General features: G+C 67.7%; 48 protein-coding genes and 1 tRNA gene (2 of these 49 running past the window's edge). 28 read left to right on the forward strand and 21 right to left on the reverse strand.

Annotated elements, in window-relative coordinates; genetic code table 11:
* The 4 genes from ACT531_RS07870 to ACT531_RS07885 form a co-directional block, all read left to right on the forward strand.
* A protein-coding gene (locus tag ACT531_RS07870; protein WP_476017064.1) for a BMP family ABC transporter substrate-binding protein crosses the window boundary here: on the forward strand, positions 1-938 show its 3' portion. It extends 163 nt beyond the left edge of the window; only the last 938 of its 1,101 coding nucleotides appear in the window; its start codon lies off the left edge, out of view; it ends in the stop codon at positions 936-938.
* 112 nt (positions 939-1,050) lie between these two features.
* Positions 1,051-2,349: a guanine deaminase gene (gene guaD, locus ACT531_RS07875; protein WP_476017065.1), complete on the forward strand. Its 1,299-nt coding sequence runs from the start codon at positions 1,051-1,053 to the stop codon at positions 2,347-2,349.
* Between the two features lie 80 nt (positions 2,350-2,429).
* Positions 2,430-3,002, forward strand: coding sequence for a dCTP deaminase (gene dcd / locus ACT531_RS07880; RefSeq protein WP_015012892.1), 573 nt, complete (start codon positions 2,430-2,432; stop codon positions 3,000-3,002).
* Between the two features lie 148 nt (positions 3,003-3,150).
* Complete coding sequence (locus tag ACT531_RS07885) at positions 3,151-3,573, forward strand: hypothetical protein (RefSeq protein ID WP_476017066.1); 423 nt, start codon at positions 3,151-3,153, stop codon at positions 3,571-3,573.
* A 35-nt stretch (positions 3,574-3,608) separates the two neighbouring features.
* Here the strand turns inward: ACT531_RS07885 and ACT531_RS07890 are convergent, their stop codons facing one another.
* The 3 genes from ACT531_RS07890 to pcp all read right to left on the reverse strand — a co-directional run bounded on the left by ACT531_RS07890 (position 3,609) and on the right by pcp (position 7,087).
* Positions 3,609-5,309, reverse strand: a complete 1,701-nt coding sequence (locus ACT531_RS07890; protein ID WP_476017067.1) for a diguanylate cyclase — start codon at positions 5,307-5,309, stop codon at positions 3,609-3,611.
* On the reverse strand, positions 5,306-6,295 hold the full coding sequence (locus ACT531_RS07895) for a delta(1)-pyrroline-2-carboxylate reductase family protein (RefSeq protein WP_476017068.1): 990 nt from the start codon (positions 6,293-6,295) through the stop codon (positions 5,306-5,308). Before ACT531_RS07895 ends, ACT531_RS07890 begins: the two co-directional genes overlap by 4 nt.
* A 117-nt stretch (positions 6,296-6,412) precedes the next feature.
* Positions 6,413-7,087, reverse strand: a complete 675-nt coding sequence (pcp, locus tag ACT531_RS07900) for a pyroglutamyl-peptidase I (protein WP_476017069.1) — start codon at positions 7,085-7,087, stop codon at positions 6,413-6,415.
* Positions 7,088-7,209: 122 nt separating this feature from the next.
* Here pcp and ypfJ point away from each other — a divergent pair, with 122 nt between their 5' ends.
* The 8 genes from ypfJ (at position 7,210) to ACT531_RS07940 (ending at position 15,680) form a co-directional block, all read left to right on the forward strand.
* Positions 7,210-8,094, forward strand: a complete 885-nt coding sequence (ypfJ, locus tag ACT531_RS07905) for a KPN_02809 family neutral zinc metallopeptidase (RefSeq protein ID WP_343735150.1) — start codon at positions 7,210-7,212, stop codon at positions 8,092-8,094.
* A gap of 33 nt (positions 8,095-8,127) precedes the next feature.
* A complete protein-coding gene (locus ACT531_RS07910; protein WP_476017070.1) occupies positions 8,128-10,317 on the forward strand; it encodes a SulP family inorganic anion transporter in 2,190 nt (729 codons plus the stop codon).
* A gap of 126 nt (positions 10,318-10,443) precedes the next feature.
* A complete protein-coding gene (locus tag ACT531_RS07915; protein WP_110959517.1) occupies positions 10,444-10,866 on the forward strand; it encodes a group II truncated hemoglobin in 423 nt (140 codons plus the stop codon).
* Between the two features lie 113 nt (positions 10,867-10,979).
* Positions 10,980-11,573, forward strand: a complete 594-nt coding sequence (locus ACT531_RS07920) for a LemA family protein (RefSeq protein ID WP_476017071.1) — start codon at positions 10,980-10,982, stop codon at positions 11,571-11,573.
* Between the two features lie 19 nt (positions 11,574-11,592).
* A complete protein-coding gene (locus tag ACT531_RS07925; protein WP_476017072.1) occupies positions 11,593-12,684 on the forward strand; it encodes a M48 family metalloprotease in 1,092 nt (363 codons plus the stop codon).
* 40 nt (positions 12,685-12,724) lie between these two features.
* The gene (locus tag ACT531_RS07930) at positions 12,725-13,198 is read left to right on the forward strand and encodes a RidA family protein (protein WP_476017329.1); all 474 of its coding nucleotides are present in this window, start codon (positions 12,725-12,727) and stop codon (positions 13,196-13,198) included.
* A gap of 28 nt (positions 13,199-13,226) precedes the next feature.
* On the forward strand, positions 13,227-13,493 hold the full coding sequence (locus ACT531_RS07935; RefSeq protein WP_082753478.1) for a DUF7661 family protein: 267 nt from the start codon (positions 13,227-13,229) through the stop codon (positions 13,491-13,493).
* Between the two features lie 120 nt (positions 13,494-13,613).
* On the forward strand, positions 13,614-15,680 hold the full coding sequence (locus ACT531_RS07940; RefSeq protein ID WP_476017073.1) for a bifunctional 2',3'-cyclic-nucleotide 2'-phosphodiesterase/3'-nucleotidase: 2,067 nt from the start codon (positions 13,614-13,616) through the stop codon (positions 15,678-15,680).
* A gap of 137 nt (positions 15,681-15,817) precedes the next feature.
* Here ACT531_RS07940 and ACT531_RS07945 read toward each other — a convergent pair whose 3' ends face one another.
* Together ACT531_RS07945 and radC are read right to left on the reverse strand one after the other, a co-directional pair.
* On the reverse strand, positions 15,818-16,564 hold the full coding sequence (locus ACT531_RS07945; protein WP_444824304.1) for a Smr/MutS family protein: 747 nt from the start codon (positions 16,562-16,564) through the stop codon (positions 15,818-15,820).
* Positions 16,565-16,749: 185 nt separating this feature from the next.
* On the reverse strand, positions 16,750-17,463 hold the full coding sequence (gene radC, locus ACT531_RS07950; RefSeq protein ID WP_476017074.1) for a RadC family protein: 714 nt from the start codon (positions 17,461-17,463) through the stop codon (positions 16,750-16,752).
* Between the two features lie 88 nt (positions 17,464-17,551).
* Between radC and ACT531_RS07955 the strand changes: the two genes are divergently transcribed.
* Complete coding sequence (locus ACT531_RS07955) at positions 17,552-18,016, forward strand: FKBP-type peptidyl-prolyl cis-trans isomerase (RefSeq protein WP_476017075.1); 465 nt, start codon at positions 17,552-17,554, stop codon at positions 18,014-18,016.
* Positions 18,016-19,011: a 4-hydroxy-3-methylbut-2-enyl diphosphate reductase gene (ispH, locus tag ACT531_RS07960; RefSeq protein WP_476017076.1), complete on the forward strand. Its 996-nt coding sequence runs from the start codon at positions 18,016-18,018 to the stop codon at positions 19,009-19,011. The genes ACT531_RS07955 and ispH overlap by 1 nt, the downstream gene beginning before the upstream one ends.
* Before the next feature lie 129 nt (positions 19,012-19,140).
* Here ispH and ACT531_RS07965 read toward each other — a convergent pair whose 3' ends face one another.
* Entirely contained in the window at positions 19,141-19,872 is a 732-nt protein-coding gene (locus ACT531_RS07965; protein WP_110959512.1) for a CBS domain-containing protein, read from the reverse strand.
* Positions 19,873-20,039: 167 nt separating this feature from the next.
* Between ACT531_RS07965 and ACT531_RS07970 the strand changes: the two genes are divergently transcribed.
* From ACT531_RS07970 to mnmH, 5 genes are all read left to right on the forward strand, one after another.
* Positions 20,040-20,978: a threonine/serine dehydratase gene (locus ACT531_RS07970; RefSeq protein WP_440598231.1), complete on the forward strand. Its 939-nt coding sequence runs from the start codon at positions 20,040-20,042 to the stop codon at positions 20,976-20,978.
* Between the two features lie 170 nt (positions 20,979-21,148).
* Positions 21,149-22,465, forward strand: a complete 1,317-nt coding sequence (serS, locus tag ACT531_RS07975) for a serine--tRNA ligase (protein ID WP_395455973.1) — start codon at positions 21,149-21,151, stop codon at positions 22,463-22,465.
* A gap of 33 nt (positions 22,466-22,498) precedes the next feature.
* Positions 22,499-22,588: transfer RNA gene (locus ACT531_RS07980), tRNA-Ser, on the forward strand.
* 251 nt (positions 22,589-22,839) lie between these two features.
* Positions 22,840-23,892: a selenide, water dikinase SelD gene (selD, locus tag ACT531_RS07985; RefSeq protein WP_476017077.1), complete on the forward strand. Its 1,053-nt coding sequence runs from the start codon at positions 22,840-22,842 to the stop codon at positions 23,890-23,892.
* Entirely contained in the window at positions 23,892-24,998 is a 1,107-nt protein-coding gene (mnmH, locus tag ACT531_RS07990) for a tRNA 2-selenouridine(34) synthase MnmH (RefSeq protein ID WP_476017078.1), read from the forward strand. Before selD ends, mnmH begins: the two co-directional genes overlap by 1 nt.
* Before the next feature lie 3 nt (positions 24,999-25,001).
* On the opposite strand, the gene ACT531_RS07995 is transcribed toward mnmH, so the two are convergent.
* The 5 genes from ACT531_RS07995 to ACT531_RS08015 all read right to left on the reverse strand — a co-directional run bounded on the left by ACT531_RS07995 (position 25,002) and on the right by ACT531_RS08015 (position 31,369).
* Positions 25,002-27,338 carry a CHASE2 domain-containing protein gene (locus ACT531_RS07995; RefSeq protein WP_476017079.1) on the reverse strand — a complete coding sequence of 779 codons (2,337 nt, stop codon included), beginning with the start codon at positions 27,336-27,338 and terminating at the stop codon, positions 25,002-25,004.
* A gap of 103 nt (positions 27,339-27,441) precedes the next feature.
* The gene (locus tag ACT531_RS08000; protein ID WP_476017080.1) at positions 27,442-29,184 is read right to left on the reverse strand and encodes a FecR domain-containing protein; all 1,743 of its coding nucleotides are present in this window, start codon (positions 29,182-29,184) and stop codon (positions 27,442-27,444) included.
* A gap of 52 nt (positions 29,185-29,236) precedes the next feature.
* Positions 29,237-29,935 (reverse strand): response regulator transcription factor, encoded by a 699-nt coding sequence (locus ACT531_RS08005; RefSeq protein ID WP_309825974.1) that lies wholly within the window; start codon positions 29,933-29,935, stop codon positions 29,237-29,239.
* A gap of 118 nt (positions 29,936-30,053) precedes the next feature.
* On the reverse strand, positions 30,054-30,968 hold the full coding sequence (locus ACT531_RS08010) for a formylglycine-generating enzyme family protein (RefSeq protein WP_476017081.1): 915 nt from the start codon (positions 30,966-30,968) through the stop codon (positions 30,054-30,056).
* Between the two features lie 140 nt (positions 30,969-31,108).
* Positions 31,109-31,369, reverse strand: a complete 261-nt coding sequence (locus ACT531_RS08015; RefSeq protein ID WP_291445000.1) for a hypothetical protein — start codon at positions 31,367-31,369, stop codon at positions 31,109-31,111.
* Between the two features lie 179 nt (positions 31,370-31,548).
* On the opposite strand from ACT531_RS08015, the gene ACT531_RS08020 reads away from it, so the two are divergent.
* Entirely contained in the window at positions 31,549-33,552 is a 2,004-nt protein-coding gene (locus ACT531_RS08020; protein ID WP_476017082.1) for a CHASE2 domain-containing protein, read from the forward strand.
* Positions 33,553-33,589: 37 nt separating this feature from the next.
* Positions 33,590-37,006: a FecR domain-containing protein gene (locus ACT531_RS08025; RefSeq protein WP_476017083.1), complete on the forward strand. Its 3,417-nt coding sequence runs from the start codon at positions 33,590-33,592 to the stop codon at positions 37,004-37,006.
* A 208-nt stretch (positions 37,007-37,214) separates the two neighbouring features.
* Here the strand turns inward: ACT531_RS08025 and ACT531_RS08030 are convergent, their stop codons facing one another.
* Both ACT531_RS08030 and ACT531_RS08035 read right to left on the reverse strand, forming a co-directional pair.
* Complete coding sequence (locus ACT531_RS08030) at positions 37,215-38,516, reverse strand: tryptophan--tRNA ligase (RefSeq protein WP_476017084.1); 1,302 nt, start codon at positions 38,514-38,516, stop codon at positions 37,215-37,217.
* Between the two features lie 59 nt (positions 38,517-38,575).
* The gene (locus tag ACT531_RS08035) at positions 38,576-39,244 is read right to left on the reverse strand and encodes a site-2 protease family protein (protein ID WP_099729566.1); all 669 of its coding nucleotides are present in this window, start codon (positions 39,242-39,244) and stop codon (positions 38,576-38,578) included.
* A 254-nt stretch (positions 39,245-39,498) separates the two neighbouring features.
* Between ACT531_RS08035 and ACT531_RS08040 the strand changes: the two genes are divergently transcribed.
* The gene (locus tag ACT531_RS08040; protein WP_060984561.1) at positions 39,499-40,647 is read left to right on the forward strand and encodes a methyl-accepting chemotaxis protein; all 1,149 of its coding nucleotides are present in this window, start codon (positions 39,499-39,501) and stop codon (positions 40,645-40,647) included.
* A gap of 142 nt (positions 40,648-40,789) precedes the next feature.
* Here ACT531_RS08040 and ACT531_RS08045 read toward each other — a convergent pair whose 3' ends face one another.
* Together ACT531_RS08045 and ACT531_RS08050 are read right to left on the reverse strand one after the other, a co-directional pair.
* Positions 40,790-41,425, reverse strand: coding sequence for an L-threonylcarbamoyladenylate synthase (locus tag ACT531_RS08045; protein ID WP_056060901.1), 636 nt, complete (start codon positions 41,423-41,425; stop codon positions 40,790-40,792).
* 97 nt (positions 41,426-41,522) lie between these two features.
* The gene (locus ACT531_RS08050) at positions 41,523-42,380 is read right to left on the reverse strand and encodes a 3',5'-nucleoside bisphosphate phosphatase (RefSeq protein WP_476017085.1); all 858 of its coding nucleotides are present in this window, start codon (positions 42,378-42,380) and stop codon (positions 41,523-41,525) included.
* 217 nt (positions 42,381-42,597) lie between these two features.
* Between ACT531_RS08050 and ACT531_RS08055 the strand changes: the two genes are divergently transcribed.
* Positions 42,598-44,370: a methyl-accepting chemotaxis protein gene (locus tag ACT531_RS08055; RefSeq protein WP_476017086.1), complete on the forward strand. Its 1,773-nt coding sequence runs from the start codon at positions 42,598-42,600 to the stop codon at positions 44,368-44,370.
* A 126-nt stretch (positions 44,371-44,496) separates the two neighbouring features.
* Positions 44,497-44,721 (forward strand): tautomerase family protein, encoded by a 225-nt coding sequence (locus ACT531_RS08060; RefSeq protein WP_060984563.1) that lies wholly within the window; start codon positions 44,497-44,499, stop codon positions 44,719-44,721.
* Between the two features lie 11 nt (positions 44,722-44,732).
* Here the strand turns inward: ACT531_RS08060 and recJ are convergent, their stop codons facing one another.
* Together recJ and ACT531_RS08070 are read right to left on the reverse strand one after the other, a co-directional pair.
* Complete coding sequence (gene recJ / locus ACT531_RS08065) at positions 44,733-46,457, reverse strand: single-stranded-DNA-specific exonuclease RecJ (RefSeq protein ID WP_295939120.1); 1,725 nt, start codon at positions 46,455-46,457, stop codon at positions 44,733-44,735.
* Complete coding sequence (locus ACT531_RS08070) at positions 46,454-47,434, reverse strand: phosphoglycerate mutase (RefSeq protein WP_476017087.1); 981 nt, start codon at positions 47,432-47,434, stop codon at positions 46,454-46,456. Before ACT531_RS08070 ends, recJ begins: the two co-directional genes overlap by 4 nt.
* Positions 47,435-47,514: 80 nt before the next feature.
* On the opposite strand from ACT531_RS08070, the gene ACT531_RS08075 reads away from it, so the two are divergent.
* Both ACT531_RS08075 and lolD read left to right on the forward strand, forming a co-directional pair.
* Positions 47,515-48,768 (forward strand): lipoprotein-releasing ABC transporter permease subunit, encoded by a 1,254-nt coding sequence (locus ACT531_RS08075; protein WP_056646585.1) that lies wholly within the window; start codon positions 47,515-47,517, stop codon positions 48,766-48,768.
* Between the two features lie 152 nt (positions 48,769-48,920).
* Entirely contained in the window at positions 48,921-49,607 is a 687-nt protein-coding gene (gene lolD / locus ACT531_RS08080) for a lipoprotein-releasing ABC transporter ATP-binding protein LolD (RefSeq protein ID WP_476017088.1), read from the forward strand.
* A 905-nt stretch (positions 49,608-50,512) separates the two neighbouring features.
* Here the strand turns inward: lolD and ACT531_RS08085 are convergent.
* The 4 genes from ACT531_RS08085 to ACT531_RS08100 all read right to left on the reverse strand — a co-directional run bounded on the left by ACT531_RS08085 (position 50,513) and on the right by ACT531_RS08100 (position 54,701).
* Positions 50,513-51,559: a VWA domain-containing protein gene (locus tag ACT531_RS08085; protein ID WP_476017089.1), complete on the reverse strand. Its 1,047-nt coding sequence runs from the start codon at positions 51,557-51,559 to the stop codon at positions 50,513-50,515.
* A 67-nt stretch (positions 51,560-51,626) separates the two neighbouring features.
* Positions 51,627-52,673 carry a DUF58 domain-containing protein gene (locus ACT531_RS08090; RefSeq protein WP_476017090.1) on the reverse strand — a complete coding sequence of 349 codons (1,047 nt, stop codon included), beginning with the start codon at positions 52,671-52,673 and terminating at the stop codon, positions 51,627-51,629.
* Between the two features lie 10 nt (positions 52,674-52,683).
* Positions 52,684-53,700: an AAA family ATPase gene (locus tag ACT531_RS08095; protein WP_476017091.1), complete on the reverse strand. Its 1,017-nt coding sequence runs from the start codon at positions 53,698-53,700 to the stop codon at positions 52,684-52,686.
* Between the two features lie 53 nt (positions 53,701-53,753).
* On the reverse strand, positions 53,754-54,701 hold the full coding sequence (locus ACT531_RS08100; protein ID WP_110959489.1) for a S1C family serine protease: 948 nt from the start codon (positions 54,699-54,701) through the stop codon (positions 53,754-53,756).
* Positions 54,702-54,848: 147 nt separating this feature from the next.
* On the opposite strand from ACT531_RS08100, the gene ACT531_RS08105 reads away from it, so the two are divergent.
* Together ACT531_RS08105 and ACT531_RS08110 are read left to right on the forward strand one after the other, a co-directional pair.
* Positions 54,849-55,697 (forward strand): TatD family hydrolase, encoded by an 849-nt coding sequence (locus ACT531_RS08105; RefSeq protein ID WP_476017092.1) that lies wholly within the window; start codon positions 54,849-54,851, stop codon positions 55,695-55,697.
* A 125-nt stretch (positions 55,698-55,822) separates the two neighbouring features.
* Positions 55,823-56,436, forward strand: the 5' portion of a protein-coding gene (locus tag ACT531_RS08110; RefSeq protein ID WP_343735182.1) for a DNA-deoxyinosine glycosylase. 16 nt of this gene lie beyond the right edge of the window; the window shows 614 of its 630 coding nt (coding positions 1-614); it begins with the start codon at positions 55,823-55,825; its stop codon lies beyond the right edge, outside the window.

Consider the following 56,436-nt stretch of genomic DNA (forward strand, 5'->3'; position numbering starts at 1 on the left):
GCCGTAAGGCCGTCGAGGCCGCGCTGGGCAACCAGGTGAAGACCACGTTTGTCGAGAACGTGGCTGAAGGGGCCGACGCCGAGCGGGTGATCCGCGACCTGGCCGCCACCGGCCACCAGATCATTTTCACGCCCAGCTTTGGCTACATGGAGCCCACAATCAAGGTGGCGCAGGACTATCCGCAGGTGAAGTTCGAGTCCATCACCGGCTACAAGACCACCCCCAATGTGGCTGCCGCCAATGCGCGCTATTACGAGGGGCGCTATCTCGCGGGCATTGCGGCGGGCCGTATGAGCAAGACCGGCGTGGCCGGGTTCGTGGCCGGGTTTCCCATTCCGGAAGTGCTGCAGGGCATCAACGCCTTCACGCTGGGCATGCGCTCGGTCAACCCCCAGGCCACCGTCAAGGTGGTGTGGCTCAACGTGTGGTTCGACCCGCCCAAGGAGCGCGACGCCGCCATGGCGCTGTTCAACCAGGATGTGGACGTGATCGCTTTCCATACGGGCTCCACCGCCGTGATGGCGGCTGCGCAAGAGCGCGGCAAGATGGCCGTGGCCTACCACTCCGACATGCGCAAGACCGGGCCCGATGCCCAGATCGTGGCCGTGACGCACCAGTGGGGCGCCTACTACACCGAGCGCGTGCGCGCTGTGCAAAACGGCACCTGGAAAAGTGCCAACCTGTGGGGCGGCGTGCGCGAGGGCATGATCCGCGTGGGCGACTTTGGTACCCGGGTGCCAGCGGCCGTCCAGCAAGAGGTGCTCAATGCGCAAAAGGCCGTGGGCGCGGGCAAGCTGCAGCCCTTCCGCGCGGGCAAGGCGCCGGTGCGCGACAACGAGGGGCAGGAGCGCATTGCCGCAGGCCAGGCGCTGTCGGATGCACAAATCTTGCAGATGAACTGGCTGGTGGAGGGCGTGGTGGGCAAGGTGTCCCGCTGATCCTGCAAGGCATATCGCCCATCGTCGTCACTGATCGGTGCTCCCTGAACCCCATAGCCTCTATGGGGTGCTGCATATACAAACGGCGCCCCCTGCCGCTAAGCTTGCCGCCATGCCTGTTTACCGTTCCGCCCTTTTGCGTTTTGCCGATGACGGCCGCGCCCTCTATGACGAAGATGGCCTGCTGGCCATTGGCCCGGATGCCCAGGGCCGCCAGCGGGTGCTGGCAGCCGGTGCCTGGCAGACCCTCGCACCCCAGTTCGCCGGAGAGCCGGTGGTGCATTTGCCAGGGCGCATTCTGGCCCCGGGGTTTGTGGACATGCACATCCACTTTCCGCAGACGGACGTGATCGGCTCGCCCGCCGATGGCCTGCTGCCCTGGCTGGAGAACTACACCTTTCCCCACGAGTCGCGGTTTGTAGACCCTGGCTACAGCGCCCAGGTGGCCGAATTTTTTGTGGCCGAGCTGCTGCGTAACGGTGTGACCACAGCCCTGGCGTTTTCGACGTCTCATCCCGCGTCGGTGGACGCCTTGTTTGCCGAGGCGCAACGCCAGCAGATGCGCCTCATCACCGGCAAGGTGCTGCAGGACCGCCACTCGCCCGACGGCGTGCGCGACGACACCGAGCAGAGCTTGATCGACTCCGAGGCGCTCATCCGGCGCTGGCACGGCGTGGACCGGCTCGGCTACGCCATCACCCCCCGCTTTGCGCCCACCAGCACGCATGAGCAATTGCGTGGGGCGGGCGAGCTGGCTGCGCGCTACCCCGATGTGTGGATTCAATCCCACGTGGCCGAAAACCGCGACGAAATCCGTTGGGCGCGCGAACTGTTCCCCGCCGCACGCAGCTACCTGGGCGTGTACGACGACTTTGGCCTGATGCGCGAGCGTGCGGTGTATGCCCACTGCATCCACTTCGACGACGACGACCGGGCGCTGATGCGCGACACCGGCGCGGTGGCTGCGGTCAGCCCCACCAGCAATCTTTTTCTGGGCAGCGGGTTCTTCGACTACGCGGGGGCCGACCGGGTGGGCTTCGGCTACGGCCTGGCCAGCGATGTGGGCGGGGGCACCAGCTTCAGCCCGTTCCACACCATGCTGGCCGCGTACTACGTGGGGCGGGAGGGGCAGACCAAACAGGGCCTGAGCCTGTCGCCCCAGCAACTGTGGTGGCAACACACGGCTGGGGCCGCCAAGGCGCTGGGCCTTGCGGGCGTGGTGGGCAATCTGCAGCCGGGCTGCGAGGCCGATTTTGTGGTGCTGAACCCCGAAGCCACTCCGCTTTTGGCGCGCAAGACGCGCCAGGCGCGCAACCTGGATGAGCTTTTGTTTGCGCTGATCGTGCTCGGTGACGACCGCGTGGTGCAGGAAACGGTGATTTCTCAAGCAAAATACGGCTCCAGCGCTTGATATTCATGCGCTACCAGCTACGTATTTAATAGCGCCCGGCAGACCACCACTGTGCGGGCCACAGCGCAGGGAGTTCTGCTATGAGCATCAAGAGCGACAAATGGATCCGCCGCATGGCGGCCGAGCACGGCATGATCGAGCCCTTCGAGCCCGGTCAGGTGCGTGAGGTCGAGGGCCGCAAGATCATCAGCTACGGCACCAGCAGCTACGGCTACGACATCCGCTGTGCGCCCGAATTCAAGGTGTTCACCAACATCCACAGCACCGTGGTGGACCCGAAGAACTTCGACGAAAAGAGCTTTGTCGATTTCGAAGGCGACAGCTGCATCATCCCTCCCAACAGCTTTGCGCTGGCCCGCACGGTCGAATACTTCCGCATCCCGCGCAACGTGCTCACCATCTGCCTGGGCAAAAGCACCTACGCGCGCTGCGGCATCATCGTCAACGTGACCCCGTTCGAGCCCGAGTGGGAAGGGTATGTGACGCTGGAGTTCAGCAACACCACGCCGTTGCCCGCACGCATCTATGCCGGCGAAGGCTGCGCCCAGGTGCTGTTCTTCGAAAGCGACAAGGACGACGTCTGCGAGGTCAGCTATCGTGACCGGGGCGGGAAGTACCAGGGCCAGGTGGGCGTGACGCTGCCCAAGGCCTGACGGCCTCGGCGGCGCGCTGGGTACCCGCCCTGTGGCCAGGGGCGGTGTCCTACAAGCGCCATGCGCCTTGGCTGAAATGCAAGCATCGGTAAGTTTTTTAGCATCGGTGACATGCCTCCCGGGAGATGGGGGCTGATGGAGTCCCGCCATGCTGATGTCCGCTGTTGCCTCAAGTTTTTTCTTTGCGCCCGTCCGTGCCTTGGCACCTGCGCAGGGCGCTGCGGTCGCCGCCAAAGCCAAAATGCCAGCCGCTTCGCCGGTGGCCTCAGCGTTTCAGTCGGCTGATACGGCGCCGGACCCTGCAGACGCGGACTGTCACACCCACCACACCCACACCCACACCAACACCTATTGGCCTTGTGAACTCCTCAACGACTTCGTGCTGCGCATGGCCGCGCAAGGCCATTGCGTGAACATGTCGATGATGCTGGGCCACCGGCCTTACGCGCTGGAGCGGCTGGCGCTGGCAGCCCAGGGGCCGGATGACAGCTTGCAGGAACTGGCGGGCCAGCTGCGGCCGTACTTCGATGCCCCAGTGCTGGAGGCGGGGGCAGTATCCAGCGGGCACTGACAGGGTGCTTGTTTTCGTAAGGCTCTGACGTCCGCTCAAGCTTCCACGCAAACCCGGTTACGTCCCTGCCCCTTGGCCTCGTAGAGCGCCGCGTCGCCCCGCCGCAGCATGGCGGCACCGTTGTCTTCCGCTCCACGCATCGTGGCCACGCCCGCGCTGACGGTGATCGTCCCCACCACCGGGTCCTGCTGCTCCGCCATGGCCGCGACCAGGGCTTGTGCAATCGATTGGGCGCCGTTCAGGTCGGTGTCGGGCAAAAGCGCCACAAACTCCTCGCCCCCCAGCCGGGCCACCACATCCGAGCCCCGCAGGCGGGACTCCAGCGTGCGCGCCAGGCGCCGCAGCACCTCGTCCCCCGCCTCGTGTCCGTAGGTGTCGTTCACCCGCTTGAAGTGGTCCACGTCCACGGTGATCAGGCTCAACGGACGGCTGCTGCGCCGCGCCAGCGCCACGGCAAAGGCCATTTGTGTCTCGAAGCCACGCCGGTTCAGCAGGCCGGTGAGCGCGTCGGTGCGCGCCTGCAGGTCCAGGGCGCGGTTGGCGGCTTCCAGTTCCAGCGTGCGCAGCCGCACCTTTTCTTCCATGGCTTCACGGGCGGCCACCAAGTGGTGCGTCATGCGGCCCAGAGACTGCGAGAGCTGCTGCACTTCGCGGCTGCTCTGCATGGCCGGGATGTCACTGCCTGGGCGGCCCGCCTCCACGCCGCTGGCGGCATCGGCCAGCGCATACAGGTCCACGCTCAGGCGACGCGCGGCCAGCCAGGCCAGGGCCGAGGCGAACAGCGCGGCAACCAGACCGATGGCGAGCGCCAGCTGCACGGTGTCGTCGGCCTCGGCAAAAGCCAGCTCCACGGGTTGGCGCGCCACGATGCGCCAGCCCAGGTCGCTGGCGGCATTGCGTGGTTGCAGCTGCGTGGCTGCGGTCAGGTAGCGTTTGCCGTCCTGCCACCGTGCCACGGTGGTCTGCGTGCTGCCGCCGTCGCGGTTGTTGTTGATCTGAATGCCCTCGGGCAGCCGCTGCCCGGCGGCCCGCATCACCTCGGTCCGCCCGCCGGGGGCAAAGATCAGGGTGCCTTGCCGGTCAAAGATGAACAGTTCCAGCGCGCTCTCGTCAGACGAAGCGGGCGTGAGGCTTTCGAGCACCTCGCGGGTCCATTGCCAGCTGCCGTGGATGGCGAATACGCCCACGGTGGTGGGGCCGATGCGGATGGGGGCGGCAAAGTCCACAAAACGGTGCGGCTCGCCCGTCGCGGTGGGAGGCAGCAGGGATTCGAGCAACTGTGCTGCATGCACGTCGCCCACATGCACTCCTTGCAGGCCGTGCTGAAACCAGGGGCGCTGCGCCACGCTCTGCCCCACCAGCAGGCCGTTCGTGGCATTGCGCACCACGCCTTGCGCGTCGGCCACGCCAATCCACACATTGGTGGGTTGCATGGCCTGGCTGCGAGCCAGCATGTGTTGCGCTTCGGCAGAGTCGAGCCCCTTGGACCAGACCACTTCGGCACTGGCCATCACCTCGGCCTCCAGGCTGCGCTGCATGAGGCCCAGGGCCAAGAGCTTGCCGGCGTTTTCGGCCACCACCTGCAACGAGTTGCCTGCATCGCGCTGGATGCGGTGCTTGAGCAGTTCGCCAAACCCCAGCGACAACAACACCGACAGGCCCACCACCAGAGTGCCAAATACCAGCGCGATCTGCATGCGCAGGCTGTGGTCTGAAAAGCGGGTGATGAACATCATGCAGGCGTTGCGGTCACGGAGTCCATCGCTGCCAGGGCCGGGCTGGCATGGCGCAATGCCAGCCGGGCGGCCGCCAGGTCCCAGCCGGCCCAGCCGCAGCTTTTGAACAGCACCGGGCCCGGTGGGTGCTTCAGCGCCGCATTGCGGTGGTCACGCACCACATCGCCCAGTGTGGGGAGAGCGGCCACATCCAGGCCCGCCTGCAGCAGATCGCCCGCCTCGTGCAGTGCATCGCTGGTGTCCACCACGATGCGTCCGTGCTGCGCGATGTGCTGGCACAGGCCTGGGGCCAGCTCCACCATGACGGGCGTGAAGGCGCCCACCGCTGCGATGAACGTTTCGGGCTGGGGAACGGCGCTGAGCACCACGGCCTTGCCGGTGGTGCAGGTGGCGATCAGCGGGCAATGAGGCATGGCGGCATCGGCGTCGGGCACCACCCGAGCCTGGGCGCCCAGCGCTTGCACTTGCGCCGCGAGGGCCTCGGCGCTGGCGCGGCTGCGGGAGGCAATCCACACCTCGCGCACGCCGAGGCCGTGGATGAAGGCCTCGGCGTGCGCCAGGCCCTGCACCCCTGCGCCTACGATGAGCAAAGGCCCTTGTGGCACCTGCGCCAGCCGCTGGGCGGCCAGCAGCGACGCTGCGGCGGTGCGCCGTGCGGTGACGGTGGGACCATGAAGCACCAGCCGGCGCTCGCCCGTGGCGATGTCAAACACCACCACGTCGCCCTGGATCGACGGGCGCCCGGTGCCTGCATTGCCCGGGGTCAGGGTGATGAGCTTGGTCATGGCCACCGCCTGATCCGTGGCGGGCATCACAAACAGGCTGCCGCCTTGTGCCAGCGGCAGCACGGCCCGCTGGGGTACCACCACGCTGTTGTCCTGGAGCATAGCGGCTATTTCATCGGCCAGTGCGGACCAGGGCAAGCGCTCGGCGGTGGCGGCCGCGTCCAGCAGGCCAGAGGATGCGAAAGAGGGGACAAAAGGCATGCGCGGACTTTACACAGCGTGCAGGCTGCCTGGGAGCGGAGAACCCCTCACCGACGCCGGGTACGGGACCACAGGGCAGGGCGGTCTCGGCTCAGGGTGGCTGTACGCAGTACTTCATCAATGCATGGCCCCTGCCTGCAGCGCAATGTCCTGCGGGGCCAGCACCGCCGCCCAGAGGGCCGCATGGATGCCGCGCACCATGTCGCGCAGGGGCAGATGGGGCTCGCCCTGGCCGCTGAGCCAGGGCACATGCACAAAGCCGCCACGCGCTCCCTGGGGGGCAGCGCCCTGCGCCAGCAAGTGCATCAGCCCGTACAGCACATGGTTGCAGACAAAGGTGCCTGCGGTCTGCGATACCTCGCAGGGCACGCCTGCCCGCTGCACGCCACGCAGCATGGCCTTGATGGGCAGGCTGGCAAAGTAGGCGGCGGGCCCGCCGGCCTGCACCGGGGTGTCGATGGGTTGGGCGCCGCAGTTGTCGGGGATGCGCGCATCGTTGATGTTGATGCCAATGCGCTCGATGGACAGCGCTGCCCGCCCGCCGGCCAGGCCCAGGCACATCGTGATGGCGGGCTGGTGTTCCTGCAGCAGCGACTGCAGCCGCTGCAACGACTGCCCGAACACCGTGGGCAACTGCGCGGCCACCACCTGGTGCCCTGCAATGCGCTGGCCGTGCAGCGCTTGCGCAATCAGCCAGCTAGGGTTGTTTGCGCCGCCGCCAAACGGGTCAAAACCAGTCAGCAGGATGGCCGGGCCGGCCTGGGGCGTACTGTGGGGAGTGTCAGGGGCCATGGATGTCATGAAAGGCGGGCTGAAGCGGGGTGGAACACATCGTAAATCGTCCACGCCGGGGCCGTCCCGGCGCGTAACATGCAGGCTTGGTCGCCCCGCCGTGAGGGCGCTGGAGAGATGCAATGAGATGGGAAGGCAATCGCGAGTCCGACAATGTGGAAGACCGCCGCGATGACGGAGGTGGCGGCGGATCGCCGGTTTTCGGGGGGCGCAGCATCGGTATCGGCACCATCGTGATCGCGCTGGTGGGCGGCTGGGTGCTGGGCATCAACCCCTTGACCATCCTGGGGTTGCTCAGCGGTGGCGGACCGGCGCCCCAGGTCCAGACACAGCCCCATACCCCTGCCCACAGGCCTCCGGCCGATGACACCATGGCACGTTTTGTGTCCACGGTGCTCGCGGACACGGAGGACGTGTGGGGCGAGGTGTTCCGCCAGGGCGGCGGTCGCTACCAGGACCCGCGGCTGGTGTTGTTCCGGGGCGCTACGCCCACCGCATGTGGTACGGGGCAGGCAGCCATGGGGCCGTTTTACTGCCCCGCTGACCAGAAGGTCTACATCGACCTGGGGTTCTACGAGACTCTCAAGACCCGGCTGGGTGCCCCGGGCGACTTTGCCCAGGCCTACGTGATTGCCCATGAGGTGGGACACCACGTGCAGAACCAGCTGGGCATCAGCGCCAAGGTGGACCAGATGCGGGGCCGTGTGAGCAAGGTGGAATACAACGCGCTGTCGGTGCGGCTGGAGCTGCAGGCCGACTGCTTTGCGGGGGTGTGGGCCCACCACGCCCAGAAGTCCCGTCAGATCCTGGAGCAGGGCGATGTGGAAGAAGCCATGAACGCCGCCGCCAAGATTGGCGACGATGCACTGCAGCGGGCCAACGGCGGCGCCGTGGTGCCCGAGAGCTTCACGCACGGCACCAGCGCCCAGCGGCAGCGCTGGTTCAACAGCGGTCTGCAAAGCGGCAGTGTCAAGACCTGCGACACGTTTGCAGCGCGCAGCCTGTAGGCGCGCAATGCCCGGGGCTTGCTAGACACCTCCATGCCACCGACCGCACCCGTGACTGCCGCGCTGCAACGCCGTACCGGGCCTTCGGCGGGTGCTGAGGTCGGGCCGTCAGCGCCGCAGCCCTCGGGCGCCGCAGCGGCGTGGTCTGCGGCGGCGGTCACCGTGCCCCATGCCGTGGGGCTGGGGCTGCTGGCATTTGCCCCGCTGGCGGGTGAGCATTCTCTGGCCGCGCTGGCGTTGTGGTCGGCCGCGTTACCCGGCCTGCTGCTGACCTTGGCGACGCCCCGTGCCGGGGTGGTGTACGCACCGACCACGGTGGTGGCGTTGCTGTTTGCTGCCGTGCTGGCAACCGCCCACGGCGCGGCCCCCAGCCTGGGCCTGAGCGCGCGCCAGGTGCTGGCGGTCAGCGGTGCCACGGTGGCTTTGGCCTTTGTGTTCCAGTGGCTGTTGGGGGTGTTGCGGCTGGCGTCGGTGGCGCGGTTTCTTCCCATCTCGGTCACCCACGGGTTTGCAGCCGGTGTGGGCTTGTCGATGGTGGTAGGCCAGGTGCGCAATGGTTTTGGCGCGGGGGCTGATGCGTTGTGGGACGCCCGCACCGGCTGGCACCTGCTGGCGGCTCTGGCCGTGGTGGTGCTGGCCTGGGGGCTGCGCCGGCGCTGGCCCCGCATGCCGGGGCTGCTGTCGGCGGTGGCCGTGGTGGCACTGGCCGTGGCGCTGGCAGGGGTATGGGGCGTGGGGCTGGGCAGCGTGTTCGTGCCGGCCGTGCCGCCCAGCGTGTTTGCCTGGCCCATGTTGCCCGACTGGACGGGCATTCCCTGGATGGCCCTGGCCCGGCAGCAGGGCTCGGCCCTGGTGGTGTTGGCGGTGCTGATGGCGCTGGTCAACAGCCTGGAGATTCTGGTGTTCAACCAGGAGCTGGAGCTGGACCACGGCCTGCGCGGCAACGCCAACCTGGCCTTGCGCCGCGAGAGCCTGCTGGGTGCACTGTGCGGGCTCGTGGGCATGATTCCGGCGTCCACCAGCGCCTCGCGTTCGCGCATCGTGCTGGCGCAAGCGGGGGCCTCGCGCGACGCCCCGCGCTGGCACGCCGCCATCATGCTGGGGGTGGCGGTCACTGGCGCGTGGTGGCTGCACTGGGTGCCCATGGCCTGTCTGGCAGGGGGGCTGGTGCTTGCGGGGCTGATGCAGGTGCCGGGGCTCATGTGGTCGCTGGGCTACGCCCGCCGGTCGCGGGTGACCTGGGCGCAAAGCTGGTTGGTGGCGCTGGTGTTTGCGGTGATGGGGGGCGTGGGGGCGCTGGTGGCTGGCCTGGTGGTGGCCACGTTTGTGCTGCTGCACGACTCTGCCGCCACGGTGCTGCGCCACGTGCGTCTGGATGGCGAGCTGCGCTCGCGGCGCTTGCGCCGTGCCGGGTCGGACAGCTGGCTGACGCCGCGCATGAACCAGGTGGCGGTGTTTGAACTGCAAGGCGTGATGTCTTTTGGCGTGGCTGCCCACCTGGCCGAGCAGGTGCGCATGCTGCTGCTGCCGCGCCATCGCTGGGTCATTCTGGACGCGGGCCGCGTGCCCGCGTGGGACAGCACGGCAATGGCCCAACTGCGGGCGCTGGTGCGTGACCTGGACCAGCAGGGCATCGCCGCGGCCGTGGCAGCCCTGGACCCCATGGCCGCCGAGCATGCGGGGGAGCATGTGCGCGCCTTTGCCGACCTGGACCGGGCGCTGGAATGGGCCGAGGTGGGTATCCTGTCGCAGCGGCCCATCGAGCAACGCCCCGTGTACCCCGAGCGGGATGTTCTGGGCGAGGTGGGCGAGGGCGTGCCCAAGGCCGCGGCCGAGGCCTTGCAGGCACTGCTGGTGCCGCAGGCCGTTGCACCCCATGGCATGGTGTTCCATGCGGGCGATACGGACCATGACCTCCTCGTGGTCAAGTCCGGCCACATCACGCTGGTGACCCAATGGCCGCCCGACAAGGGCTTGCGTCTGGCCACCGTCGGTCCGGGCATGGCGTTTGGCGAGATGGCCTTCCTTAACGGTGCGGCCCGCAGTGCCTGCGCGGGCGCCGAACGTGGCCCGGCGCACCTGGTGCGGTTGTCGCGTGCGCATTTCGACGCCTGGGCCCGGCAGTATCCCGAGGCGGCCCTCACGGTGATGAACAACCTGGCCCAGATCGGCGCCCGGCGCCTGGCGGTGACCACGCGGCAGCTGCGGGCGGTGCTGGAGTAACGGGGCACAGGGCATCGGGTGTCGATGTGTGGTTGTCCCACACGCGCTGCAGGCGCATGACCGTGCCCGGATTTCTATAATCCAAAGCTTCCCGACACCGCCTGGCAACCTCTTCTTGCCAACCCCATGGAATCCACCCCCTCGTCCTCCGCCGCAGAGGCCCCTGTGGCCACCACCCCTTTTGAATGGATCGGCGGCGAAGAACGCGTGCGCGCCCTGACCGAGCGCTTCTACGACCTGATGGACCTGGAGCCCGGTTACGCCGAGCTGCGTGCCGCCCATGGCAGCGACCTGGGCCAGGCCCGGCAAAAGCTGTTCATGTTTCTGTGCGGCTGGCTGGGCGGGCCGTCGTACTACACCGACCAGTTTGGCCACCCCCGCCTGCGTGCGCGCCACATGCCGTTTGCCATCGGCATCAAGGAGCGCGACCAGTGGGTGGCCTGCATGGACCAGGCCATGGGCGAGACCGGCGTGCCCACCGACCTGCGCGTGCGGCTGAAGGAAAGCTTCATGGGCACGGCCGACTGGATGCGCAACAAAGGGGTGTAGCCAGCCCGCAAGGCGGCCCTCGTTTGCGCCCTTGAAGGGCGCCCTTACGGGTTTCCCGAGGCTTCGCCCACAGGCTCTAAGATGCTCCCTCCAACAAATTCAGGAGGTGGGGTATGTCGGCAACTGCATGGGTCGTGGTCGTTGTGCTGGTCGCTGTGGGGTTGTGGGCTGTGGCGGTCTACAACCGGCTGGTGCAGTTGCGCAACCGCATTGCCAACGCGTTTGGCCAGATTGATGTGCAGCTCAAGCGCCGGTATGACTTGATTCCCAATCTGGTGGAGGTGGCGCGCGGCTATCTCGCGCACGAGGCCGCCACGCTGGAGGCCGTCATCAAGGCCCGCAGCCAGGCGCAGGGAGCAGCTGCAGCGGTGCGTGCCGCACCGCAAAGCGCCAGCGCCATGGGCGCGCTGGCAGCGGCAGAGGGCGTACTCGGCGGCAGCTTGGGCCGCCTGATGGTGGTGGCCGAGAGTTACCCTGAACTCAAGGCCGACGCCTCCATGCAGTCGCTGTCCGAAGAGATCACCAGCACCGAAAACCGCCTGGGGTTTGCACGTCAGGCCTACAACGACCAGGCGCTGGAGTTCAACGACGCGGCGGCGCAGTTCCCGGACCTCATCGTCTCGCGCCTGCTGGGTTTTGCGCCTGCGCCCATGCTGGCGTCCACGCAGTCCGACGAAGAGCGCGCCGCGCCCCGGGTGAAGTTCTGACCCTTCCGCTTCCATTCGCATGAAGTTCTGGGATCACCAGCACAACGCGCGCAGCGAGACGCGTCGCTTGCTGCTGGGTTTTGCCTTCGCTGTGGTCGTTCTGGTGGCGGCCGTGCATGCGGCCCTGGCGCTGGCCTGGTGGCTGATGGTGGCGGTGCTGCCCGTGCACTTGCCCTTCCCCCAAGGTTTTCTGGCCGCCAATGTGGGGGTCTCGCTGATGCTGGTGCTGGGCGGCTGGTGGGTAGAGACGTCCAACTTGCGTGCAGGTGGTGTCAAGCTGGCACAGCGTGTGGGCGCGCGCGAGTTGCGCCCGTCGCTGTCGCACGCCGAGCAGCGGCTGTCCAACATCGTGGACGAGCTGTGCATTGCCGCGCACATGCCGCGCCCGCAGATCATGGTCATGCCGCGCACCGATGCCATCAACGCGTTCGCTGCCGGGTGGGACGAGAGCGACGCCGTCATTGCCGTGACGCAGGGCGCCCTGGACTACCTCACCCGCGAAGAGATGCAGGGCATGGTGGCGCATGAGCTGAGCCATCTACACGAGGGCGACACTCGCCTGAAGATGCGCCTGGCGGGCATGGTGTTCGGGCTGGAGCTGGTCTACAACTTTGGCGACACGATGCGCGAGCGCCGAGGCCTGGCCTGGTGGTTCGGTTCGGCCATCATGGTGGCGGGCTTTGCGGGCTGGCTCACCGGCCGCATGCTCAAGGCCGCCGTATCGCGACAGCGCGAATATCTGGCCGACGCCCGCGCGGTGCAATGGACCCGCAGCCGCGATGGCCTGGGTGGCGTGCTGCGCAAGGTCATGGCCCAGCGCCGCGACACACCGGCCGGGTATGCTGAGAAACCCGTCCACACCGGCCTGGCCCACCCGGCTGTGCAGCACATGCTGCTGGTGGACGTACCCGGTCGCAGCCGCATGGAGCGCTGGCTGGACACCCACCCCACGCTCGACGACCGCGTGCAGCGCGTGTATGGCCGCCGCATGCAGCCCTTGCCCGCCGTGCCCGTGCCGGCAGGGCATGAATCGGCGCGGCGTGACGAGGGTGGGGCGGCCGGCACCGTGTCGATCGCCTCGCTGGTAGACCCTTTTGCGCGCTTCATGTAGCCCGCAGCGAAGACTGCAGTTTTTCAGGAGACCCATGTTCATGTCACGCGATGCGAGATTTGAGGAACAGGCCCAGGCACTGGGCTACCGCTTTGATGGCGAGATCAAGATTGGTGGCAACTACGTCCCGCTGGTGCGTGACGGCCACCACATCTACCTGAGCGGGCAGATCCCGCGCGTGGGCGACACGGTGGTCGTCACGGGTGCGGCGGGGGCCGGGGCCTCGCTGGCCGATGCGCAAAAGGCCGCCAAGGTCTGCGCGATGCGGGCGCTGGCGCTGCTGCAGCGCGCCGTGGGGTCGCTGGATGCCGTGCAGTCCATCCTGCGCATCACCGTGTATGTGCAGTCGGCGCCAACCTTCACGCAGCAAAGTGAGGTCGCCGATGGCGCGTCGGAGGTGCTGTTTGCCGTGCTGGGAGAGGCCGGCGCCCACACCCGCACGTCGGTCGGGGTGCTGCAGCTGCCCAAGAATGCGACGGTGGAGGTGGACTTGATCGCCTCGGTGCGAACCTGACGACTCCCCCGCGTCCGGACAACATCCTATGACCGCCGCTGAACCATTCCCCACACCTGCTCAACAGCCGGAAGCCCATGGGTACCCACGCTTCAATGTGTTCGGCCGCATCGTCGAAGTGCGCCGCGAAGGTGCGCTGTGGCAGGCCTACCGCGTGGGCGCTGACGGCAAGCGCACGCCCTCGGGCTTTGTGATCCCCGACTTTGTCGAAGAGCATGAACTCGTGCAGTTTCTGGAAGACCTGTTCCACGAGAGTGCTTCACCCCACAACGGTGACGTGCACCGCATCGATTGAGCCGTAGCGAGGCCCGCTGACTGCCGCGTGCGGCGAGGGTGTTGCATCGACGTTGCCACGTCACACCGCTGTCAAACCCGGCCAAGACACTCGGTCCCTTGTTTCCAACAGGGACTGTTCATGTCTGAACGCATTCTGGGTTTTCTGATTTCTCCTTCGCAGGTTTCACGCCGTGTCGCCGCACTGGGTGTGGTGGCACTTGCTGCGTCGCTGGCCGCATGCGGCGGCAGTAGCGACAACGCCAGCAGCAACGCGGGCGCCACGGCTACGCTGGCTGTGCTGGAGACCACCGACCTGCACTTCAACGTGCGCAGCTACGACTACTTCAAGCTGGCCGAAGACAAAAGCTACGGCTTTGAGCGCACGGCAACGCTGGTGCGCGCGGCCCGCAAGGAGTTTGCCAACACGCTGCTGGTGGACAACGGTGACACCATCCAGGGCACCGCACTGGCCGACTACGAGGCCACCATCAGCCCCATCCCCTGCACGCAGCAGCTGTCCATGTACAAGGCCATGGGCGCGCTGGGCTTTGATGCGGGCACGCTGGGCAACCACGAGTTCAACTACGGCCTGCCCTTCCTGAACCAGGTGCTGGGCGGCGGGCTGGATGTGGACGGCGTGGACCCCTCCAAGAAATGCGCTGGCGCTGGCTACCCCGCCGTGCTGGCCAACGTGTACAGCAATAAGACCAAGAAGCCGCTGGTGCAGCCCTACACGCTGCTGGAGCGCACGCTGGTGGCCAAGGGTACGGATGGCAAGGAGGTGAAGCTGCCGATCAAGATCGGCGTGATCGGCTTTACCACCCCCGGCATCATGAACTGGGACAAGCGCTACCTGGAAGGCAAGGTCTACACCGAAGGCGCCGTGGAATCCGCCAACAAGTACGTGCCCGAGCTGCGTGCTAAGGGGGCTGACATCGTGGTGGCCTTGTTGCACGGCGGTCTCGACAGTGCCGCCTACTCGGCCACCATGGAGAACCCCGGCCTGTACCTGTCGAAGGTGGCAGGTATCGACGCGATGGTGATGGGCCACCAGCATGGCGTGTTCCCCGACACGGCCGCCACGCCCAGCTTCAACTTGGCCGGCGTGGACCACAAGGCGGGCACCATCAACGGCGTGCCTGCCGTCATGGCCAGCTCCTGGGGCAAGGCCCTGGGTGTGGTGCAACTGGCGCTGCAATGGGACGGCAGCAAGTGGGTGGTCAACAAGTCCGCCAGCAAGAGCGAGCTGCGCAACATCCAGAACAAGAATGCCGCAGGCGCCACGGTGACCGTGGACGCCGACCCCGCCATCGCCCCGCTGATCGAGACCCAGCACCAGGCCGCGATCAAGTACGTGAAGACACCCATCGGCCAGACCGACTTCCGCATGAGCACGCTGTTTGCCGACGTGGGTGACCCCGGCGCGATCCAGATCGTGAACCAGGCGCAGCAGGCTTATGTGGCGGCCTACATCAAGGCCAGCCTGCCGCAGTATGCGCAGCTGCCGGTGTTGTCGGTGAGCGCACCGTTCAAGAGCGGCTTCCAGGGCGGGGCCGACTACACCGACGTGGCCGTGGGCCCGCTGGCCATCAACAACGCGGCCGACCTGTACCTGTACCCCAACACCGTCTACGCGGTGAAGGTGAACGGTGGCGACATCAAGAACTGGCTCGAAGCCGCCGCCAAGCGCTTTAACCAGATCGACCCGGCCAAGACCACCGAGCAGCAGCTCATCAGCACCTTCCCGGGCTACAACTTCGACATGTTCACCACGGCGGACATGCAGTACGAGATCGACGTGACCCAGCCCGCGGGCAGCCGCATCAAGAACCTGACGTATCTGGGCAAGCCCATCGATGTGGCGCAGGAGTTCGTGATAGCCACCAACAACTACCGCGCGACCAGCGGCAAGAGCTTCATCGACAAGCTCGACGGCTCAGGCACCATCTGGGCCTCGCCCGATGCCAACCGCGACGTGGTGATCGACTACATCCGCAAGAACCCGGCGGTGACCCGCGCAGCCAACGGCGCGGCCAAGAGCTGGCGCTTTACCAAGGCCACAGTGGCGGGGCCGGTGGTGTTCAGCTCAGGCGCCAATGCGCTCAGCGTGGCACAGGCAGCCGGGCTGGGCAATGTGTCGCTGCTGGCGGCCGATGATGGGTCAGGCAAGGGCACGTCGAAGTACGGCGTGGACTTGTCCAAGTAGTCGTCCCCCTGCCGTTGTGGGCGCCGTGGCGGTGCGTGCGTTTGCAGCGCCGCCACGGTGCGGTCTGTTGTAGAGCACTGAGTTGCTCTGTTTTTAATAGCTGCAAGCGCATATGGATCTAGCGCTTGCGGCTATTTTTATGAATTTTTGCGCAACACGGGTTGCAGCAGTACCACCAGGGCACCCGCGCCGCCATCCATGGGCCGCGCCTGCACGAAGGCCAGCACCTCGTTCTTCTGCACCAGCCAGCGCTGTACGCGGCCCTTGAGCACAGGGCTTTTGCCGGGCGAGCCCAGTCCCTTGCCATGCACCACGCGCACGCAGCGCAGGCCGATCTTGTGCGCCTGGCGGATGAATTCACCCAGCGCCTCGCGCGCGTCGTCCACACGCAGGCCGTGCAAGTCCAGGTGGCGCTGAATGCTCCAGTGGCCGGAGCGCAGGCGGCGCGTCACCTCTACCCCGATGCCCGGGCGGCGAAAGCTGAGCTGGTCGTCGGTGTCCAGCAGGGTGCTCACGTCGAAGTCGTCGCTGATGGATTCGAGCAGCACCCGCTCCTCGTCCAGCCAGTGCTGCACCGGCAGTGGCGGCGGCAGGTGGCGCCGCAGCCGTGCCACATTGGGGTTGCGCAGCGGGGTGACAGGGCCCACGCTGCGGCTGAAGAGGTGGCGCTCGGCTTCGGCCCGTGCTGCCGCTTCGCGTCGGGCTTTGTCTTCGGCCTCGCGGCGCTCCTGCTCTTCACGCAGGCGGCGGGCCACGGTGGCCAGGTCCTGCAGCTGGGTGATGCGCTCGCCCGCACGGCGCGGGGCCGGAGGGGCTCGGCGGCGGGGTGGTGAGGGGCTCGCTGCGGCTGTGGGCCCGGCGGGGGCCTGGCGCAGCGGGCGCATCGCTGCCTTGGCGGCTGCCTTTTTGTCAGCCAGGCCTGCGCGCCGGGCGGACCGGGGTGCGCTGGGGGCCGGGGCGGCGGCTGTGGCTTCCACCGGGGGCGCCTTGCCGGGAACAGCGCGCGCAGCACGCGCCAGCGCGGCTTGCAGGGCCGTGGGCGGCTGGGCGGGTGTGGGGGCTGGGGCGGTCACACCAGGCCCTTTTCAGCCATCGACAGCGCCTGGCCCGGTGCCACGATCACATGGTCGAGCACGCGCACGTCCACGAGCGCCAGCGTGGTCTTCAGGGTCTGGGTCAGCGCCTCATCCGCACGGCTGGGTTGTACGCTGCCGCTCGGGTGGTTGTGGGCCAGCACCACGGCGGCGGCCTGGTGGTGCAGGGCACGCAGCACCACCTCGCGCGGGTACACGCTGGTCTGCGTGAGCGTGCCGCGAAAAAGTTCCTCCAGCGCCAGCAGACGGTTTTGCGCATCGAGAAACAGCACCGCAAACACCTCGTGCCCCTTGGCGGCCAAGTGCAGTTGTAGGTAGTGCTTGACGGTGTCGGGCGAGTCGAACACTTCGCGCTCGCGCAGTTGCTGGGCCAGGGCGCGGCGGGCCAGTTCCAGCACGGCCACCAGCTCGGCGCGTTTGGCCGGGCCCAGGCCTTTGATGCGCTCCAGGTCGGCCGCGCTGGTGTGCAGCAGCCCGGCAATGCCGCCAAAGCCGCCAGTGACGGCGCCCGTGTCCGGGTCGACGCCAGGCGGGTCCAGCAGCTCCTGCGCCATCTGCAGCACGCCTTTGCCCACGATGCCGGTGCGCAGCAGGATGGCCAGCAGCTCGGCATCGGCCAGTGCAGCGGGGCCGCGTGCCAGCAGTTTTTCGCGGGGCTGGGCGTCGGCGGGCAGGTCTTTGAGGGGCATGGCGCAGGGTCTTTGACACCCGTCAGGGGCCGACGGGCGTAGGGCTTTGCCCGGTTTTCTACAATCGTGGCAGTTTATCGGGACTCTCATGACCTCTATTTCCACCCCCCTTCCCACCGTTCAGCCGGGCTCCTTCCTCACGCTGCACTACCGCCTGGCTGGCCCAGCGGGGGATGTGATCAACACCTTTTCCGACAAGCCGGCCACCCTGTCGCTGGGCACGGGCGAGCTGTCGCCCGCCATGGAGCAGCGCCTGCTGGGCCTGGCCGAGGGCACGCGCACCACGTTCGAGCTGCCTGCGGGCGAGGCTTTTGGCGAGCGCAACCCCGACATGCAGCAGTGGGTGGCGCGCAAGCTGATGAACGAGCTGGGTGACCCCGACGAAAAGTACAACGTGGGCGATGTGGTGCAGTTTCCCACGCCCGACGGCCAGGGCAGCTACGCCGGCGCCGTGATGCAGGTGCGCGAAGACGGCGCCGTGCTGTTCGACTTCAACCACCCGCTGGCGGGCCAGCCTGTGACCTTTGAAGTGCAGCTGATCGGGATCCTGTGATGCTGGCGCCGAAAGAAATCCTGCTGGCCGAGCCGCGCGGCTTTTGCGCCGGTGTGGACCGCGCCATCGAGATCGTGGAGCGCGCCATCCAGAAGTTTGGCGCCCCCATCTATGTGCGCCACGAAATCGTGCACAACACCTACGTGGTGAACGACCTCAAGGCCAAGGGCGCGATCTTCATTGAAGAGCTGTCCGACGTGCCCCCGGGCGCCACGCTTGTCTTCAGCGCCCATGGCGTGAGCAAGGCGGTGCAGCAAGAGGCCGAGGCGCGCGGCTTCAGCATTTTTGACGCGACCTGCCCGCTGGTGACCAAGGTGCATGTGGAGGTGGCCAAGCTCGCCAAAGAAGGCTACGAATTCATCATGATCGGCCACAAGGGCCATCCCGAGGTGGAGGGCACCATGGGCCAGCTCGACCACGGCATCCACCTGGTGGAAGACGTGGAGGACGTGGCCCGCGTGCAGCCGGCGCAGACCGAGAAACTGGCCGTGGTCACGCAGACCACGCTGAGTGTGGACGACGCAGCCGAAATCTCTGCCGCCGTGCGGGCGCGCTTTCCGAATGTGCGCGAACCCAAGCAGCAGGACATCTGCTACGCCACACAGAATCGGCAGGACGCCGTCAAGGTGCTGAGCCCGCAGGTGGACGTGGTGATCGTGGTGGGTAGCCCCACCAGCTCCAACAGCAACCGCCTGCGCGAGCTGGCCGCCAAGCTGGGCACCACGGCCTACATGGTGGACAGTGCGGACGAGCTGCAGGGCGAATGGTTCAAGGGCCTTGCACGCGTAGGGCTGACCGCCGGAGCCTCGGCGCCGGAAATCCTGGTGCAGCAGGTCATCGACCGCATCAAGGCGCTGGGCGCGGTGTCGGTGCGCAGCATGGCGGGCATTGAGGAGACCATCAAGTTTCCGCTGCCCAAGGGGCTCAAGATTGACGCGGCCACGGGTCTGGAAATTCGTGAGCGCACGCCAGAGACAGGTCCATCGGCCCACTGACGGTGGCATGAGGGGCCGCCGGTGATCGTTCAAGGGCGCCAACAGGCGCCCTTTTTATTAACTCCTGAATTGATAGCGGCTGGCGCATATTCTTCTAGCGCCAGCGGCCATTTTTATTCAAATATTTCCTTACAAGGGCACGGCGGGCCCGCTCCACAGGTCCAGTGGTGGGTCGGCTGCCACGGCGCGCAGGATGTCGGTGCGCGAGATAAAGCCCGACAGCACGCCCGCCTCGTCCGTCACCGGCAGGCCGGGCAGGCCGGTGTCCAGCAGCACGGCGGCCACGCGGCGCAGCTCGGTGTCGGGGGAGACAGTGGGCACCGGGCTCACCATCACCTCGGCCACCGGGCGGCGGGCCAGGTCGATGGCCTGTTTGACGGCGCCGGGCTCGGGCAGCAGGTCCAGTGGCGCCATGTCGGCCCTCAGCAGCAGTCCGATCACGCGGCCCAGCGCGTCCACCACGGGGGCCTGCGCCACCCGGTGCTCTGCCAGGGTCTGCCAGGCATCGTTCACGCGCACATCGGGCGCCACACTCACGCCGCCGGTGGTCATCACATCGCTCACCTTGGTCAACGGCTGGCGGGCACTGGCCTGGGGGCCTTGCTCCGTTTGCGCGTAGGCGCTCACGGCGTCCTGCAGGCGCAGGTTGACGACGGCGCCGGGTGCCGCCGCATGGGTGTGGTCGGCGGCGGTGGGGCGGGGCGGGGCCGTGAAGACGGGCACCGGCTGCCCGTCTTGTGCGTCCATGGCCCGCGTGCGCAGGGCCTGCGGGCGTTGCACGCTGCGCACTGCAGAGATACGTGCCAGGTTTTCGGGGCCGCCCCGGTACATCTGGCCCGACGGGCCGAACACAAAGAACATGCTTTTCTCCTGTGTGCAGAACCGCCGGACGGGTGGGGTTGGAACTGCTCTGCCCATGTTATCGGCAGTTGTGCGGCGCGCGTGCAGTCAGCGTTGTGTCTGCATGTTGCGGGCAGCCCCTACACTGCCCCCTTCTTTTGACATCACCTGCCATTCGGAGTCCCTGCATGATCGACCGCGCCGCCATTGCCGCTGCCCGCCGCCAACTGGCCACCCAGCCCGACTTTCTGCGCACCACGCCGCTGATGCGCCTGTCCGGCAAGTCCTTGGGCGTGGACTGTGCCGAGGTCTGGCTCAAGCTGGAGCATTTGCAGGTGGGCGGCAGCTTCAAGGCGCGGGGCATGTTGTACCGCCTGCTGGCCAACCCGGTGCCCGAGAGCGGCGTGATCATTGCCTCCGGCGGCAACGCCGGCATTGCCGTGGCGGCGGCCGCCCAGGCCCTGGGGGTGCGCTGCGAGGTCTTTGTGCCCGAGGTCTCGCCCGAGGCCAAACGTGCCCGCCTGCGCGCGCTGGGGGCCGAGGTGGTTGTCACTGGCGCCGCATATTCCGAAGCGTTTGAAGCCTGCGTGGCCCGCCAGAAGGCCACGGGTGCGCTGCAGGCCCATGCCTACGACCAGCCCGAAGTGGTATCGGGTGCGGGCACGCTGGCGCTGGAGATGGAAGAGCAGGGTGGCCGCCTGCCCGACTCGGTGCTGGTCAGCGTGGGTGGTGGCGGCCTCATTGGCGGTGTGGCCGCGTGGGTGGAGAGTCGCGCCCATGTGGTGGCACTGGAGCCCGAACGCGCGCCCACGCTGTACGCCGCGCGGGCTGCTGGCCAGCCGGTGGATGTGGAGGTGGGCGGCGTGGCTGCCGACTCGTTGGGCGCGAAGCGCATCGGCGCCATTGGCTGGGAGGTGAGCCAGCGCCATGTGCACGATGCACTGCTGCTGCCCGACGATGCCATCCGCGCTGCCCAGTTGTGGCTGTGGAAGGAGTTGAAACTGGCTGTGGAACCCGCCGCCGCGCTGGGCCTGGCCGCACTGCAAACCGGCGCCTACAAGCCCCAGCCACAAGAAGCGGTGGCCCTGATTCTCTGCGGCGCCAACTTTGATCCGGCAAATCTATAGCCCCCTGAGCCGCTGCGCGTCTTCCCCCTCAAGGGGGACGCCCTCTGCGCGGTGGGGCGGCCCTTGCGCGGGGGCCCTGCTCTGGTGCGTGCCAGTTGCCAGGGCTCTGCACGACAGCTGTGCCGTTGCTCTGAACTTGGCTTTTCTGCCAGCCCTCTAAAATCGACCCCATGCTTGACATTCTTCTCCTCCGCAAAGACCTCGACACCGCCATCGCGCGGCTGGAAACCCGCAAAAAGCCCCAGGCCTTCCTGGACGTCTCCGCTTTCCAGGCCCTGGAGTCCGAGCGCAAGACGCTGCAGACCCGCACCGAAGAGCTGCAGGCCCAGCGCAACCAGCTGTCCAAGCAGGTCGGCATGCTGATGAGCCGGGGTGACAAGGACGGCGCCGAAGCCGTCAAGGCCCAGGTGGCCGCAGGCAAGGTGGAGCTGGAGCAATCCGCCGCGCGCCTGGAGCAGATCCAATCCGAACTGTTGGCCATGCTGGTGGCCGTGCCCAACTTGCCGCACGAGTCCGTGCCGGTGGGCAGCGACGAAGCTGGCAACGTGGAAGTGCGCCGCTGGGGCGCGCCTGCCAAATTTGATTTCGAGGTGAAAGACCATGTCGATGTCGGCACGCCCCTGGGCCTCGATTTCGACATGGGCGTCAAGCTCTCAGGTTCGCGCTTCACCGTGATGAAGGGCCCCATCGCCCGCCTGCACCGCGCATTGAGCCAGTTCATGCTGGATGTGCAGACGCAAGAGCACGGCTACACCGAGTGCTACGTGCCCTATGCCGTGAACGCCGACTCGCTCAAGGGCACAGGCCAGTTGCCCAAGTTCGAAGGCGACCTGTTCGCTGCCAAGAAGGGCGGCCAAGATGGCGAGCCCGTGCCCGACAACGCGGCCCTCTACCTCATCCCCACCAGCGAAGTGCCGCTGACCAACTTTGTGCGCGACGTGGTGGTGGCCGAGTCCGATCTGCCCATCAAGCTCACGGCCCACACGCCATGCTTCCGCTCCGAAGCCGGCAGCTACGGCCGTGACACGCGCGGCATGATCCGCCAGCACCAGTTCGACAAGGTCGAGATGGTGCAGATCGTGCACCCCGACAAGAGCTACGAAGCGCTGGAGGAAATGACCCGCCACGCAGAAGCCGTGCTGCAAAAGCTGGGCCTGCCCTACCGCGTGATGAGCCTGTGCACCGGCGACATGGGCTTTGGCGCCGCCAAGACCTACGACCTGGAAGTGTGGCTGCCCGCGCAGAACACCTACCGCGAGATCAGCTCGGTGAGCAACTGCGAAGCCTTCCAGGCCCGCCGCCTGCAAGCCCGCTTCAAGAATGCCCAAGGCAAGAACGAGCTGCTGCACACCCTGAACGGCTCGGGCCTGGCCGTGGGCCGCACGTTGGTGGCAGTGCTCGAAAACTACCAGCAAGCCGACGGCAGCGTGACGGTACCCGAGGTGCTGCGCCCCTACCTGGGCGGCACCGCTGTGCTCAAGCCCTGAAAATCTGGCTATAATCGAAGGCTTCGACACATAGGAGAGGTGGCAGAGTGGTCGAATGTACCTGACTCGAAATCAGGCGTAGTGGCAACACTACCGTGGGTTCGAATCCCACCCTCTCCGCCAGCATCAAGGCCCTGTAGCTATCCAATCAATAGCACAGGGCCTTTTTCTTTGGGTCCGTTGGAACAATTCAGGCGGCTCGCTGCCCCGCTTCGGGTGTCCCAGGTGAAGCGGCTCGCAGATTCGCCATGGTGTTCATATCGCTGTGCGGGCGCAGGAGGGGTAGGGTATTCGTTGCAATGCATGGCCGCGTTCCGCGCAGCGCCAGAATACGGGTAGCGCGCCCCGCGCCTGACGCCACGAAAGAACCTCGCATGCTTCCTGAGACCCTGACAACATCCCCCATCCGCCTGACCCAGTACAGCCACGGCGCGGGCTGTGGCTGCAAGATCAGCCCCAAGGTGCTGGACGTGATCCTGGCGGGCAGTGGGGCGCAGCATCTGGACCCCAGGCTCTGGGTGGGCAATACCTCGCGGGACGATGCGGCGGTGTATGCCCTGGATGCCGAGCGCGGCGTGGTGTCCACCACCGACTTCTTCATGCCCATCGTGGATGACCCGTACGACTTCGGGCGCATTGCAGCCACCAATGCGATCAGCGACATCTACGCCATGGGAGCTGATCCGCTGATGGCCATCGCTATCCTGGGATGGCCGGTAAATGTGCTGCCGCCCGAGGTCGCGCGTGAGGTGGTGCGCGGTGGGCGTGCGGTGTGCGATGCGGCAGGTATTCCGCTCGCGGGCGGTCACTCCATCGATGCGCCGGAGCCCATTTTCGGCCTGGCGGTGACAGGCATAGTGGAAAAGCGCCATCTCAAACGCAACGACACGGCCACGGCGGGTTGCCGCCTGTATCTGACCAAGCCCCTCGGGATCGGCATCCTGACCACCGCAGAGAAAAAGGCCAAGCTGAGGCCCGAGGATGTGGGCGTGGCGCGCGACCTGATGTGCACGCTCAACCAGCCAGGGAGCCGATTCGGCCGACTGGCGGGCGTGAAGGCCATGACGGATGTGACCGGCTTCGGCCTTTTGGGGCACCTGGTCGAGATGGCCGAGGGCAGCGGCTTGAGCGCCGTGATTGACTACGCGGCTGTGCCCCGCCTGGACGGGGTGGACTACTACATGGACCAGGGCTGTGTGCCCGGCGGCACGCTGCGCAACTTTGACAGTTATGGCGCCAAGATTGCGCCCCTGACGGAGGTGCAAAAGCACCTGCTGTGCGACCCTCAGACCAGCGGGGGGCTGCTGGTGGCCGTGAGCCCGGAGGGCGAGACCGAGTTTCTGCAGGTGGCCGCAGAACTGGGCCTGGCGCTGCAGCCTATCGGTGAGCTCACCCCGCGACAGGCCTTTGCCGTCGCGCTGCGCTGATGCCCACCAACCTCACGGATTTTCGGCACATCTTTTTGAACGATGTGCCCATGATGGATGTGCGCGCGCCGGTGGAGTTTGGGCAGGGTGCGTTTCCTGGCGTGGCCAACCTCCCCCTGATGGACGACGGCGAGCGCCAGCAAGTGGGCACCTGCTACAAGCACAAGGGTCAGGAGGCCGCGATTGCGCTGGGGCACCAGCTGGTGTCGGGCGCCACCAAGCGCCAGCGCATCGAGGCGTGGGCGCAGTTTGCGCGGGCGCATCCGCAGGGCGTGCTGTACTGCTTTCGTGGCGGGTTGCGCTCGCAGATCGTGCAGCAGTGGTTGCTGAACGAAGCGGGCATCGACTACCCCCGGGTGGTGGGGGGCTACAAGGCCATGCGCGGGTTCCTCATCGGCACCACACAGGCTGCGGCGGCAGAGTGCGGGTTTGTGGTGCTCAGTGGCCTGACCGGCACCGGCAAGACCGAAGTGATTGCGCAACTGTCCAACGGCTTGGACCTGGAAGGCCATGCCAACCACCGCGGCTCCAGTTTCGGCCAGCGCGTCAGCGGTCAGCCCACACAGATCGACTTTGAGAACCGGCTGGCCATCGATGTGCTCAAGAGGCGTGCTCGGGGCCACGAGACTTTTGTGCTGGAAGATGAGGGTCGTCATGTGGGCAGTTGCTCAGTGCCGCTGGAGCTGCGTCAGCGGCTGGAACGGGTACCCATCGTCTGCTTGGAGGATGCTTTTGACGCCCGTGTGGAGCGCATCCTGCGCGACTATGTGCAGCAGCAATGCGCTGATTTTGTGGCGGTCCATGGAGATGCGGCAGGGACCGACTTGTTTGCGGCGCGGCTGCTCGACAGCCTGGGCAAACTTGCCAAGCGTCTGGGAGGCGACCGCTACCAGGTGCTTCGCGGGTCGATGCAGGCAGCGCTGGTGCAGCAGCGCAGCCGGGGCGATTTGTCGCTGCACCGGGATTGGATTGCTGCGCTCATGCGTGACTACTACGACCCGATGTACGCCTACCAGCGGCAGAGCCGCGCCGACCGCATCGTTTTCCAGGGTGACCATCGGGCGGTGCTCGACTTTCTGCGGTCGCAGTCGGCGCCTCGCGGCTAGCTACTACGCCTCGTCGTCGTCCGACAGCGCATCCAACTGCTGCGGCAGCACCAGCCGGAACTCGGCACCCCGCCCGACATCGCTCTCCACCTCCAGCGTCCCGCCGTGGCGCAGCACTACGGTCTGCACCAGTGCCAGGCCCAGGCCCACCCCGGCGATGGCCGGGTGGCTGTGGTCGTGCAACCGCTGGTAGGGGGTGAACAGGTGGCCCTGCTGCTCGGGCGCGATGCCAGGGCCCTGGTCTCGCACTGACACCACCCAGTGCGCGCCCCGCGCCACGATGGCGCACTGCACCGTGCCGCCATCGGGGCTGAACTTGATGGCGTTGTGGATCACGTTGGTCAGGGCGCGGGACAGCAGGGCGCGGTCGCCCAGGCAGGGCGCAGAGTCTGGCGTGGCCACCGTGCGCACGTCCACATTGCGGTCGCGGGCCAGGGTCCAGAGGTCGTCGGTGGTTTCGGAGAGCAGGGCTGCCAGGTCCAGCGGCGCCATGCGGTATGGCTGCGATTGCGCGCTGGCCAGTTGTACAAAACTCTCGGCCATGCCCAACGAGGCCTGCGCGTAACGCTCAATGCGCTCCAGCAACTCCTGGTCCGACAGGCGGCCGGGGTAGGCACGCTGCATTTCCAGCAGCGTCAGGATGGACGCGTTGGGCGCGCGGATGTCGTGCGAGATGAAGTGCATCGCTTGGTCACGTTGCTGCAGCGCGCGGCGCATCTCGGTCAGGTCCACCAGCGTTAGCAGCCAGCCTGCATTGGCCAGGTTGGTGAAAGGCTTGCATTGCACCAATAGGTTGCGGGCCTGGGCGTCCGTGCCCTCGGCCTGCTCGGGCAGGGTGCCATGCTGCAAGGCCGCCTGGGTGACGATTGGCGCATCGGTTCCTGACTCGACCAGATCAGCCAGCAGGTCCACCACCGACAGCCCCTGCAGGGAGGGCTGGGTGGTGCCTCCCAGATGCTGGCGGGCTGCCTGGTTGGCCAGCAGGATTTCACCGTCGGGGGCGCAGACGATGGTGGGGGAGGGCAGCTGCTGCAGGCTCTCGCTCACAAACTGGTGCAGGTCGCGCAGCTGGCGGGATGCGCGCTCCACGGCATTGATGCGGCGCTCCAGAAAGTCGGCGGAGTCTCCGGGCCGTCTGCGCAAGCGCATGGCCAGGCCCTGGCGTTGCAGGTTCTCCATCTCCAGCCGCAGAAAGTGCGCGGCCGCACTCAGGCGCCGCCAGCTCCACAGCGGGTAGGCCAGTGCGAGGCCCAGCAAGGCCGCTGCGGGTGCGAACTGCAAACCTGCCCACCAGGGCAGGGCCATGCTCAGCAGCAAGGTGGCCACCGCCAGTGCGGCGCTGGTCAGCAGGGCCGCCAATGGGCCAATGAGCAGCAACGCAAGCAGCGCACAGGCCAGTGGCACCAGGTTGAAGGCGAAGTTCAGTGCCTGCGGTGCGCGCACGATGTGTTCGCGGGCCAGGCGGGCATCCAGCACATGGGCCACCACCTCCACGCCGGGCATCAGGCGCGACTGCTGGCTGACGGGTGTGGCAAACATGTCGCCCAGGCCCGAGGCTGCTGCGCCCACCAGCACGTACTTGCCGTCCAGCGCCCCGGCCGGCAACTGGCCGCGCAGCACATCGATGTACGAGTAGGTGGTGAAGGGCGATGGCCCGGCGGCATAGGCGATGAGCGTGGGCTCAGTGCGCTGCCAGGGACTGGTGTCGGTGGCGCTGGCGGGCGAGCGGCTGCAGGCAGCCGCAGGTTGCCGGTCTGCCACGCACTGCAGCGCGGTGCTGAAGTGGTGCCAGGGGGCGGCCGCCGGGCCTTCCAGCAAGTACAGGCTGCGCACCACGCCATCACTGTCGGGTGCCACATGCACGTGGCCCAGGCCGGCGGCAGCATCGGCAAAGGCGGGCCACGGCAGGTCGGCCTGGTTGCTGACGGGGCCATAGCCGCGCCGCAGCACGGGCAGCACCACGCGCGCACTGCGCCGGATGGCGTCGGTTAGCAGCAGGTCGTCCTCGGGGTAGTCCAGGTCGGCTTCGTTGAACAGCACGTCCATGCCAATGGCGCGCGGGTTCTGGGCGGTCAGGCGCGAGATCAGCTCGGCATGCAGGGCCCGGCGCCAGGGCCAGCGGCCGATGGCGGCGATGCTGGCGTCGTCGATGGCCACGATCACGATGTCGGGGTGGGCGGGCCGTGAGACCAGCCGCATGCCTGCGTCCTGCACCAGATGGTTGACGCGGCCCAGGCTGTCGGCGGTGCTGAGCCATGCCACCAGCGCCATCAGCGCGCAGGCCAGCAGCGCCCATTCCAGGCGGCGTCGGCGGCGGCGCAGGTGGGCAATGGTCACCATGGCAGGGGTGGTGGGGTGTGCGACGTTTGCTCAGCACGTGCCGCAAAAGCAGCACGCGCTGGTGCAACTGGTACGGCGGGGCTGAGCAGGCTCCATGGCCCGCTCAAGGCCGGCCCACGGGTGTGCCGCTGCTGGTGGACACCGGCAAGCCCGCACCCGTGCGGATGCCCGTGCCCACGCGGATCTTGCGCGGTGGGGAGAAGTCGCTCTCCAGCCCACTGGCGTCCAGCACCTGAATGCGCACCAGGTACTCGCCGGCAGCCAGGTTGCTGGCCGTCCAGGTCGGGGCGTCGAGCACGGTGTCCTCGGCAACCTTGGCAAAGTCCAGGTCGGTGGCCTCGGTGCGCTGCAGCCGGAAGCGCTGGCCAGCCTGGGCAGGCCAGTGCAGGCGCACGGTCGGATCTCCGTCCTCTGCCTGCAGCGCCTGCAGGGACAAGGCGGTCGGCCGGTCGGCCACAGTGAAGGGCTGTGGCGGCGCAAACGGTCCCTGGTCTGCCTGCCCGTCGGGCAGCGCCAGCAGGCTGGCGATGCGCCAGAAGTAGCTGCCTGCGGGCAGCGCCCCCAAGGGCAGGCGGCATTCGGTCAGGCGCTGCTCGTCGCGCAGGGGCTGGGTGAACTGGGCGTCGGCGGCCACCTGCACGCGGTACCAGCGCACGCCGGGGACTTCCGTGCAGCGCAGCTCGGCCGCGCCGCTGGGCACTACCGCGCCAGGCGCAGGGTGCTGGTACAGCGGTGCGACCGGGCGGGTCTTGACGGTGAACGGCTGCACGGCCGGCAGGCCCGCAATGCCCGCATCGTCCAGCGCCCGCACGGCCAGGTAGTAGCGGCCATCGTCCAGCGCCTTCCAGCGCAGGCGGCCATCGGGGAAGCTGCCGTGGCGCAGCACCTGGGTGAAGGCGGGGTCTTGCGCCACCTGCGCCACATAGCGCGTGGCGCCTGCGGCCATCGGCAGGTCGATGGCCAGCAGGCCTGCATCGCCCAGCGTGGTGGGCATGCTGGAGGTATCGGGGGCGGGCAGCAACGCGCGGGCGGCGCCGACGGTGCCATCGGTGGCCACCGCCAGGCCTTGCCCGGGCGCCAGCAGCGCCGTGGGCGCTTTGAGTGCGGCACCGGGCTCACGGTCGGTGTCGCGCCGCGATTGCACGGCCACCGAGCCATGCTCTACCGACGCCGTGGTCTGTCCCGAATCGGCCAACGCCACGCTGAACTGCGTACCCCGCACGCTGGTCACCGCCAGCGGTGTGCGGATCTCCATGCGGCGCAGCGGCTCGGCGCTGGGGGGCACGGTCGATTCCACGCCGCCCTTGTGCATCTCCAGCACCGACTGCGCGCTGCCTGCCCGGCCCCGCCGGCGCAACTGGCGCAACTGCAGCTCGGACTGCGCCTGTACCCGCACCACGGTGCCGTCCGCCAGCTGCACGGCCACAAACGACTCGGGGCCTACTTTCAGCTCGGTGCCTTCTTCCAGCTTGCTGCTGGTTGCAATGGGGGCGGATGTGCTGCTGCCCCGCGCCTGCGCCGTGGCCTCGCCCTGCACAAACTGCACGGTAGCCGATTCGCTGGGCTGCAGCCGCACGGGGATGAAGATCAACGAGCCCGGTTGCAGACGCCTGGGGTCGGCCACCTTGTTGCGGGCCTGCAGCAGCGGCCACTGGCGCGGGTTGGCCAGGTAGCTGCGGGCCAGCCCTTCCAGGGTGTCGCCTTCTTTCACGGCGTGGGCAATTTCATCGTCTTGTTGGGGGGCTGCCGTGCTGGCGCCAGGCTGGGCCGAGAAGGCCGTGGTGGCTGCCAGGCACCACAGGGCTGCAACGCTGGCGTGCATGCGAAATGGCAGGGGGGTGATCAAGTCATGTCTCCTTGAGGGGGTAGTGCCCGCCAGACTCCGTCGCAGTACTGCGTCAGCCTTTGTGCTGGCCTTCGACGGCTTCAAAACGGTAGCCCACGCCATATACCGCCGTCACGATGAATCCGTTGGCAGGGCGCAGGTCGAGCAGGGTGCGCAGGCGTGAAATGTGGGTGTCCAGCGAGCGCGACATCACATCGGCCACCTGGCCCCAGACCACTTCCTTGAGGTGGTCGCGCGACAGCAATCGGCCCATGTTCTGGAACAGGAACAGCGCCAGGTCGTATTCGCGGTTTTTCAGCTCCACTGCCACCCCGTCCTTTTCGATGGACCGGGTTTCGGGCAGAAAGCGGTAGCGGCCGAACTCCATCACCCCGCCGGTGTTTTCCGGGTAGGCGCGGCGCAGCAGGGCGGCCACGCGGGCATTGAGCTCGCCGATGCGCACCGGCTTGACCATGAAGTCGTCCGCGCCGCTGCCCAGGCCTTCGACAATGTCGCGCTCTTCCTGGCGGTGCGTGACGAACAAGATGGGTACGCGGGCCGCGACGTTCTGGCGCACCCAGCGCACAACCTCAGGCCCGGTGGTGTCGGGCAGGTGCCAGTCCACGATCAGCAGGTCAAAGGTCTCGCGGCGCAGCGTGCGCATCAGCTCCGCACCGGTCAGGTGGGTGTGGCACACATGACCCATCGCCTCCGTGGCCTGCTTGATCAGATCCAGCTGAAGCGCATCGTCGTCCAAAGCGGCTATGCGCATGGTTCTCCCCATCCAAAATCGAACTGGGCATTATTGGCGATAACTACCACGGCGCAGGCGCGCTCCGCGCGGGGCGAGAGGGGTTTTGACATTTGTTAACCCTCCCCGCACGTGGTGGTCACCGCGCGGGGGGCTCTGCTGCTATCTCGCGCACCAGCCGCATGCCGACCAGCGTGTAGCGGGTCTGCGGGCTGTTCCAGTTGCGGTATCCGCAGCGTGCATAGAGCGCCCAGGTGTGCCACGAGCCGCCCCGGCGCACGCGCACGCTGCCCTCGGCCGGACCGGTGGGGTCATTGCGTGGGGACTCGGTGTAGTAGGTGTCGCCATGCCAGTCGCCCGTCCACTCCCAGGCGTTGCCCAGCATGTCGTACAGCCCGAACGCATTGGGTGCAAAGCGGCCTACCGGGGCGGTGAACGCGTACCCATCGTTGCCCGCCAGCGCTTGCTGGCGCCAGCGTGGCCACTGCGGGGCCGCAGCCTGGTCGAAGGTGTTGCCTGCAGACACCAGCTCTTGCGGGTTGTCGCCGTGGGGGTACAGGCTGCGGCTGCCTGCACGGCAGGCGTATTCCCACTCCGCTTCGGTGGGCAGGCGGTAGCGGTGGCCCTCGGTGCGACTGAGCCACTGGGCCATGGCCTGCGCGTCGTTCCAGGTCACGTTCACCACGGGGTGGTCCGGGCCCTGCGCAAAGCCAGGGTTGCGCCACGAGTAGCGCGGGTCGCGCCCCTCGAACGCATCGCCGCGCCACGTGGTGGCCGGGTCGTAGGCAGGGTTGTAGCCGTAGCCCCCGGTGCCGTCGGCCTCGGACTCTGGCCGGTAGCCAGAGGCCTTCAGGAAGCGCTGAAACTGCCCCACGGTGACCTCGTGCTGGCCCAGATAGAAGTCGCGGGTGATCTGCACCTCGTGGGCCGGCGATTCATCTTCCAGGTCGGTCAGGCGCTTGCGCTCCAGCAGCGGGAAGGTCTTTTCCAGCGCCTCGATGGGGGGCACGCCCCCCATCCAGAAAGTGCCCGCAGGCACACGGACAAAGGCCATGCCCAGGCTGTTGACCCAGGGCGACGTGGCTGTGCTTGCCGGGGGAGACGGCGTGTGCTGGCAGCCTGCGATCAGCGCAGAAAGCGCCAGCAAGGCTGCACCGCTCGCCCAGCGACGGCACGCAGGTGGGGTGGCTGGCCTCAAGGCTTGTCCTGCAGCTCGCTCACGCATTCAAACACCAGGCGCGAGCCATCATTGCGCAACAGTTTGGCGTGCAGGGCCATGCGCTGGCATTCGCGGTTGGCCGCCGCATACGCCTGCGAGGTGTCGGGTCCGTACACCGGCACGCTGAAGGTGCGGTCGCGGCCCGAGGCCATGGGACCCGCGGGGCCGTAGGGGTTGGTTGCATTGCAGCCCGCCAGCAAGGCCAGCACGGACACGGAGGCACACAGCAGTTTCATGGAAGTCTCCCAAGCCGATCAAAAGGCCAGTTTACGCACATGCCCGGTGGCTGCCCATAGGTGTTATGCGGGGCGTTCGTAGCGTGGGCCATGCGTGTAAGCCCCCACTGTGCATGCGCAGGCACAGCCACTACAGTGGGCGCTGCATGCACGGCTGCATGCAGCGGTGGAGGGGCGGGATGGCAAGTACGCGAGCACCGGTCACACAAGACGCCTGGCGGCCCTGGGCGTTGCGGGTACTGCTCGCGCTGGGCTTGCTGGCGCTGCTGCCCGCCTTGCCGGTTTGCACGCCGCTGCAACGGCTGGAGCATGACCTGCTGGCCAGCTGGACCGCTGCGCCGCCGCCCGACGTAGGCGTGCTGGTGGTCGGGCTGGACGAGCCCAGCCTGGCGGCGCTGAACCTGACCCCACCCCTGCCGCGCAGCCTGCACGCACAACTGGTGCAGGCCTTGTCTGCGGCGGGCGCCTCGGCGCTGGGCATCGACATGCTGTTTGCCGCACCCCAGTCCCCTGCGGACGATGCGGCGCTTGCGGCAGCCCTGCAAGGGCGCATGCCGGTGGTGCTGGCTGCGGCCGATGTGGCGGTGAACACCTCGCAGGTGGCGCAATACCGGCAGACCGTGCCCTCGGTGTTTCCCATGGCCCGCCAGGGCAGTGTGGCGGTGCGCCCGGACGACGATGGCGTGCTGCGTCTTGCACCCGCACGGAGCGATGCCCTGTGGCAGGAGCTGGCGCGCAGCGGCGGGCGCCGTTTTCAGCCCCCACCGCCGGGCGCGCTGCTGCGCTACTACGCCCCCGAGGTCCCGCTGCCCTACGCCCACTACACCCAGGCGCTGGAGGCCGGCCAGGCGCTACCGGCTGCGGCCGTGCAGGGGCGCCTGGTGCTTCTGGGGCAGAACACGCCGGTGGACGGAGTCGATCAGTTCGCCACGCCCCTGCGTGCGCTGGGCGCGGGTACGCAGTCCGGCGTGCTGGTGCACGCCACGGCCCTGGTCAATGGCTTGGCGGGGGACTGGGTGGTACCCGCCCACCCGGTAGGCCCTTGGCTACAGGCCGCGCTGGCCGTGGGCTGCGTGGCCGCCTGGACCCGGCGCTGGCGCGGTGGCCGGGCGGTGCTGCTCAGTGCCGCGCTTGCGCTGTTGGCCCTGCTGGGCGGGCTGTGGGCCTACCTGGCAGGGGTGTGGTGGACGGCACTGCCCACGCTAGCGGGCCTGGCCCTGCACCTGAACGTGGGCGCCGCTGACAGCTACTGGCGCGAACACCGCCGCCGCGAACAGCTGCGCGAGGACTTTGCCCGCTACGTGCCCGCCGCCGTGGTCGATGCCCTGGTGGCCGACGGTACCCAGCCGCAACTGCATGGCGAGCGCCGTGTGCTGACGCTGCTGTTCTCTGACCTGGCAGGCTTCACCGCCGCCAGCGAGCACCTGCCGCCCGAGGCCGTGGCCCAGGCGCTGAATGCCTACTTCTCCCGCATGACCCATACCGTGCACCAGCACGGCGGCACGCTGGACAAGTTCATCGGCGACGCTGTCATGGCCTTCTGGAACGCGCCTTTGCCCAACCCCCGGCACGCAGACCGTGCCCTGGCCTGCGCGCTGGCCATGCAGGCCGACATGGTGGACCTGCGGGCCCTGTGGCGGGGCACACCGTTTGCGCAGGTGCAACTGCGCATTGGCTTGCACACGGGCGAGGCGGCGGTAGGGCACCTCGGGTCGCATGAGCGCTTTACGTACACCGCCGTGGGCGACGCCGTGAACACAGCCGCGCGGCTGGAGGGCGCCAACAAGGCCTTCGGCACCGGCATCCTCCTGTCGGGCGCCACACACGATGCGCTGCAGGCAGTGCCAGCAGGTGATGCCCCAGAGGTCCGACTAATGTGGCTGGACACCGTGGTGCTGACTGGGCGCAGCACCGGTGTGGACGTGTACACGCCGTGTGACGACGCCGCGCTGGCCTCCATCAGCCACACGCTGCGGGACCACCTTCACGCTGCGCGTTGGGCGCAGGCTCTGCAATGCTGTGCCGATGCGTGCGCGCACGCGGCCGCACATGCCCCGCAGTGGCACGGGCAGGCGCTGCGCTGGCAGGCCCGGGTGCATGCCCAGGCAGACACTACGCTGGCGGACGGCCCTGTAGCGGGCGCCACTGCCGTATTCACCGCGCAGGCGCTGGACAAGACCTGAGTCCCCGGCGCAAGACTCCCCCAGAGAGAGGCCCACCATGCCCATCCCCCTTGTGTCCTCCCCGTCGCGCCCGGTGTGGCTCACGCTGGTGGGTGTTGCCCTGTCGACCTGGACGGCTGCCGGTGCCAGTGCGCAATGTGCCGGGTTGCCCCTGGCGCCTGACGCAGTGGCTGCGCAAATTGTGGCGCTCAGCGGCCAAGGCGAAACGCGCCCCCCGGGCACACAGCCCTGGCTGCCTGCCACACTTGCCCAGCCGTTAGGTCCGGGCGCAGACATGCGCACGCTGGCGCTGTCGTCGGCAGCGCTGCTGCTGGCGGACCGCACGCAGATCCGCATGTCGGCCAACGCGCAGTTGCGGCTGTGCGAGGCACAGCCCACTCGCACCCTGCTGGAGCTGGCCGCAGGCCGTCTGTGGGCACGCACCAAAAAGGCCCCGGCCAACCTGCAACTGCAAACGCCGGCAGCGCTGGCCGTGGTGCGGGGTACCGACTGGGACGTGGAGGTGGACGGAACGGGGCGGACCACGCTCACCGTGCTGTCCGGCGCCGTCGAGTTGCGCAACGACCAGGGCAGCGTGCAGCTGGGGCCCGCCGAGCAGGGCGTGGCCGAGCCCGGCCAGGCGCCCGTCAAGCGCCTGCTGGTCAACCCCCGCGAGCGGGTGCAGTGGGTGGCCGCTTACCCGGGCGACCTGACGCGTTGGGCCGAGTTCCAGCCCGTGCAGACGGCGCCAGCCGCTCAGGCGGAGGTACGCACCGCATTGCGCGCGGGGCAATGGGCCCAGGCGCGAGCCCTGTTGCAGGCCCTGTCGGCGCAGGAGGATGGTGGGGCTGTGGTCGAGCTGGCCCTGGCGGACCTGGAGGTGCTGGACGGCCAGCCTGACGCCGCGCAGCAGCGCCTGGCCTTGGCCTGGCAGCGCACGCAAGACCCCCGCACCGCTGCAGGCCGCGCCGACCTGCTCATGGTGCTGGATCGCCTGTCAGAGGCGCGCACCTGGCTGGACACCACGCGGGGCGCGTCTCCCGGCTTTGCGCCATTGCTGCAGGCCGACGCCGACTGGCACCGGCTGCAAGGGCAGGGTGACGCCGCCCTGGCCTTGTACCGGCAGGCAGTGGCCCACGCGGAGGGGGATGCGCAGTGGGCTGCCGCCCTGGCAGGGCTGGGCCGCGCACTGCAAGAGCGTGGAGACCTGCGTGCGGCCCGCAGTGCGCTGGCCCAGGCCGTGGCCCTGGCGCCGGAGCATGCGGCCTACCGGGGCGAAGCCGCCACGGCGGCCATCGAAGCCCTGGGCCTGGCCGAGGCGCGTACCGACCTGGATGCCGCGCTGGCGCAGTCGGGCGACGACTACGTGGCCCTGGCGGCTGCCGGACTGCTGGCGCTGCGGCAAGGCGATGCCGAGGCCGCCCGCACTGCGCTGCTCAAGGCCCTGGTGATCGAGCCGCGATACGCCCGCGCACAGGTATGGCTGGCGGTGGCCGAATACACGCTGGGCGAACGCGCTGCAGCGCTGGACGCGCTGGACCGCGCCCGCCTGGCCGATGCGCGGGACCCGCTGCCCTGGCAGGTGGAGGCCATGCTGCGCAACGACAGCGGCGAGCCCGTGGCGGCCATGGCCGCCGCGCGCGAGGCACTCACCCGGCTGCCCTACCTGAAGTCGCTCAACCCGCTGGCCTCGGACAGCCAGGGCTCGGCCAACCTGGGCAAGGCGCTGGGCGACTTCGGCATGGAGCACTGGGCACGGGCCTACGCCAGTGCGTCGTACTACCCGCTGTGGGCCGGCAGCCACTTTTTTCTGGCCGACCGGTACGAGAGCGACTTCAGCCGCCGCTCCGAGCTGTTCCAGGGCTACCTCACCGACCCCACCGTGTTTGGCGCCAGCGACAAGCGCGCGCCCCTGCTGCTGTCGGAAGGCCGCGAAACATCGGCGGGGGTGAGTGCCGAGCGCAACCCGCTGCGCCACAACGCCACGGCTGACATGGGCTACCGTGGGTTCGCTGCCAGCAGCGTGCCTGTGGCCTGGCTGGTGCGGGCCAACGACGTGCAGATGTGGCCCCGCGAAGGTCCCGTCGCCACGCAGTACCGCCTGTCATCGCCCGAAGTGGATCTGGCGCTGGGTGTGCGGCCCAACGAGAGCCTGTCGCTGTTCGCGCTGCACAGTGACACCACCTTGCGCTACCGCTTTCCGCAGGGGCTGGACTTTGGCAACGGCATCACCTTCACCGGCGGCGCCGAGACGCGCACCCGCCGCACCGACCTGGGCGCTGCGTGGCGCTGGTCGGCAGACAGCCAGACCTGGTTCAAGGTGCACAGCGGGCGCCAGACCTCCGGCCTGGTGCTGGACGATGCGCGCTGGGGCCCGCAGGACTACCGCTATGCCAGTGACGAGCATGGCCTGTTCCTGCGCCACACGGTGCTCTGGGGCGCGCACCGCCTGAGTGTGGGCTGGGAGCGCGTGGACCGGGACACCGTCAGCGCCATCTCCGACCCTGGCATCACCACACCGCGCACCAACGCCGAGCGCTACCACATGCCCTGGGTGGCGGGCGAATGGCGCAGCGGTGCCTGGACCTGGATGGCCGAGGCGTACTGGCCTCGGTTCACCACCCGGCAGCGCGACCGCTATGCAGACACGGCGACGGGGCAAGACCTGCTGCCCGCGCAGGACGACGGCGCGGCGCACCACCACCGGCTGCTGCCGCGCCTGGGCGCCAGCCTGCGCCTGGGCCAGGGCTGCGCACTGCATTGGGCCTGGCAGGAGAGCGTGCGGGCGCCCGGCACGCACACCCTGTCGCCCGTCGCCACGGGCGCTATTGCCGTGGACAACCAGTACCTGCTGGCAGGCAGCTACGCCCGCAAGCACGCGGTGCAACTGGACTGGGAGGCCAGCCCCACCACCTTCTGGGGTGCCAGCCTGTCGGGGCAGCGCATCAGCAACCTCGTGGCCGCCAACGGTCGCCTGTTTGCACAGAACACGGGTGCGCTGTTCGACAACGTGGCCACCATCGCGCCCGTGGTGCTCAATGCCCAGACCACGCTCAACACCTATGAGGAAACGCCCCTCTTCGGGCAGGGGCAGCTGGCGCAGGCCACGGTGTCTGTCAACCATTTGCTGGGTCCGCGCTGGAGCGTGCTGGGCAGCTACATCCACACCACATCGCGCAACACCGGGGCGGGTCTGGAGGGGCGTTGGCTGCCGGGCTTTGCGCGCCATGTGGTGCTGGGCCAGACCACGTGGCGGCACGAGGCGCGCAGCTTTTCGCTGCTGCGCCTGACCTGGCGCGGCATGCGCTACAGCGACGAGGCCAACACCGTGCAACGCGCCCCGGGCTGGAGCCTGGCCCTGGCCCATGGCTGGGAGTCGCAGGACCGGCGTTGGAGCTTCACCGGCACGGTGCAGACCGGGCTGCGCACCGGAGAGCGCCCCACGCTGTGGGCCCTGGTGCGGTACCGGGACTGAAGGAGCGCCCAGTATGCAGAGAGGCCTTTACCGGGTGATGGAAGGGTGTTTGAAGCCTTTTTGGCCGGTAGCGCTAGTGGAATATGCCTGAGTAGCTATCAAAAACGTAGCTTTTTGGACATTGGAAAGAGTGAAAAAAAGCCCGCAGCCTTGCGGCTCGGGCTGTGTGCTTTGCACGGGGCGCACCGTGCGCTTGGGGGGCGCGGGCTTATGCAGCGGCGGCTTCGGCCAGCGCCTGCAGGGCGGCCGTTACCTCGGCGGTGTCCACACCGTCCACCGGTGCCAAACGCGGGGCCAGGGTCTGCAGCGCTGCGCTGTCCTTTTGCAACTGGGCGATCGCCTGGCCGGCCTCCTTGGGCGCGTCGAAGCCCGTGCTCTGCAGCAGCAGGCGACCGTCGGCGGCCACCAGCTTGAAGTAGAACTTGCCGTCGGCCTCGCGGTACTGCTTGAAAGCGGGCAGGGCGGTCTTGGCGGCCTTGGCCGGTTTGGCGGACGTGCTGGCCTGCACCAGGCTGCGCAGGCCCACGGCGCTGCGCAGCTCGCGGATGAAGGGTGTGGCCAGCGCGCGGGCGCGCTCGGCGCCGGCCAGCAGGGTCTGCTCGATGCGGGCGGGGTTGTGGATGAGTTCCTCGTACTGCGCGCGCATGGGGGCGATCACCTGGTCCACGCGCTCCAGCAGCAGGTGCTTGGCGTCGCCCCAGGCAATGCCGTCGGCATAGGCCTTGCGCAGGGCCTCGGTCTCTTCGGGCGTGGCAAAGGCCTGGTAGATCTGGAACAGGGCCGAGCCTTCGACTTCTTTGGCCTCGCCGGGCGCGCGCGAGTCGGTCAGGATGCCGCCGATCAGCTTTTGCAGCTGGGCGCGCGAGCTGAACAGCGGAATGGTGTTGTCGTAGCTCTTGCTCATCTTGCGGCCGTCCAGCCCGGGCAGTGTGGCCACATGGTCGTCGATGGCCGCCTCGGGCAGCACGAAGTGCTCGCCATACAGGTGGTTGAAGCTGGCCGCCATGTCGCGGGCCATCTCGATGTGCTGGATCTGGTCGCGGCCCACCGGCACCTTGTGGGCCTTGAACATCAGAATGTCCGCGCCCATCAGCACCGGGTACATGAACAGGCCTGCGGTCACGCCGTCGTCCTGCTCGCGCCCGGCTGCGGTGTTCTTGTCGACGCTGGCCTTGTAGGCGTGGGCGCGGTTCAGCACGCCCTTGCCGGTCACACAGGTCAGCAGCCAGGTCAGCTCGGGAATCTCGGGGATGTCGGATTGGCGGTAGAACGTGACTTTCTCGGGGTTGAGACCTGCGGCCAGCCAGCTGGCTGCGATCTCCAGCGTGGAGCGCTGGATGCGCACCGGGTCCTCGCACTTGATCAGTGCGTGGTAGTCGGCCAGAAAGTAAAAGCTCTGCACGCCGGGCGTTAGGCTGGCCGCCACTGACGGGCGGATGGAGCCGACGAAATTGCCCAGGTGGGGGGTGCCGGTGGTGGTGATGCCGGTGAGAAAACGGGTGGTGCTCATGGGAAACAAAAACTCAGCAGATCAAATGAACAGGAAGTGGCGTGCTTTTTCTGCTGCGCTCAGCGCAGCAGGGCCGTCAGCGGGGTGAGCAACAGGTTGATGGCGGTGTAGCCCACAGCCATCAGAGGGCGCAGCCACAGCGTGCCCACCACCCCGGCGATCACCAGGCCCATCACGATGAAAAAGCCCCAGGGCTCGATGCGCGACACCATGTGGGCCTGCCGCCAGGGCAATAGGCCCACCAGGATGCGCCCGCCATCAAGCGGTGGCAGCGGAAACAGGTTAAAGGCCCACATCACCAGGTTGACCATGACCCCGGCACGTGCCATTTCCAGAAAGAAGCGCTCCTCAATCCCCGTGCCCACCAGCACCACCAACAGCACGGCCCAGGCGATGGCCTGGATGAAGTTGGAAGCAGGCCCGGCCAGGGCCACCCACACCATGTGCTTCTTGGGGTTGCGCAGATTGCCGAAGTTGACTGGCACCGGCTTGGCATAGCCGAACAAAAAGGCGCCCGAGGTTGCAAAGTACAGCAGCAGCGGCATCAGGATGGTGCCGACCGGGTCGATGTGCTTGAAGGGGTTGAGGGTGATGCGCCCCATCATGTACGCGGTGTTGTCGCCAAAGTGGCGCGCCGCGTAGCCATGGGCCGCCTCGTGCACGGTGATGGCAAACAGCACCGGCAGGGCGTAGATCAGAACGGTTTGGATGAGATTGGAGGTGTCCACGCCGGGATTGTCTCAGACGCCCCGCTGTCCCCGGCGTTGCCAGGGTGACCCGGCGGGTGTTCAGGCGCCCGGGGGCGGCCGCGTATTGTGGGTTGTACGTATGCCGACGGGTCTCCAGGCGGGGTGTTCGTTGCTAGCATCGACCTCTTGCCCGCAGCCCGTGCCAGTTTGTGCAAGTTCGTGCCCTTTGGCGCGCAGCGCTGCGCGGCGGCCCCTCCCACAACGACATACAACAGGCCTGGAGACATTGAGCCATGTGGAACAACTTGAAGATCGGAACGCGCCTGTTGCTGGCGTTTGGCGGCCTCGCACTCGTGGTGCTGCTGCTGATGGTGATGGCTCTGTCCGGCATCGGCGGTGCCGAGCAGGCGCTGCAGGGCGCCACGCCCCCGGCCCAGGCGGCGCTGGCACAGTTGCAAAGTGCGCGCAACTGGGTCATCGGGTGCAGCGTGGTGGTATTTGTGCTGGCCCTGGTGGCCACGCTCAGCCTGCGCGCCAGCATCGTGGCGCCGCTCAACCAGGCCATTCTAATTGCCGAAACGGTGGCGTCTGGCGACCTGAGCCAGGAGTTCAACTCTGACCTGGAGGGCGACTTTGGCCGCCTGCTGGGTGCGCTGGGCACCATGGAGGACACGCTGACCGACCTGGTGTCCCGCATCAAGCAAAGCACCGATTCGATCACCGCCTCTGCGGCAGACATTGACCACGGCAATACCGACCTGTCGCGCCGCGCGGAAGACCAGGTGTCGTCCCTGACCGAGACGGCGGCCAGCATGGAGCAGCTGACGGCCACCGTGCGCCAGAACGCCGAACGGGCCCACTCGGCCAGCGGCCTGGCCGTGCAGGCGTCGGCCATTGCCGAGCAGGGTGGGTCGGTGGTGGGCGAGGTGGTGCAGACCATGCAGGCCATCAGCGGCAGCTCGCGCAAGATCGTGGACATCATCCAGGTCATCGAAGGCATCGCCTTCCAGACCAACATCCTGGCGCTCAATGCCGCTGTGGAGGCCGCCCGTGCTGGCGAGCAGGGCCGTGGCTTTGCCGTGGTGGCCAGCGAGGTGCGCAACCTGGCCCAGCGCAGCGCGGTGGCCGCGCGCGAGATCAAGGCGCTGATCAGCGCGTCGGTCGAACAGGTCGAAAGCGGCGCTGGTCAGGTGGGCAAGGCGGGCAAGACCATGGAAGAGATCGTCGGCGCCGTGGGCCAGGTCAGCGCGCTGCTAGGCGAAATCTCCACCGCCCTGCGCGAGCAAAGCGAAGCCATCAGCCATGTCAACGTGGCGGTGTCGCACATGGACGGCAGCACACAGGAGACGGCCTCGCTGGTGCAGCATGCGGTGAGCACGGCGTCGGCCCTGTCGGCGCAGGCCCGCGATCTGGAGCAGGCGGTCGGAGCGTTCAAGCTGTGAGGAATCCCTGAGCCGCCGCGCGGCTCTCCCCTCCAAGTCGCGCTAACTGCGGTTGGGCGAAGCCCGCTGCACGGCAGCGCATGTATCGGGCGTGGTGCCGCTCTTGCGGCGGGCTCTTTCAGCGGGCTTTTTTAGGGGGCTCTTACAGCCCCAGCGCCTGCAGGCTGCCTCGGCCTTCGCGCACCACCACCGGGTCGCCGCCGGTGCCCATAGGGGTCAGGTCCACCACCGTGGTGGGCTCCAGCGGGCAGGCCCCGGCATCCACGATGGCATCCACCAGCTTTTCATAGCGCTCGCGGATTTCCTGCGGGTCGTTCAGGGGCTCGGTCTCGCCCGCTGGGATCAGCGTGGTGGCCAGCAGCGGGGCGCCGTGCAGCTCCAGCAGCAGCTGCAGGCCCTTGCGGTCGGGCACCCGCAGGCCAATGGTCTTGCGCGAGGGGTGGCTCACGCGGCGGGGCACTTCCTTGGTGGCTTCGAGGATGAAGGTGTACGGGCCCGGCGTGCCCAGCTTGAGCAGGCGGTACTGGCGGTTGTCCACCCGCGCATAGTTGGCCAGCTCCGACAGGTCGCGGCACAGCAGGGTGAGGTGGTGTTTTTCGTCCACCTGGCGGATGCGGCGCAGGCGGTCTACCGCGTCCTTGTCGTCCAGGTGGCAGACCAGCGCGTAGCTGGAGTCCGTGGGCACGGCCACGATGCCGCCCTTTTGCAGCAGCAGCGCGGCCTGCTTGAGCAGCCGGGGTTGCGGGTTGTCGGGATGGGCTTCGAAATACTGGGCCATGGGGCGGGTTCTCAGTGATGCGTGGCGCTGCGTGTGGGTGCCTTGCCGGGTGGCAGGTCGTCCAGGGGGCGGCTGGCGCGGCTGCGGCAGCGCAAGGTCATCGCAAAATCCGGTCGGATAGCAGTTCCCACACGGGGGTCAGTGCATCGGGCAGCAAGGGGAGCGTGCCCAGGTCGGTGTGCGATTCGTCGGGGCTGTGGAAGTCGCTGCCACGCGATGCGGCCAGGCCAAACTCCTGCGCCATGTCGGCATAGGTCACGTACTCGGCTGCGCTGTGGCTCCCCGTGACGACCTCGACCGCCCGGCCACCGTGCTGCTTGAACTCGGAGAACAGTGCGAATTCTTCGTTGGCGCTGAACTTGTAGCGCGCGGGGTGGGCGATCACCGCCATGCCCCCCGCCTGCGTGATCCAGCGCACGGCGTCGCCCAGGCTGGCCCAGCGGTGGGGCACATAGCCGGGTTTGCCTTCGGTCAGGAACCTGCGAAACACCTCGGAGGTGTCTTTGCACACGCCGGTTTCGACCAGAAACCGCGCGAAATGGGTGCGCGAGATGAGGGCCGGGTTGCCCACAAACTGCAGCGCGCCTTCGTAGGCGCCCTTGATGCCCACCTGGGCCAGCTGGGCCGCCATCTCCTGAGCCCGTTCGCCGCGCCCGCCGCGCGTGGCGGCCAGGCCCTGGGCCAGCTGGGCGTCGTCGGGATCAAAGCCGAGGCCGACGATGTGGACGGTGGTGTCGGCAAAGGTGACCGAAATCTCGGTGCCGGTGAGGTACGCCATGCCCTGGGCCCGGGCAGCAGCAGCAGCGCGGTGCTGGCCGCCGATTTCGTCATGGTCCGTCAACGCCCACAGCTCGACCCCGTTGGCTTTGGCCCGCGCGGCCAGGTCTTCGGGCGTGAGGGTTCCGTCGGAAACGACGGAATGGCAGTGCAGGTCGGCGTTGAGGATGGAGGTCACCAACCCATTTTAGGCTTTGCGCCGCCAGCGTGCCGGGGCGGGGCTGCCAGGCGCTGCAGCAGTGCTGGTACCGACGAGTATGCGGGTTTGTACCGATGGGTCCGAGGCCTGTTGAGGCAACGGGCTGGCGTAGGCTTACGGCCGACATTGGATGTAATCGAATGTTTCATGGTGGCGAACGGCCGACCAAGAAGAACGATCCACGAGGAAAAGAGCCATGCAATTTGACAATATCCGCGTCTCCCGCAAGCTGTGGGGCGCCTTTCTGGGGCTCATGATTGCCATGTTGCTGCTGTCTGCGTTTGCGCAGAACCGCGGCAACTCGTCGATGTCGGCGGCCATGGACGCCGTGGTCGAGATCGAGGCTCGCATCTCGGCTGCCGTGCGCTGGCGGGGTGCCACCGAAACCGCCGTCACCATGGTCATGGGCGGCGCGGTGACCACCGATTCCGTGTTGGCTGAGCAATACGGTGCCAAGGTCAAGGAGATCATTGGCAACATCAACAAGGTGCAGGAAGGCATCGTGGCGGCTGCCACCGCACCCGAGGAAAAAGCCTCGCTCGACAAGGTGCTGGAGGCCCGCAAGGCCGTGCTGGCTGCCACCGCCAAGACCTGGGACCTGAAGGGCGCGGGCGATGCCGTGGCCACCCAGCGCTATGCGGACGAAGAGTTCGCCCCCCTGGTCACCAAATACCTCAAGGCGCAGGACGACTTTGTGGCCACGCTCGAAAAGCGCCGCGACGTGATCCGCGCCGAAGCCACCCAGCGCCGCATTGAATACGCCATCACCGGCATCATCAGCTCCATGGTGCTGATGGCGGCCGGCCTGTTCCTGGCCTGGAAGCTGGTGCGCTCCATCACCCTGCCGCTGAACGAAGCGGTCGAGACCATCGATGCCATTGCAGCAGGCGATCTGACGCGCGAACTGCAATCCACCCGCAAGGACGAGTTCGGTCACATGCTGCGCTCGCTGTCGGCCATGTCGGCACGGCTGCGCGGGGTGGTGAGCGAAGTGCGCCAGGGGGTGGACTCGGTGTCGTCGGCGTCGGTGGAGATTGCCAACGGCAACCACGACCTGTCGGCGCGCACCGAACAGACCGCCTCCAACCTGGAAGAGACGGCAGCCAGCATGGAACAACTCACTGCCACCGTGAGCCAGTCGGCCGACACGGCCCGCCAGGCCAACCAGCTCGCTGGCAGCGCAGCCCAGGCGGCAGCGCGGGGCGGCGAAGTGGTGAGCCAGGTGGTCACCAGCATGCAGCAGATCACCGACAGCAGCCGCAAGATCAGCGACATCATCGGCACCATCGATGGCATCGCCTTCCAGACCAACATCTTGGCGCTGAACGCAGCGGTGGAAGCCGCCCGAGCGGGCGAGCAAGGCCGTGGGTTTGCAGTGGTAGCCAGCGAAGTACGCAGCCTGGCCCAGCGCAGCGCCGAGGCCGCCAAGGAGATCAAGACCCTGATCAGTGCCAGCGTGGAGAACGTGGAATCGGGCTCGGCCCAGGTGGCACAGGCCGGGCAAAGCATGGAAGAGATCGTTGCCAGCGTGCAGCGCGTGAGCGACCTGATCGGTGAGATCACCGCCTCGGCCACCGAGCAGCGGGACGGCATCGCGCAGGTCAACCAGGCGGTCACGCACCTGGACCAGATGACACAACAGAACGCGGCGCTGGTGGAAGAATCCACGGCCGCAGCCGCCTCGATGCGCGACCAGGCGCAGCACCTGGCAGAGGTGGTCTCGGTGTTCAACGTGGGCGCGGTGGCGACCCGGGCGCTGGCAGCGGCGCCCCGCGCTGCAGCACCTGCCCCCGCACCACGGCCCGCCGTGGCCAAGGCAACGGCCAGCGCGCCCCGCGTGGCATCGGCCGCTGCGCCGAAGCCCCCAGCGCCCACCCCGGCGCGCCTGCCTGCCGCCAAGGCACCAGCCCCAGCGCCCGCAGCCAAGGCAGCGGCGCAGGGCGGCGATGATGATTGGGAAAGCTTCTAAATCGATAGCGGCCAGCGCATGACCATCAAGCGCTGGCAACTATTTTGTGGTCGGTATTCCGGCCGAATTGATAGCAAGGCAGCGTGAGCTGCCTTTTGTTTTGGTGCACCCTGAAAGGACTCTCCGATGCCCCTGGTCAACATCCGCCTGGCGCGCCGCGACGTGCCCACCACAGCCGCCCAAAAAGCCGCCTTGATTGCCGGCGTGACCCAGCTCATGCAGCAGGTGCTGGACAAGCGGCCAGAAAGTGTCACCGTCATCATCGACGAGATAGACCCTGAAAATTGGGGCCAAGGCGGCGAGCCAGTAACGGTGATCCGCCAGCGAAGCAGGGGTCCCACGCAGGCTTGAGCCGTGGCGCGCTACACCTGCGCGCCTTCGACCAGAAACTGCACCTTGCGCTCGCCCTTCCACTCGTTCACATCCAGGCGGAAGGCAAGCAGCACCCGGGCTGGCAGCTGCTCGGTGTGACCGAACCAGATGGCGTCCACGGGGTTGCCCTGGTGGATGAGCTTGAGCGACAGGTGGTTCTTGGCCTCGCCCACCAGGCGCTGGCTCACGATCTGCACCTCTTCGCTGAAGGTCGGGGGCGCAAAGCCCTGGCCCCAGACCTCGCGGTGCAGGGTGTCCACGATGTCTGCGCGGCAGTATTCAGGGGCCAGCGGGCCGTCGGTTTCGATGCGGCGGGTGAGGGTGGCGGCGTCCAGCCATTCCTGCGCGACCTGTGCAAACGCCTGCTCGAACACGTCGAACGACTCCTCGGCCACGGTGCAACCCGCCGCCATGGCGTGGCCGCCAAACTTCAGGATCACGCCCGGGTGGCGCTTGGACACCAGGTCGAGTGCGTCGCGCAGGTGAAAGCCGGGGATGGAGCGGCCCGAGCCTTTGAGCTCATGCTCCTTGCCCGGCGCGCTGCTGGCTGCAAACACGAACGTGGGGCGGTGCAGCTTGTCCTTGATGCGGCTGGCCACGATGCCGACCACGCCTTCGTGAAAGTCGGGGTCGAACACGCTGATCGCGGGCGGGGGCTCCTCGCTCTCGTCAAACAGGCTCTCGGCCATCAGCATGGCCTGTTCGCGCATGCCGCTTTCAATGTCGCGGCGCTCGCGGTTGATACCGTCCAGCGTGGCGGCCAGCTCGGCAGCGCGGGCGGTGTCGTCGGTCAGCAGGCATTCGATGCCCAGCGTCATGTCCGCCAGACGGCCTGCGGCGTTGATGCGTGGGCCTAGGGCAAAGCCAAAGTCGAAGGTAGTGGCCACCGGCGCCTTGCGGCCGGCGGCGTGGAACAGGGCGGCGATGCCCGCGGGCATCTGCCCCGCGCGGATGCGCTTGAGGCCCTGGGCGACCAGGCGGCGGTTGTTGGCGTCGAGCTTGACCACGTCGGCCACGGTGCCCAGCGCCACCAGCGTGAGCAGCGGGTCGAGCTTGGGTTGGCTGGCGGCGTCAAACACGCCACGCGCACGCAGTTCGGCGCGCAGGGCCAGCAGCACATAAAACATCACACCCACACCGGCCATGGACTTGCTCTCGAACGGGCAGCCGGGCTGGTTGGGGTTGACGATGGCGTCGGCGGCGGGCAGTTCGGGGCCGGGCAGGTGGTGATCGGTCACCAGCACCTGCAGGCCCAGGGCCTTGGCCTCGGCCACGCCGTCCACGCTGGCGATGCCGTTGTCCACGGTGATGAGTACATCGGCCCCGCGCTCCGCCACGCGGCGGGCGATGGACGCGGTGAGCCCATAGCCGTCGGTCACGCGGTCGGGCACCAGGTAGTCCACGTTCTGGGCGCCCAGCAGCCGCAGGCCGCGCACGCCCACGGCGCAGGCGGTGGCGCCGTCGCAGTCGTAGTCGGCCACGATGGTGAGCCGTTGGTTCTGCGCCATGGCATCGGCCAGCAGGCGGGCGGCCGCGTCAATGCCCTTCAAGCCCTGGTCGCCACTGGGCGGCAGCAGGCGGCCCAGGCCATCGTCCAGCTCGTCCTTGGCCTGCACACCGCGCGCGGCGTACAGGCGTGCCAGCAGCGGGTGCACGCCGGCCTGCTCCAGCGCCCAGGCGGCGCGGGGTGGAATGTCTCTTGCTATTATTTTCATAGCTGCACCAGCATGTTCGACCAGCGCATGGGGCGGAAAAGACCTTGAAACCGCTGCACAAGGCTGCGCGGAGCGGTGTGGAAGCCCAGCGCATTGCGTTCGCCGCACAGGGTCAACTGCACGGGCGAGCCGCTTTCAGCCTGGCGCAGCAGGTCGGCCACGGGGCCTGCGTCGAGCGCGGCCCAGGCACTGGCCCAGGCGCGCCAGTCGTCGCGCAAGGCAGCGTCCCGCAGGGTGGTGGGCATGTGGGGCAGTGGGGCGGATGGAGTGGATGGAGTGGATGGGGTGGCGAGCGGTGGGCCAGCCAGTGCGCCCGTGCCGTGCACCCAGAACGAGTTGACGACCGGCAGCCCCTGCGCAGAGCGCTCCTCGTTGAAGGCGTGGGTGTACAGCAGCATCTGCATCTCGCTGTGCAGGCGGTGCAGGGTGCGGGCTTTTTTGGCATCGGGCATCCAGGCGCGCACGTCGCGCAGCAGAACGCGCTCCAGCGACGCGGTGGCCAGGTCGGCAAACAGCGGTCCGCTGGCCAGCCAGCGCGTGGGCTGGTCGTAGTGCAGGGTGATGCCGTCCTCGGCAAACCAGGGCGAGACGATGGCCAGCAGAGCGCGGGATGCGGCTTCATCCAGGCCCAGTTGCGCCGGGTCGCGCAGCGTGACGTGGTCGGTGCTGACCTGCCACTGGCAGGGGGTGACGAAGGCCCAGGCCTCGCCGTGGGTGGTCAGACCTTGCTGATGGCGGTGCCAAGCCGCCCAGGGGATGCGGCCGTCTTGTGCGGGCAGGCCCAGGGCGCGGGCGAGGGCGCGTTCGTGGGGGGCGGAGAAGCTGGTTTCTTCGCCGGTGTCGCTGTGTTCGGGGCGGGGGCTGAGCCGGGCCAGCAGCCGGTCCAGGTGGGGCAGGGCCAGGCCCTGTTGGGCTTGCTGGCATCCCGGCGAGGCGCTGGCGGCGTAGGGAATGAGCAAATGGGTGGTGTCCGACATCCCTCTATTGTCCGGGATGCCACAATCTGCCCCGCCTGTGGCGCGCATTCCGCACCGCGCAGGCCCTTCTTCCCATATCCATGCAAATTCCCTACGAACTGGCCCTGGGCTGGCGCTACACCCGAGCGGGCCGCGCCACGCGGCGCAATGGCTTCATCTCGTTCATCTCGGGCGTGTCCATGCTGGGCATCGCGCTGGGGGTGGCGGCGCTGATCATCGTGCTGTCGGTGATGAACGGCTTTCAGAAAGATGTGCGCGACCGCATGCTGAGCGTGGTCTCGCACATCGAGATCTTTGCGCCCCTGGGGGCCGCACTGCCCGACCCGGCGCTCACCCTGGCCGAGGCCAAGAAGAACCCGAACGTGATCGGTGCCGCGCCTTTTGTTGCGGCCCAGGCCCTGCTCGCGCGTGGCGAAGACATGAAGGGCGCACTGGTGCGCGGCATCGACCCGGCCCTGGAAGGCGCGGTGACCGACCTGGCCGCCACCAACGAGAAGACCCTGAACCTGCTGGTGCCCGGCGAGTTCCGCGTGGTGCTGGGGGGCGAGCTGGCCCGCGCCCTGGGCGTGCGGGTGGGCGACCCGGTGACGCTGATTGCGCCCGCCGGCCAGGTGACGCCCGCAGGCGTGGTGCCGCGCCTCAAGCAGATGACAGTGGCGGGCACGTTTGACTCGGGCCACTACGAATACGACTCGGCCCTGGTGCTGCTGCACCACGAGGACGCGCAGCGCATCTTCCGCCTGGAAGGCCCCACGGGCGTGCGCCTGAAGCTCAAGGACCTGCACCAGGCCCGCGAAGTGGCGCAGCAGCTGGCGCAGTCCCTGAGCGGTCAGCTGCTGATCCGCGACTGGACGCAGCAGAACCGCACCTGGTTCGCCGCCGTGCAGCTCGAAAAACGCATGATGTTCATCATCCTCACGCTCATCGTGGCCGTGGCGGCATTCAACCTGGTCTCCACGCTGGTGATGACGGTGACCGACAAGCGCGCCGACATCGCCATCCTGCGCACGCTGGGCGCCAGCCCGAAAAGCATCATGGGCATTTTTGTGGTGCAGGGCGCGATGGTGGGCGTGATTGGCACGCTGGTCGGCCTGCTGCTGGGCCTTGGCATCGCCTTCAACATCGACGTGATCGTGCCGGCCATCGAGCGCGCACTGAACGCCAGCTTTTTGCCCAAGGACATCTACCTCATCAGCAAGATGCCCAGCGAGCCGCAGAGCAGCGACATCGTGCCCATTGCGGTCATCTCGCTGGTGCTGGCCTTTGTGGCCACCCTGTACCCCAGCTGGCGCGCCAGCCGTGTGAACCCTGCCGAGGCGCTGCGCTATGAATGATGAGAAACACCCCCCTGAGACGCTCCGCGTCTTCCCCCCGCTCTCGCATTGCTGTGCAATGCGGGCAGAGGGACGCAGCCAGCGCGGCGGGGCGGCCCTTGCGCGGCTGCCCCGACCTGGCGAGCGCCAGTTTCATGCCATGGATCACTGAGATGAATGCTGTAAACAACACCGTGGTGCTGGAAGCCAAGGGCCTGACCAAACGCTTTACCGAAGGCCGCCTGGACGTGACCGTGCTCAAGGGCGTGGACCTGCAGATCCATACGGGCGAAACGCTGGCCATCGTCGGTGCCTCGGGCTCGGGCAAGAGCACCTTGCTGCACCTGCTGGGCGGGCTGGATGCACCCACTGCGGGCACCGTGCGCCTGAAGGGCGAGGAGATGTCGTCGCTGTCGGCAGAGCGCCAGGGGCAGTTGCGCAATCAGCACCTGGGCTTTATCTACCAGTTTCACCACCTATTGCCGGAGTTCAGTGCGCTGGACAACGTGGCCATGCCGCTGCGCATTCGCCGCCTGCCGTTGGCGCAGTGCCATGCCGAGGCGGAGCGGGTGCTGGCGTCGGTCGGGTTGAAGGAGCGGCTGATGCACCGGCCGGCCGAGCTGTCGGGTGGTGAGCGCCAGCGGGTGGCCATTGCGCGGGCCTTGGTGACGCGGCCCGCTTGCGTGCTGGCGGATGAGCCTACGGGCAATCTGGACCGAAGTACGGCTGATGGGGTGTTCGACCTGATGCTGCAGTTGGCGCGGGATCAGGGGACGGCGTTTGTGATGGTGACGCACGATGAGTCGCTGGCGGCGCGGTGTGACCGGGTGATGCGGTTGGTGTCTGGGGTTTTGGGGTGATTTTGGCTGGATGCGATAGTGGGATATGCGCTGGTAGCTATTGATTTTGTAGTGTTTTCTTTTGGGCGCTGATTGGGCCGCATGCCTGGGTTGCGGGCGGAGGCCCGGGAGTCGCCCCGGCGGGCGAGGTACTTTTCTTTGCTTCGCCAAAGAAAAGTACCCAAAAGAAAGGCGACCCCCAGTCTGCGACCCCTTCGCGGTGCGAAGGGGCAAACCTGCGGCGTGTCGGTCGCGGGGTGCGCCGCAGAACTCACTTCGCGCTGGCGCGCTTCGTTCAAACAACTGCGGCGAGTTAGTTCACGAAGCATGGGCGCTCCGACGCCCATGCCACCCCGCAACCGCCCCGCCGCAGGCGCAGCCAGCAGGGGGGGCAGCCGAATATCCAAACAGCCGGACATCCATTCGGGCCATCGCTGCGCTCGGCCCAGTTTGCGCAGCGCGTGGCGCTTGCGCCCGCGAAACGGGGCCTAGCGCAGCGCAGCGAAGCAATGGCCCGTGTGGATGTCCGTTTTGGGTTCCCTTCTGCGCGTGCCGAGAAGCGCAGGGCAGGGGGTGCGTGCGTGTGCCGAAGGACACACGCACTTCGTGCACTGACTTGCCGCAGTTGTTTGAACGGAGCGCGTAGCGCGCAGTGAGTTCTGCGGCGCACCCTCTGTCCGAGCATCGCAGGTTGCCCGTAGCGCAGCGAAGGGACGCGCGCAGTAGGGTCGCCCTTTCTTTGGTGACTTTCTTTCGGCGACGCGAAAGAAAGTTACTCGCACGCCGGGCGACTCCCGGCCTCCGCCCTCAACCTAGGCATGCCGTCAACCAGGCACGCAGCCCCTTGCACGAATGGAGAATGCTTCAAAAAGCATAGCTACCAGCGCATATCCCACTAGCGTATCCGGCCAAAATCACCAAAAAAATCACATCACCCGCCCATACCACCACACCGACAACCCCGCCGCCACCAACGCCAGCACCGCCCCCAGCAACGCCAGCAAAGAAGAAATCTCCGTCTCCTTCTTCTCCACCGTCAGCCGCGAGCTCAGCGTCTCGTACACCTTCTTTAGGTCTGCTGCTGTCGCCGCATGAAAGTACTCGGCATTGGTCCGCGCAGCCACGGCCTTCAGGGTTTCCTCATCCAGCCGCACGCGCATCGACCATCCCTCAAAGCCAATGGTCTCGCCCTGCACCGTGCCCACCCCCACCGTGTACACACGCACCCCTCGGTCGGCCGCCCACTTGGCGGCTTCCAGCGGGTCCACGCCTGTGGTGCGCTGGCCGTCGGTCAGCATGATGATGGCGGCTGAGTTGTAGGAGCCCGGGGGCACGGGCGTGAAGGTCTTGGCGGGGTCCTGTTGCTTGCCCAGCTCTTCGATGGGCTTGGGGCGCATGGCCTGGCGGCCGCCCAGTGCGGCGATGTCGATGCCCGCGTCGGGGAAGATCGTGGCCAGCGACAGCATGATGCCGTTGCCCGTGGCCGTGCCGCGCTGCAGCTGGAAGCTGTCGATGGCCTTGACCAGGTCTTCGCGGCTCTGGGTGGGCAACTGGGCCAGCTGGGCGCTGCCGGCAAAGGCCACGATGCCCACGCGCACATGCCGCGGCAGGTCGGCAATGAAGGCCTTGGCGGCGTTCTGGGCGGCGGTGATGCGGTCGGGCTCCACGTCGGCGGCGCGCATGCTGCCCGACACGTCCATGGCCAGCATGATGGTCTGGTCCTGCGAGGGCAGGGTGATGACGGCCAGCGGGCGCGCGGCGGCCAGCAGCAGGGCCACCAGGGCCAGCAGGAACAGCGCGGGCGGGATATGACGGCGCAGGTGCTGGCCGGGGCCCATGGCCTCGCGCACCAGGGACAGGCTGGAGTAGGTCAGCGCTGTTTTCTTGCGCCGGTGCAGCAGCCACCAGTACAGCAGTACCAACAAGGGCACCGCCAGCAGCAGCCAGAGCAGGGTGGGCCAGAGAAAAACCATGGTGTGTGTCCTTGGTGGCGTGTACAGCGTGTGCGGCGGGTGACTAACTAATCAATCCATCGATCGGTCAGGCGGCGGCCGCCTGTGCAGCAGGGCCTGCGGATGCCGATGCGGGGACGAGAGGGTGGCTGTGCGCCCGCACCCGGCGCTGGCGCAGATCCATGAAGCGCAGCAGGGCATCGACCAGATCGTCGTCGGTGCACAGCTCCAGCGTGTCGGCGCCCGCACGCGTCAGGCCTTCGCGCAGCGCGGCCTCGCGGTCGGCGGCCAGCTGGGCAAAGCGGCGGCGAAAGCCCGCGTCGTGTGTGTCCACCTGCAGTTGCTCGCCGCTTTCGGCATCGCGCAGCGTGACCAGGCCCACATCGGGAAGCTCCAGCTCCAGCGGGTCGAGCAGGCGCACGGCCACCACGTCATGCCGCTGGGCCAGTTGGGCCAGAGGCTTTTCCCACCCAGGCGCGCTGATGAAGTCGGACACCACAAACACGGTGGACCGGCGCTTGAGCGTGGCCAGTCCGGTCTGCAGCAGCCGGTGCAGCTCAGTAGCGCCGCCACCCGTCTTGTACGGTGGCACCGTGGTTTTGGAGGGCAGCAGCTTGTGCACCAGGTGCAGCACATGGGCACGGCTGCTGCGCGGGGGCAGCACGGCGTCCACCGCGCGTGCTGCCTGCGGGTGGGCGCCGCCGTACAGCACGGCGCCCACACGGTTGCCGTGGCGGGTGAGCAGGCGCGAAAGCACGGCCACAAAGCCGGTCAGGATGTCGCGCTTGGCATGGCCGGTGGGGCCGAAGCTGATGGACGGGCTCAGGTCCAGCAGAAACCAGGCCGACATTTCGCGGTCCTCGGTGAACACGCGCACATGGGGCGTATTCAGCCGCGCGGTCACGTTCCAGTCGATATGGCGCACGTCGTCGTGCGGCTGGTATTCGCGCAGGTCGGTCAGGTCCAGGCCACTGCCCCGCATCAGTGTGCGGTAGTCGCCCTGCAGCAGACCGTCCAGGCGGCGGATCACCTTCCACTCCAGTTCACGCAGCAGCCGGTCGGCCTGCCCGGGCAGCGTGGGCAGGGTGTGCACTGTGGCGGATGTACCAGATGTGGCGGGCGGCTTGCGGGTCATGGCGAGGGACTCAAGCGGCCTTTTGTTCGTGGTGCAAGGGGCGCGCCGGTGCCGGGATCTTGGCCATGATGCGCTGGATGAGCGCGTCGGCATCCAGCCCTTCGGACAGCGCCTCGTACGACAGTGCCACGCGGTGGCGCAGCACGTCGGCTGCCAGGTCGGTCATGTCTTCGGGCAGCACATAGTTGCGCCCGCGCAGCATGGCCAAGGCCTGCGCGCCCTCGGCCAGCGCAATGGTGGCGCGCGGGCTGGCCCCGCAGCTGATGTAGCCGGCCAGGTCTTTCAGACCATGCCGCGCGGGCTCGCGCGTGGCGGCCACCAGCTTCACGGCGTACTGCAGCATCGACGGGTCCACATACACCGTGCGGCATTCGGCCTGCAGCGCCGCCAGCTGCGCCGTGGTGGCCACGGGCAGCACCTGCACGGGCACATCGAGCGCGCGCTGGGCGATGACGAACTCTTCTTCCTCGGTGGGGTAGCCCAGCAGCACCTTCATCATGAAGCGGTCCACCTGCGCCTCGGGCAGCGCGTAGGTGCCTTCGGTCTCGATAGGGTTCTGCGTGGCCATCACCAGGAAGGGCTCGGGCACCTTGTGCGTCTCGCCCGCAATGGTCACCTGGCGCTCCTGCATCACCTCCAGCAGCGCGCTCTGCACCTTGGCGGGCGCACGGTTGATTTCGTCGGCCAGCAGCAGGTGGGTGAACACCGGCCCCAGCGTGGTGCTGAACTCGCCGGTTTTCTGGTTGTACATGCGCGTGCCCACCAGGTCGGCGGGCACCAGGTCGGGCGTGAACTGGATGCGCTTGAAGCTGCCCTGGATGGTGCTGGCCAGCGTCTTCACCGTCAGCGTCTTGGCCAGGCCCGGCACGCCTTCGACCAGCAGGTGGCCCTGGGCCAGCATGGCGACCATGACGCGCTCCAGAAAGCGGTCTTGCCCGACCACCACGCGTTTGACCTCGTAGAGCACCTGTTCCATCAGCGTGGCGGTGGCGGCATTCGATGCATTGGGCGATGTGCTGGACGACATGGGGCTCCTTGCGATGATGGGTGGGAAGGTGGTGATGGTGGGGCGGTGTGCGGTCAGAACGGAGGCATGCCGACAGCAGACGCTGCGTTTTCGATAGGCACCGCAAAACCGATGCCGATGAAGGTGCGCGCCTGGGTGGGGTTGAGGATGGCGGTGACGATGCCCACCACCTCGCCGTCCAGCGTCACCAGCGGGCCGCCCGAGTTGCCCGGGTTGGCGGCCGCGTCAAACTGGATCAAATTGCTGAGCTGGCGTTTGCCCTCGGGCGACGTGAATTCGCGTTGCAGGCCCGACACCACCCCCGCCGATGCCGAGGGGCCGATGCCAAAAGGAAAGCCCACAGCCACCACATGGTCGCCCGGGCGCAGGTTCTGGGTGGACCGCAGGGTGGCGGCCTCCAGGTCGTCGGGCACCTTGTGGGCCTGCAGCACGGCCAAGTCGTTTTCCGGTTGCACGCCGGTGATGCTGGCCGTGGTCTCCAGCCCGTCGTGGAAGGTGATGCCGATGCGGTCTGAGCCCGCCACCACATGCAAGTTGGTCAGGATGACGCCCTTGTCCACGATGACCACGCCCGTGCCAATGCCGCGCTCGACCTCTTCCTTGCCGTTCTTGCTGCGCCCGTAGCCCACCACGCGCACCACCGAGGGGCCGATGCTCTCCACAGCCCGCGCGGCGGCAGAGGGTGGGGTGGTGGTCTCCAGCGTGCGCAGCACGGCCGCGTCGATATCGTCCTGGGTGATCTTGCGGGCTGGGCTGCGGGTGTTGTGCCAGGCGCTGGCGACCAGCAAGGCCGCCAACAGCACCACGATGGTCCACAGGGCGACCAGCTGGCGTTTGAATGCGCGTGAATTCGGGGGCGTGGAGGCAGCGGTGGCGGCGTTCGTCGCTGGCGAATCATCTGCGGGCGGCGCTGCGGAGGCCACGGCTTCGGTGGCGTCCACTACCGCAGGCGTGCGGCTGCGGGCGGAGCGGGAGCTGCTGTAGAGGGCGGGCCGGGGCATCCTGTCACCTTTGCTCGTACACGCCAGGGCCTGGCGCACGCAAATGACAGTAGCACGGTTTGCCGGCAAATGCACATGCAGGGCTACACAGGCTCAAGGCTCTCAACGATCGCAGCCTTTGCGGACGGCATCGGGCATCATCGGCGCATGACTGCCTGGATCGATACCCACTGCCACCTCGACGCCCCCGAGTTCGACGCCGACCGCAGCGCGGTCCGCGCCCAGGCGGCGGCGCATGGTGTTTGCCACTGCGTGATTCCGGCGGTAGAGCGCAGCAACTGGGACACCGTGCGGGCTCTGGCGCACCAGCATGGGGACAGCTATGCGCTGGGCATTCATCCCCTCTATACAGGGCGCGCCGAGGAGGAGGACCTGCAGCATCTGGCCGGGTACTTGGAGCAGCACCATGCTGACCCGCGCCTGGTGGCGATTGGCGAGATCGGCCTCGATTATTTTGTGCCGGGTCTCGACCCGGTGCGCCAGGAGCGGTTTTACCGCGCGCAGCTGCAGCTGGCCCGGCGGTTTGACCTGCCGGTGATCCTGCATGTGCGCCGTTCTGCCGACAAGCTGCTCAAGGGCCTGCGGAATTTGCCGGTGCGCGGTGGCATTGCGCATGCCTTCAATGGCAGCCTGCAGCAGGCGCAGGCGTTCATTGCGCTGGGCTTCAAGCTGGGATTTGGCGGTGCGGTGACCTATGACCGCGCCCTGCAGCTGCGCCGCCTGGCCACCGAGCTGCCCGGCGATGCGCTGGTGCTGGAGACCGATGCGCCCGACATTCCCCCTCACTGGCTTTACACCACCGCCGCAGAGCGCGCTGCAGGGCAGCACCAGGGCCGTAACAGCCCAGGGGAGCTACCCGGCATCGCGGCCGTGGTGGCCCAGTTGCGCGGCCAGCCTGTGCAGTCGCTGGCTGGCAGCACCTGGGCCAATGCCTTGGCCGCGTTGCCTCGGCTGGAGGGGCTGCTGGCAGACGGGCAGCCATCGCAGGGTGGATGAGAGACCGGCAAGCAAGATGAATGGGGATAAATTTGGGAGTTGGACGCCCTGTGGCAAAGGGCCGACAGCTATCTTTTTTGTGCCGCCGGACGGGGCTGACCGTCCTTTGGGGCCAAAATTGCCCCATGCCCCCAGCCCCTGTTGCAGCCGGCCCGTCTGTGGCCCCTACTCCTGACGCCTCCGGCCCGTCCGCGCGCTGGCTGGGCCTGCCGCCGGTGGCCGGTGCGCGCACTGTGGTGCTGGTGCTGGGCAGTTTCCCGGGGGCTGCGTCATTGCAAGCCCGCCAGTACTACGCGCACCCCCAGAACCACTTCTGGAAGATCCTGCAGGCTTTGTGGCCCCAGCATCCGTTGCCCCCGGCCGGGCCTGACGGCTATGCGGACCGCTGCGCCTGGCTGCTGGACCGCGGCCTGGGCCTGTGGGACGTGTACCAGAGCTGCGAGCGCGAGGGCAGCCTGGACACCAGCATCCGCAACGCCCGGCTCAACGACTTTGCCGCGCTGCGCAGCGTGTGCCCCCAGTTGGCCGCGCTCGCGCACAACGGTGCGGAGAGTTTCCGGCACGCCCCGGCGGCGCTCGCCGCGCTGGGGGCTGCCGGGCAGCCGACGCGCTTGCCGCATGATGTGGGGGAGTCAGGCGCGCGGCCCATCGAGGCCGTGCGCCTGCCATCGACCAGCCCGGCCAACGCCTCCTGGAGTTTTGAACGTAAATTGACCGCTTGGGCCGATGTGATGGCCCG

The organism is Acidovorax sp. DMC1 (genome assembly GCF_056314325.1).

What these genes read in the sequence shown, in the direction of transcription:
- ACT531_RS08075 (WP_056646585.1), top strand. Translation starts at nt 47,515, where the DNA reads ATGCAAATTCCCTACGAACTGGCCCTGGGCTGGCGCTACACCCGAGCG.
- ACT531_RS07930 (WP_476017329.1), top strand. Translation starts at nt 12,725, where the DNA reads ATGTCACGCGATGCGAGATTTGAGGAACAGGCCCAGGCACTGGGCTAC.
- ACT531_RS07920 (WP_476017071.1), top strand. Translation starts at nt 10,980, where the DNA reads ATGTCGGCAACTGCATGGGTCGTGGTCGTTGTGCTGGTCGCTGTGGGG.
- ACT531_RS08090 (WP_476017090.1), bottom strand. Translation starts at nt 52,673, where the DNA reads ATGACCCGCAAGCCGCCCGCCACATCTGGTACATCCGCCACAGTGCAC.
- ACT531_RS08045 (WP_056060901.1), bottom strand. Translation starts at nt 41,425, where the DNA reads ATGGCCCAGTATTTCGAAGCCCATCCCGACAACCCGCAACCCCGGCTG.
- ACT531_RS08015 (WP_291445000.1), bottom strand. Translation starts at nt 31,369, where the DNA reads ATGAAACTGCTGTGTGCCTCCGTGTCCGTGCTGGCCTTGCTGGCGGGC.
- ACT531_RS07895 (WP_476017068.1), bottom strand. Translation starts at nt 6,295, where the DNA reads ATGCCTTTTGTCCCCTCTTTCGCATCCTCTGGCCTGCTGGACGCGGCC.
- ACT531_RS07940 (WP_476017073.1), top strand. Translation starts at nt 13,614, where the DNA reads ATGTCTGAACGCATTCTGGGTTTTCTGATTTCTCCTTCGCAGGTTTCA.
- ACT531_RS08025 (WP_476017083.1), top strand. Translation starts at nt 33,590, where the DNA reads ATGCCCATCCCCCTTGTGTCCTCCCCGTCGCGCCCGGTGTGGCTCACG.
- ACT531_RS08010 (WP_476017081.1), bottom strand. Translation starts at nt 30,968, where the DNA reads ATGGCCTTTGTCCGTGTGCCTGCGGGCACTTTCTGGATGGGGGGCGTG.
- ACT531_RS08030 (WP_476017084.1), bottom strand. Translation starts at nt 38,516, where the DNA reads ATGAGCACCACCCGTTTTCTCACCGGCATCACCACCACCGGCACCCCC.
- ACT531_RS08055 (WP_476017086.1), top strand. Translation starts at nt 42,598, where the DNA reads ATGCAATTTGACAATATCCGCGTCTCCCGCAAGCTGTGGGGCGCCTTT.
- ACT531_RS07925 (WP_476017072.1), top strand. Translation starts at nt 11,593, where the DNA reads ATGAAGTTCTGGGATCACCAGCACAACGCGCGCAGCGAGACGCGTCGC.
- ACT531_RS08040 (WP_060984561.1), top strand. Translation starts at nt 39,499, where the DNA reads ATGTGGAACAACTTGAAGATCGGAACGCGCCTGTTGCTGGCGTTTGGC.
- dcd (WP_015012892.1), top strand. Translation starts at nt 2,430, where the DNA reads ATGAGCATCAAGAGCGACAAATGGATCCGCCGCATGGCGGCCGAGCAC.
- ACT531_RS08100 (WP_110959489.1), bottom strand. Translation starts at nt 54,701, where the DNA reads ATGCCCCGGCCCGCCCTCTACAGCAGCTCCCGCTCCGCCCGCAGCCGC.
- ACT531_RS07955 (WP_476017075.1), top strand. Translation starts at nt 17,552, where the DNA reads ATGACCTCTATTTCCACCCCCCTTCCCACCGTTCAGCCGGGCTCCTTC.
- ACT531_RS08095 (WP_476017091.1), bottom strand. Translation starts at nt 53,700, where the DNA reads ATGTCGTCCAGCACATCGCCCAATGCATCGAATGCCGCCACCGCCACG.
- ACT531_RS07945 (WP_444824304.1), bottom strand. Translation starts at nt 16,564, where the DNA reads ATGCGCCCGCTGCGCCAGGCCCCCGCCGGGCCCACAGCCGCAGCGAGC.
- ACT531_RS08005 (WP_309825974.1), bottom strand. Translation starts at nt 29,935, where the DNA reads ATGCGCATAGCCGCTTTGGACGACGATGCGCTTCAGCTGGATCTGATC.
- recJ (WP_295939120.1), bottom strand. Translation starts at nt 46,457, where the DNA reads ATGAAAATAATAGCAAGAGACATTCCACCCCGCGCCGCCTGGGCGCTG.
- ACT531_RS07915 (WP_110959517.1), top strand. Translation starts at nt 10,444, where the DNA reads ATGGAATCCACCCCCTCGTCCTCCGCCGCAGAGGCCCCTGTGGCCACC.
- ispH (WP_476017076.1), top strand. Translation starts at nt 18,016, where the DNA reads ATGCTGGCGCCGAAAGAAATCCTGCTGGCCGAGCCGCGCGGCTTTTGC.
- serS (WP_395455973.1), top strand. Translation starts at nt 21,149, where the DNA reads ATGCTTGACATTCTTCTCCTCCGCAAAGACCTCGACACCGCCATCGCG.
- selD (WP_476017077.1), top strand. Translation starts at nt 22,840, where the DNA reads ATGCTTCCTGAGACCCTGACAACATCCCCCATCCGCCTGACCCAGTAC.
- ACT531_RS08085 (WP_476017089.1), bottom strand. Translation starts at nt 51,559, where the DNA reads ATGGTTTTTCTCTGGCCCACCCTGCTCTGGCTGCTGCTGGCGGTGCCC.
- ACT531_RS07885 (WP_476017066.1), top strand. Translation starts at nt 3,151, where the DNA reads ATGCTGATGTCCGCTGTTGCCTCAAGTTTTTTCTTTGCGCCCGTCCGT.
- pcp (WP_476017069.1), bottom strand. Translation starts at nt 7,087, where the DNA reads ATGGCCCCTGACACTCCCCACAGTACGCCCCAGGCCGGCCCGGCCATC.
- radC (WP_476017074.1), bottom strand. Translation starts at nt 17,463, where the DNA reads ATGCCCCTCAAAGACCTGCCCGCCGACGCCCAGCCCCGCGAAAAACTG.
- ACT531_RS08020 (WP_476017082.1), top strand. Translation starts at nt 31,549, where the DNA reads ATGGCAAGTACGCGAGCACCGGTCACACAAGACGCCTGGCGGCCCTGG.
- ACT531_RS07890 (WP_476017067.1), bottom strand. Translation starts at nt 5,309, where the DNA reads ATGATGTTCATCACCCGCTTTTCAGACCACAGCCTGCGCATGCAGATC.
- ACT531_RS08070 (WP_476017087.1), bottom strand. Translation starts at nt 47,434, where the DNA reads ATGTCGGACACCACCCATTTGCTCATTCCCTACGCCGCCAGCGCCTCG.
- ACT531_RS08105 (WP_476017092.1), top strand. Translation starts at nt 54,849, where the DNA reads ATGACTGCCTGGATCGATACCCACTGCCACCTCGACGCCCCCGAGTTC.
- ACT531_RS07965 (WP_110959512.1), bottom strand. Translation starts at nt 19,872, where the DNA reads ATGTTCTTTGTGTTCGGCCCGTCGGGCCAGATGTACCGGGGCGGCCCC.
- ACT531_RS07970 (WP_440598231.1), top strand. Translation starts at nt 20,040, where the DNA reads ATGATCGACCGCGCCGCCATTGCCGCTGCCCGCCGCCAACTGGCCACC.
- guaD (WP_476017065.1), top strand. Translation starts at nt 1,051, where the DNA reads ATGCCTGTTTACCGTTCCGCCCTTTTGCGTTTTGCCGATGACGGCCGC.
- ACT531_RS08060 (WP_060984563.1), top strand. Translation starts at nt 44,497, where the DNA reads ATGCCCCTGGTCAACATCCGCCTGGCGCGCCGCGACGTGCCCACCACA.
- mnmH (WP_476017078.1), top strand. Translation starts at nt 23,892, where the DNA reads ATGCCCACCAACCTCACGGATTTTCGGCACATCTTTTTGAACGATGTG.
- ACT531_RS07995 (WP_476017079.1), bottom strand. Translation starts at nt 27,338, where the DNA reads ATGGTGACCATTGCCCACCTGCGCCGCCGCCGACGCCGCCTGGAATGG.
- ypfJ (WP_343735150.1), top strand. Translation starts at nt 7,210, where the DNA reads ATGAGATGGGAAGGCAATCGCGAGTCCGACAATGTGGAAGACCGCCGC.
- lolD (WP_476017088.1), top strand. Translation starts at nt 48,921, where the DNA reads ATGAATGCTGTAAACAACACCGTGGTGCTGGAAGCCAAGGGCCTGACC.
- ACT531_RS07935 (WP_082753478.1), top strand. Translation starts at nt 13,227, where the DNA reads ATGACCGCCGCTGAACCATTCCCCACACCTGCTCAACAGCCGGAAGCC.
- ACT531_RS07910 (WP_476017070.1), top strand. Translation starts at nt 8,128, where the DNA reads ATGCCACCGACCGCACCCGTGACTGCCGCGCTGCAACGCCGTACCGGG.